Source organism: Pseudomonas sp. Pmew2 (genome assembly GCF_058129885.1).
This window is the reverse complement of record NZ_CM176702.1, coordinates 173,015-230,685: the sequence shown is the minus strand read 5'-3', so window position 1 is coordinate 230,685 and position 57,671 is coordinate 173,015. Positions and strand designations below refer to the sequence as shown.

Below are 57,671 nucleotides of genomic sequence, written 5' to 3'. Positions count from 1 at the left end.
CCCCTGGAGCCGCTGCCCAAGCTCAAGGATCGCAAGTTCATCTTCATCGATCGCGACAACTTCAACGGCGTCCTTAAAGGCATCAAGCCGCGCCTGGCGTATCGCGTCGACAACACCCTGGCCAAGAACGGTACTCAGCTTGGCGTCGAATTGAACTTCAATGCGCTGGAAGACTTCGAGCCGCAGAACGTCGTGCGTCAGGTCGAGCCGCTGCGCAAGCTGCTGGAAGTGCGCAACAAGCTGGCTGACCTGCGTAACAAGATGGGTGGCAACGACAAGCTTGAAGAACTGCTGATGGACGTGTTGCAGAACACTGAAAAGCTGAAAACCCTGGGCAAGGAGTTCGGCCGTGAAGCCGCCGTTCCTGCCACCGACAGCAAAGAGTAAGGAGGAGCCTGACGATGACCGATAAGCAACCCGTGACTCAGCAGGACAGCGCTCTGGTTGAAGTTGAAAACTTCGCCCCGCAATCCTCCCTGCTCGACAGCATCATTTCCGAAAGCCGCGTTGCGCGCTCAGAGACCGAGCGCACCCGTACCCGCGATCTGATCGGCGAACTGGTGGCCCAGGTACTTGAAGGCGAAATGACGCCAAGCAAAGACCTGATCGCCGTGCTCGACGCGCGCATCGCCGAGATCGATTCGATGCTCTCCGAGCAGATGAACGAAATCATGCACGCCCGTGAATTCCAGCAGCTGGAAGCGTCCTGGCGCGGCCTGAAGTATCAGGTTGACCAGACCGAGACCAGTACCACGCTGAAGATTCACCTGCTCAATGCTTCGAAAAAAGACCTCGTGCGTGACCTCAAGGCCTCGTCCGAATTCGACCAGAGCGCACTGTTCAAGAAGATCTACGAAGAAGAGTACGGCACCTTCGGTGGTGCACCGTTCGGTATGTTGCTGGGTGACTACGAGTTCAACCGCAGCCCGGAAGACATGTACCTGCTCGAGGAGATCTCCCACGTTGCAGCCGCCGCCCACGCGCCGTTCATTTCCGCGGCATCGGCTGAGCTGTTCGGTTGGGACTCGTTCACCGACATGGCCGGCCCTCGCGATCTGGCGAAAATCTTCGATACGGTCGAATACGCCAAGTGGAAGTCGTTCCGCGCCTCTGAAGACTCCCGCTATGTCGGCCTGACTCTGCCGCACGTGCTGGGTCGCCTGCCATATGGCCCGGATACCACGCCAGTCGAAGAATTCAACTTTGTCGAAAGCGTCGATGGCCGTGACCACAACAAATACCTGTGGATGAACGCTGCCTACGCACTGGGCACTCGCGTGACCGATGCATTCTCCCGCTACGGCTGGTGTGTGGCGATCCGCGGCGTGGAAGGCGGTGGTCTGGTCGAAGGCCTGCCGACCCACACCTTCAAGACCGATGACGGCGAAATCGCGCTGAAATGCCCGACTGAAATTGCCATCACCGACCGTCGCGAAAAAGAGCTGTCGGACCTGGGGTTCATTCCTCTGGTGCACTGCAAAGGCACCGACTACGCCGCATTCTTCGGCACTCAGTCGACCCAGAAGCAGAAGCAGTACAACACCGACATTGCCAACGCCAACGCTCGTCTTTCGGCGCAACTGCAATACATCTTCGCGACCTCGCGTATCGCTCACTACATGAAAGCGATCATGCGCGACAAGATCGGCAGTTTCGCATCGCGCAAGGATGTCGAGTTGTTCCTCAACAAGTGGCTGTCCAGCTACGTGTTGCTGGATGACACCGCCAGTCAGGAAGCCAAGGCCAAGTTCCCGTTGCGCGAAGCGCGTGCCGAAGTGTTTGAAGTGCCTGGCAAGCCTGGCGTCTACAAGGCCGTGACTTACCTGCGTCCGCATTACCAACTGGATGAACTGACAGCATCGTTGCGTCTGGTCGCCGAATTGCCGCAATCGACTCGCGGCTGATCCATCACTTAGCCAGGGAGGCAACATGAGTAGTCAACACAAGCTGTTGCCTTCATTGCTGGATCGGTTGCTCGACGATCGTCCGCATCAGTCCGTGGAATCGTCATCGCAACGGTTGAGTTCGCTGGCCGATTACAAGGCCAGCATCGTTCGTGACCTGGAGATTCTGGTGAACACTCGCCAGTCTCTGGTCGCTAACGGGCTGGAGGGTTTCGCCAATCTGAGCGGCACCATCCTCGATTACGGTATGCCCGACTTCACCAGTAGAAGCGTGCTCGACCCACAGGACCGTCTTTTGATTCAGCGCCAGCTGGAGAAGGCAATTTCTGTCGGTGACCGACGTTTCCGCAGCGTGAAAGTCCAGTTGCTTGCAAAACAGACCGGCCAGCGCATGCTGACTTTTCGTGTGGACGCAGTACTGCGTCTGCAGGACATTTCGCGTCAGGTTTCCTTTGACGCCGTGCTGCAGGTCAACACTCAGGAATACAAAGTGCAGAACCTCAACTGATGCTCGACGATCTGCTGCCCTATTACGAGAAGGAACTCTCGCACCTGCGCTTTCTGGGCCAGGAATTTGCCGCTCAATATCCGAAGATCGCTTCGCGATTACTGATTGAGGGCGACAACTGCGAAGACCCTCACACCGAGCGCCTTATCGAGGCGTTCTCGTTCCTGTCGGCGCGCGTACACAAGAAACTCGACGATGAGTTTCCTGAAATCGTCGAGTCGTTTCTGGAGGTGCTGTACCCGCACTACCTGCGCCCTACCCCTTCGATGTCCATCGTCGAGTTCAACATGGGCAAGCAGGAAAAGGTCACCGAATCCTATCGCGTAGCCCGGCACACCGAGCTGCATGCCACACCTATAGACGGAATAGTATGCAAGTTTCGTACGTGCTACCCGGTCGAACTGTGGCCAGTGGCAGTGCAAAGTGCTTCGTTCATTGAAATGGAGCGTTCGGCGTTCAACGGCCACAGTGCAGACCTGATTGCGCGCTTGCGCATCGGCCTGGGTGCGACCTCCGACGTCCTGTTCGGCAAGATGGAACTGGACCGACTGCGCTTTTTCCTTGATGGCGAAAGCACGCTGATGCATCAACTGTATGAGCTGCTGTTCAACAACCTGGCCAAAGCGACCCTGTCGTTCGAAGACGAAGGGCGCATTCGTGAAGTGGTACTGCCCGCCGACGCCCTGAAGTCTGTCGGCTATGGTCTGGATGAAGGGCTGGTGGATTACTCGGAACGTTCGTTTCTGGGTTACCGCTTGCTGCACGAATACTTCACCTTCCCTGACAAGTTCATGTTCTTCGAACTGTCAGGCTTTGCCCGTATTCTGGCTGGCAAAGAGATCGCCAAAGTGGAAATCAATTTCTACTTTTCCGACTACGACCTGACGGATCGTCTGGCACGCCTGACCCAGAACATCGGCCGTAACAATTTCAAGCTCAACTGCACGCCCATCATCAACCTGTTCCGCCAGCAGGCCGAGCCGATCAAGCTGACCCACGTTCAGCATGAATACGCGGTAACGCCGGATGTGCGCCTGCAAAGCTCTGCCGAAGTGGTCTCGATCGATCGCGTACGCCGGGTGAAGAAGATCAACGGCAACGATCAGGTCGGCACCTGCCATCCGTTCTTTGAACCACGCGGCGATCAAGGCCCCGGTCAGAGCTTCTGGATCGCCCGGCGACGTCCGACGCAGAGCCGACAAAGCGATGGCTCGAACATGTTCATCCGCGTCGTGGATCGGGATCTGGAACTGATTGATTCCAACAACGACACACTCAGTATCCGCCTGACGTGCAGCAATCGCGATTTACCACTGATGCTGCCTTTTGGCGGCGAGCGCGGGGACTTCAACATTCCCTCCAATTCGGTGATCAAGGATATCCGCTGCCTGCGCAAACCGACGGCGACGGTGCGCGTGCCGCTGGGCAACGGCGTGATCTGGCGGCTCATCTCGCACCTGTCGCTGAACCACATGTCGCTGGTTTCGAAGGGTCGCGAAGTGCTGTTGGAACTGCTGTCGCTTTACAACTACCGCAACGTGTCGGCGATTCGCAAACAGATCAACGGGATCGTTTCGGTGAGCAGCGAGCCGGTCGTGGCACGCATCGGCCATCCGCGGCCGAACTTTGTGCGCGGCGTCGGTATTACGCTGAAGTTCGATGAAAGCCAGTACACCGGCAGCGGCGTGTTCCTGTTCGGCATGGTCCTTGACCACTTCTTTGGTCAGTACTGCTCGATGAACAGCTTTACCCAATTAACCCTTCGCACCGTGCAGCGCGAAAAGAGAGTGGTCCAATGGCCCCCGCGAACAGGCGATCAACCCCTGGTCTGATTGACCAGGCAAGGGCTGAGCCGCACCGATTCGAATTTTTTCAGTTGGTGCGTTTGCTTCGCCTGCATTACAGCAGGAATGGGCGCATGGACCTGGAAACCAGGCCGCATGAGGACCCTCTGCGCTTTCGTTCGCAGCTGTCGCTGAACTTTCCGGCCAGTGAAGTCAGCGACCTGCAGTTCGAACGCGAAGGCAAGCTCTCGGCGGCCGGTTTGCCGCTGTCCGAGGTGCAGGTCACGTTCATGGGCCTGGTCGGCCCATCAGGCGTGCTGCCGCGCCCGTACACCGAGCTGCTCATCGATAGGCATATTCAGTACCGAGACGACGCTGCGCATGCGTTTCTGGATATTTTTTCGCATCGCATGACCACGCTGTTTTACGAGGCCTGGCAGAAGTACAAGTTTTACATCGAGTACGAGCGTAACGGCACGTCGAACTTTGATCGTTATTTGCTCAACCTGGTGGGTTTCGGCCCCGAAGCGTTGAAGCAAAAGTTCGACAAGGGCGAGTCGCCATTGCGTCGCGAACTGTTCAGCTACTTCTCGGGGATGTTCGCCCAGAAGCCGCGCAACGCCCTGAACCTTGAAGTCATGCTGAGTTTTTATTTCTCGCTGCCGTTCAAGATCCAGCAGTTCGCCGGGCGCTGGCTGAAGCTCGACAGCAGCCAGTGCACGCAGCTGGGCCGCAAGAACGCCGTGCTGGGGCAAAGCGCCGTGGCTGGCAATCGCGTCTGGGATTACCAGTCGTGCGTGCGTATCGAAATGGGGCCTCTGGAACTGGCTGACTACCAGCGCTTTCAGCCGGGCACCGAGGATTACCAGAAGCTTGTTGAACTGGTGCGTTTTTACATCGGCGCCGAACTGGACTTCCAGATTGCGCCGAAGCTCAAGCGCGAAGCTGTACCCGTGGCCCGCCTGGGTCGCCAAGGCAATGTATCGCTGGGCTGGCTTGGCTGGCTCAAACGCCCCGGTGTCGACGTGGAGCCCTCCCGTTGCGCTGTTTTCCATATTCCTTTTGATGGGGTCTCCCTGTGAACCTGAAGTCCCTGTTCGCCAAGCTGAACGAAACGAGCCGCACTGCCACTGAAAGCGCTGCTGCGCTGTGCCTGTCGGAGAACCACTACGACGTTGAAGTCGAGCACTTGCTGCTGCAATTGCTCGACAACAACGATAACGACCTGCCGGTGATCCTGCGCCACTACGACGTAGTGCCTGATCGCCTGCAAGCACAGCTGGTCACCGCGCTGGGGACGTTCAAGAAAGGCAACACACGGACGCCTGCGCTCTCGCCGCACATCACGCGCATGATCGAGCAGGCCTGGGTACTGGCGTCGATCGAATTCGGTCAGTCGCAGATCCGCACCGGCCACCTGATTCAGGCCTTGCTGGATGACGATGCCCTGCGCCGCGTGGTCATCGGTTCGGCGCCGGAACTGGAGAAAATCAACGCTGACGACCTGCGCCTGAATATGAGCGCGCTGGTCGAAGGCAGCCCGGAGACCAAACTGAGCAAGCCTCTGGCCAACGCCGACGCAAGCACGGGCGCAACCACCAAGGGCAACGGCAAGACCCCTGCCCTGGACCAGTACACCGTCAACCTGACCCAGAGCGCCCGCGATGGTCGTATCGATCCGGTACTGGGACGCGAGTTCGAAGTGCGGCAGATGGTCGACATCCTGACCCGCCGCCGTCAGAACAACCCGATCCTGACTGGTGAAGCGGGTGTGGGTAAAACAGCCGTGGTGGAAGGTCTGGCGCTGCGCATCGTGCAGGGCGACGTGACTTCGGTGCTCAAGGGCGTCGCCATTCACACCCTGGATCTGGGCCTGTTGCAGGCCGGAGCCGGGGTCAAAGGCGAGTTCGAAAACCGCCTCAAGTCGGTCATCGAAGAAACCAAGCGCAGCCTGCACCCGATCATTCTGTTCATCGACGAAGCCCACACGCTGATCGGCTCGGGTGGCCAGGCCGGGCAGAACGACGCAGCGAACCTGCTCAAGCCTGCCTTGGCGCGTGGCGAGCTGCGCACCATCGCCGCCACCACATGGGCAGAATACAAAAAGTATTTCGAAAAAGACGCCGCATTGGCTCGTCGTTTCCAGGTCGTGAAAGTCGAAGAGCCTGACGAAGACAAGGCCATCCACATGCTTCGTGGGCTGCTGGCGAAGATGCAGGAGCATCACAAGGTCACCGTGATGGACGAAGCGCTGGTGCAGGCCGTACGCCTTTCCAATCGCTACATCACCGGCCGCCAACTGCCGGACAAAGCCGTCAGCGTGCTCGACACCGCTTGCGCACGCGTCGCGCTGGGCCAATCGGCACAGCCAGGCGCGCTGGAAGACTGCAAGCGCCACATCGACAACCTGAATGCAGAAATCACCGTGCTGGAGCAGGAAACCGCCAAGGGCAGCGACCACGCTCGCCGTTTGACGGCCCTGCACGAAGAGCTGAAAGCCGAACAGGAAACCCGCGAGTCGCTGGAGCAACAGTGGAAGCGCGAGCTGGAACTGGTCGAAAAGCTTGGCGCACTCAGCGTTCCGGAAAACGGCGCGCCTGATGCTGAGCAGATCGCTGCAGTGCGTGCCGAACTGGCCAGTGTGCAGGGCGAGCAACCGCTGGTCCACGCGCTGGTAGACGGCGGCACCATCGGTGAAGTGATTTCCGGCTGGACCGGTATCCCGCTGGGCAAGATGCTGCGCGACGAGATCGATACCGTACAAAGTCTGCCAGCGCTGTTGGGTGAACGCGTGCTGGGGCAGGATCATGCGCTTGAAGAGATCGGCAAGCGCATCAAGATTTCCCGCGCGCGCATGGAAGACCCGAACAAGCCGATCGGTGTGTTCCTGCTGCTCGGCCCGAGCGGTGTCGGCAAGACCGAAACTGCGCTGGCGCTGGCTGACACACTGTATGGCGGCGAGCGTAACGTCATCACCATCAACATGTCCGAATACCAGGAAGCCCACACAGTCTCCAGCCTCAAAGGCTCCCCGCCGGGCTACGTCGGTTATGGCGAAGGTGGCGTGCTGACCGAAGCCGTGCGCCGCAAGCCTTACAGCGTGGTGCTGCTCGACGAGGTGGAGAAAGCCCACCCGGACGTGCTCGAGCTGTTTTTCCAGGTCTTTGACAAAGGCGTGCTGGACGATGGCGAAGGTCGCGAGATCAACTTCCGCAATACCGTGATCATTCTCACCTCCAACACCGGTACTGATCGCATCATGCAGTGGTGCCTGAACACCGAGCAGAAGCCGACTCCCGATGACATCGTGGAAGGCCTGCGCGACGAGCTGAATCAGGTGTTCAAACCGGCGTTCCTCGGTCGCTTGACCATCGTGCCGTACTACCCGGTTCAAGACGCGATTCTGGAACGCATCGTCGGCCTGAAACTGGAGCGCATCCGCAAACGTTTCGAGCGCAATCACCAGGCGGTACTGCGTTACGACGAAGCGCTGATCAAGACCATCGCTTCGCGTTGCACGGAAGTCGACAGCGGCGCACGCAACATCGACAACATCCTGTCCAAGACCCTCATGCCGGAACTCGCCCAGCGAGTGCTGGAGCGGATGGCGCAGGACAAGCCGATTCAGAGCCTGACCATCGATCTGGGCAGCGATGGCGACTTCGCTTACACACTGACCTGATCGATCACCCCATAGGTAAGACGTGATGAATAAAAGACTTCAAGGCAATTGTTCCTCGAAGCCAGCCTTGGCAAGGTGCCTGGCTGTTCTGGCAATGATGCTGGCTCTGTCCGCCTGTGGCGTGACGGACCGTGTCGCCAAGCGCATGGATGACACCTGGGCTGGCGACATGATGTTTGGTGACAACGAAAAAGTCATCCTGACGACTGACGGCGGTAATCAGCTCAACCCCGATGAGTACGGCAAACCGCTCTCTGTGGTGGTGCGCGTTTATCAACTGGCCTCTCTGGAGCGCTTCGAGTCGATCAACGCCGACAGCCTCTGGGATGACCCGCAAAAGGCTCTGGGCAACACACTGGTTGATAGCAAGGAGCTGATTCTGTTGCCAGGCATAGGGCAGACCGATCAATGGCCGCTGAACCCCAACGCGTCCTATGTGGGCATCGCGGCGTTCTTCCGGACTGACGAAAACAGCCGCTGGAAGGTCGCGTTCGACGCCAACACGCTGCGCAAGGACGGTATCTGGTTCTCGTCCGACGGTGTGCGCGTGCTGGTGGACAACAACTACATCCTCGCCGTTCGTGGCGTGGATGTGCTGAACAGGCTCAAGACTGAAGAGCAGTTCACTAAATCCAATTCGATGCCCGAACAACCCGCCGGCAAAGGTATTACCGAGCGTGTGCAGGACGCCGCTGTCCAGCAGGTTCAGGACTCGGCCGGCAGTGCTGCGAAAAAGGCAGCGGACTCACAATTCAATTCTTTGTTGGAAGGCGCCAAATGAGTAAACAAAGCCGCGTGATGTGGTCGGAAGGCATGTTCCTTTTGCCACAACATTTCCAATATCAGGATGAGTTTCACCAGCATCAGCTTGCTGAGTCGACACTGCGTTCCACGCCTTTCCATTGGGGCGTGCAAACGCTGGAAGTCGACGTCGAGGCATTGGCCACAGGCTCGTTGCAACTGAAGCGCCTGAAGCTGGTGTTCCCTGACGGCAGCCTTTACGACGCGCCGCAGCACGACCCGCTGCCCGCCGCCCGCGACCTGAAAAATCTGATCAAGGGTGGAGAAATCAAGGTCTATGCGGCGCTCAAGCTGCCCGAGCCCTTTGGCCTGAACTACGTTGAAGATGGCCAGGAACAGAAGAGCGCCCGGCGCTTTCGCAAACAGTTCGACACCCTGCCTGACCTCAACGAAGGCGATCTGGAAAACGAGATCACCAGCCTGCGTCTGAACGTCGTGATGCTGGTCGATGGCGACACTCTGGATGGCTACAGTTATTGCCCGATTGCCCGACTGGCACGCAATAGCATCGGCGGTTTCAACCTTGACGCGCATTTTGTGCACCCTACGTTGCACGTGGGCACCCACGAGACGCTGGTTGGCCTTGGCAGACGCCTGATCAGCGTGCTGCAAGCCAAGAGCAAGGCACTTTCTGGCCGCCGCCGCGAACGTGCCGACCAGATTGCCGAGTTCGGTTCCAGCGACGTTACGTTGTTCTGGCTGCTGAATACGGTCAACCGCGCCTACCCGCAGTTGGCCCATCTGCTGGCGCACCCACGCCTGCACCCGGAGCGCCTGTATCTGTTTCTCGCGGAACTGGCGGGCGGTTTGCTGACGTTCTCGCTGGACACCCAGCTCACTGACATCCCCGATTACGATCATCAGGACCCGGCGGCCTCGCTGGTGAAGCTCGACGAACTGGTTCGTCTGCTGCTTGAGAACGTGATTCCGAACCAGTGCATCGTCATCAATCTGAGCCAGGTCCGGCCTTCGTACTGGCAGGGCCAATTGCTCGACCCACGCCTTACCGAAGCGGATTTCTATATTTCAGTGCATGCCGACATGCCCGGCTCCAGCCTGCTGGAACTGGTGCCGCGTGCATTCAAGGTCGGCTCGCCGGAGGACATCGAGGTGGTCGTCAACAGCGCCATGCCGGGCGTCACCCTGAACCACTCGACACGCCTGCCAAACGCCATTCCGGTGCGCCTGGACAACCATTACTTCTCCATCGAGCCGCATGGCCGGGTGTACGAACGCATGATGGAAGCCCAGGCCATTTCCTTCTACGCGCCCAGCGCGCTTACCAATCTCAAGCTTGAACTGTTGGCGGTGCTTAAATGACTGAAGCCGTGATGCAAGGTGCCGCTGCGGCCGCAACCGAAAAACCTACGCTCAAAGACCTGGTACGTGACTTCATCACCATGGCGCTGATTGTCCGTCGCGGCCGCCAAGCGATCTCGGTCACGGCGTTCGAAGCCAGCGTCGATACTTTCTTCACCAACCTGGAGCGTCAGGCGCGCAGCGCCAATTACAGCGTCGAACAGGTAAAAGACGCGCAGTACGCACTGTGCGCATTCCTTGATGAGAGCGTGCTGCGTTCGGGGGACAACGATATGCGTCGCCACTTCGAAATGGAGCCGCTGCAGTTCCGTTATTTCGGCGTCCACCTGGCGGGCGAAGGCTTCTTCGAGAAAATCGAACTGCTGCGCGCCGACGTGAAAAAGAACCTGGATGTGCTTGAGGTGTACCACCTGTGCCTGGCGCTGGGTTTCGAAGGCAAGTTCGGCCTCGGCCAGAAAGACCAATTGCGCTATCTGGCCAACACGCTGGGCCAGGACATCGCACGCTATCGCAAGACGCCAAAGGCGCTGTCGCCTGACTGGGCATTGCCTGACCAAGTGTCGCAGATGCTTCGCCATGAAGTTCCGGTATGGCTTTACCTGGTGCTCATCGCCCTCGTGTGCCTGGGTGTCTATCTGACGCTTGACTGGTTGCTGGGCAAAGACGTGGCCGCATTGGCCGAACAAATCAGCCAACTGTTCAATGCTTGAGTCCCGATCAGGTAACCGAGTCAGGAAGACATGAAGACATTACTGCGCCTGTTAAAAAGTTTCTGGTTCCTGGTCCCGATACTGTGGCTGATCAGCCTGGCTGTCTGCTGGTTTTTCGCCCCCAGGATCAGTTGGCTGCAAGGCTATACGCTCGAAGCGATGGCGATCATCAGCGCCTTCTATCTGCTGTTGATCGTACTGCGCCAATACCGACGGATTCGTACCGAACACAACCTCGAAAATCTGGTTCAGATCGAAGTTGACCGCTCGCTGAAGTCCACCGGTGAGTTCCGTGATCAGCAAGTGCTGCGCGACCGCCTCAAGCATGCCATTGCCATGCTGCGCACCGATCGCTCGGCAGGCGGTGGCGGCTCCTCGGCGCTCTACGATCTGCCCTGGTATCTGGTCATCGGCATGTCGGCGGCAGGCAAGACCTCCTTGCTGACCCGCTCCGGCCTGTCGGCCAGCATTGCCAGTAGCGCAAATGACACGGAAAGCGGCACCCAGCACTGCGATTGGTACTTCAGCCCTGAAGCCGTGATGATCGACACCGCAGGTCGCTACCTGCGTGACGATCAGTCTGCCAGCGAATTCGCTGCGTTCCTGCGTATGCTCAAAAAGCAGCGCAGCAAGGCCGCCGTCAATGGTCTGGTGCTGGTGGTCAGAGTTATTGGCCGCCTCTGCCGCCGAGCGCAACGAGATGGGTGCGCGCCTGGTCACGCGCATCGAGGAATATACCGATTGCCTGGACGCCAACCCGCCTATTTATCTGATGCTGACCAAGACCGACCAACTGCCCGGCTTCAACCAGGCTTTCGACGGTATGGACCTGCATGAGCGCCAGCAGCCGCTGGGCATGACGTTCGGTCTGACAGAGATCACCACAGAAAGCCTGCGTTCAGTGCTCGATCGCAAACTGGCGAACCTGCAAGCGCATGTCAGTCGCCACGTCGATGCACAGATGATCGCACTGGGTGCCGACGCCAACAGCGCCCTGCTCAACTTCCCCAACTACTTTGCCGAGCTGTCGGCGATACTCGAACAGTTCCTGCAGCATTTCGCGCGCAGTAACGTCAACGGTACCCAGTTGTTGCTGCGCGGCCTGTATTTCACCAGTGCCCTGCAAACCGACAAGCAGCTGACACCGGTGTATGAAGACGAGCTTTCAGAGTCGTTCGTCTTGCGGCCAGCGACCGCACCCGATGCGCTGGAAGAGGACGAACAACGGAAAATCAGTGATCGCAGTTACTTCATCACCGATACCTTCCGCCGCGTCATTTTCCCTGACCGTGACCTGACCCTATACCAGTCACGTCATGGCCGCGACAAATCACTGGGGCCGATTGTCATCGCTCTGGCGCTGTTCGCCGGGCTGGCCTTCATCGGCTGGCAGGCCCTGTCGTTCCAGAAAAACCGCGAGTGGCTGGCCGCGATCAGCCAACAGTTGACCGAACTGGAACAGTCCCCGGACCGTGCCCAGCGCCTCGCCTCCGGCCAAGGCCTGGAATTGCTGCGCAACCAGCTGGCTGCCATCGAGAAATACCGCACCAAGGGCGTGCCTCTTCAGCTCAGTGGCGGCCTGTACCGTGGCGACGATATCTACTTCGCCACCCAGACTGCCTACCTGCAGCAACTTCGTACCCAGGCGCTGGAACCGATCACGCTGAAACTGCAATTGCAGATGCGTGAATTCAACGAGTTCGCCAAAACCATGGACCCGCAATATGGCTTCGGGGCTACACCCGCAGGGTCGGAAACCAAAACGGGCAAGGTACGCGCTCAAGGTCAGAAACTGCTGGACCGCGGCGCGCGCAACGTCGCTGTGGGCCGTCCGACCAGCCTGAGCAGCATCCCGCGCAGCACCGGCGAGGTTGCCAATCGACTGACCGGCGCAGCAAGAGGCACAGCCAGCCAGACGCGCAGCGAAGCGATTGCCGCGCTACGCAACCCGGCCACTGCCAACGATGCTGCCGAGCTATCAGCCACAACAGGCGGCTTGTCGTTGTCGGAAGAGATGCTCGGGCGACTCGATGAACGGCAAGTGGCGTCCATCATCGAGTCATACAACGCCCTCAAGCTCTATCTGATTCTGACTCAGCCGACCACGCATCCGGAAACCGAGTTCGTCAACGCAGCGTTGCCGGTGGCCTGGGCGGGCATTTCCAGCGAGACCAATCCGATCAGCGACGACGTCATCGAGGACAACTCGCCGGTCTACGTACAGCTGCTCAAGAATGGTGACGCGCCGGCCATGCCACGCAATGAGCAACTGATCGACGAGACCCGCAAGAGCCTGAAGTTTTTCATGATCTCCAGCTCGCTGGTGGACCGTGAATACCTGCGCCTGCAACTGGAATCCAGCCGTCAGTTCCCGGCAATCGGCCTGAATGATCTGGTACCTATGCCGGGTCGCCAGTTGCTCTACGGTTCGGAGGCTGTACCTGCGATTTTCACCCGTCAGGGCTGGGAAGAGTTCGTGAAACCCGAGCTGATCAAGCTGGTGTCCGGCAACCTGCGTAACGAGTCGGATTGGGTTCTGGATGGCGAAGGCGGCGACAGCGTGGTGCAGAAAGCCAACTTCGTTCGTGAATTCATGGCCCGTTACAAGCGCGACTACACGCAGGTCTGGTACACCATGATCGACAGCGTCGGTGTGCGCCGCTTCAGCGACATGGCCAACGCCACGCAGCAGTTGTCATTGCTCAGCGACGTACGCAATTCGCCGGTCAAACTGCTGCTGTCTGCCGTCAACGACAACACGCAATGGGACGTGCCTGCGCCTCGCGAAGCGCAACAGACCGGAGTCAAACGCGACGATGGCTTCTGGGGCAAGGTCAGCGGTATCTTCGACAACAAGGAAGCTGCGGCCAGCGTACTGATCTCGCCATTGCCTGCCGTGGATGACGGCAGTCTGGCCAAACGCTTCGAACCTGTATCAAGGGTTTTCGCAGCGCAGAATGCCGAGGGCGCTGACAGCACCATCATGGATCGCTACCTGGCAGCGCTGCGTAAACTCAAAGTACGGATGAACAACATCCAGCGCTCGCAGGATGTCGGCAAGAGCAGCAAGCAGTTGATCAGCGAAACCCTTGAAGGGCAGCCGAGCGAAGTCACCAACGTGCGTAACTACGTTGAAACCACGGTCGATACCAGTCAGGGCGGGCTTTCCACCTCGCTGCAAAGCCTGTTCAGCCTGCCGATCCAGTTCGCCTGGGAAACGCTGCGCGATCCGGCCGGCGAACAGATCGCCAAAGCCTGGGCCAAACAGGTCGCCAAACCTTGGGAACAGGTCATGGCGCATCGTTACCCGATTGCTGCGGACAGCCGCAACGAGGCATCGGTGAAAGACCTGCAACGCTTCGTCGACCCGGAATCCGGCCTGCTACCGAACTTCAAGCGCAACGAGATCGGCAACCTGTCCGATGGCGAAGGCCTGGGTATGGGCAGCGGAGCCAAGGCTGCGCCGCTGGTCAATCCGAAAATGGTCAGCAACATCGACAAGGCCAGTTCGCTGGGCGAGGTCATCGCCAGCCTCTCGGATCGCAACAATGGTTTCGAGATCATGCTGGAGCCGTCGGCCTACTTCACTGACATCATCTTCACGCTGGATGGCCAGGAGCAGCATTACCGCAACGGCAAAACCAGCTGGAGCCGCTTCTCATGGCCGGGCACCACGACAGCACCGGGCGCACGCCTGGATGTGGTCACGCTGACCGGCGAGCGCATCACCGTGTTCGACTACACCGGGCGCTGGGGCCTGCTGCGCATGAACGACAGCGCACGGGTCGCCGACCTGGACGGTATTCAGCAGCGTTTCAGCTGGAACACGGCCAAGGGGCCGGTCAGTCTGGTAGTGCGCAACTATGGTGGCGTGAAGCTGACCGACCTGGCGAACGTCAAGGCGCTGAGCGCGCTTAACGCAACAGATGGGCGGACCAAGTGAGGATGCACATGCTCGATCTGGAGGGCGGTCGATGATTGGCTGCTTCGGAAAAGTGCCCGCGAGCGCAGATTTCGTCAGCCTGCATGGCGCCAGCGACGATGTCTGCGAGTTCGATGCCTGGCTGCAAGGCGCACTCGCCGACATGCAGCAGCGCGACGATTGGCGCACGTTGTTCGACCAGTTGCCCGTGTGTTTTTTCAGCTATCGGGCGCGCAGCGGCAACTGGCTGGTGGGCGGTTTGATCAGTTCGCGGGACTCGAGTGCACGGCGTTATCCGTTCTTCATCTTTCAAACGGTGAAGTCCAGCGACGCCGGTGTGTTTGTGAACCCGTTTACCCTGAGCGAACTGTTCGCCGGGCAGATCAAACCGCTGCTGCACATGGCCGCACAGGGCGAAGGCACCTCAGTGCTGTTCGAACGCATCAGGGCCTTGCGCCCGCTGCAAGGACAGGACTTCGAACTGTTCCGGCGTGTGCATGAGAAGTTTCTGGTGAACTTCACCCTGCGTGACATTGCGACTTCGTTGGAGAGCTCATACCCCGAGTTCATCAGCAATGCCGTGCTCACCCGGCTGCAAGCGCTGGGTCGCCCGTCGTACAGGGCACCGATCGGTATTTCGCTGCCACTGCCTGCCGAGCGAGGCTTGAAGAACCCGACAGCAGATCTGTGGGTCAATTGGCTGACACGCATTGACCCGAACAAGGCAGTGCCGCAAATCAGCATTCTGGCGGACGACTTCATGCGCCCCCGACTGTTCTGCTTCCCGTCGCGCAACACGTCAGGCGTGTACCGCGTGGTGACGGGCGTGGGCGAGCATTCGGAGAACTATGACGTGCTGGCACCCGTTGACGCGTTCGACGAACACCACCGAGGCCATGTGTTTCCAGACATTGACCGCCCTCTTTATGACGTTATCGACCGCTTTGTCGATGTGCTGGATTTGAAGTCCGTATGAACAAGATCAAATACTACTTTTTGCGCTACCAGCCCTATGTTCTCGGGGTCTGCTTTTTTCTGTCGATCTTCATCATCTGGAGCATCGGCCGTGCCCTGGGCTTCAGTTCGATGAACAGCCTGCTGACGGGAATAGGCCTGTTCCTGCTGCTGTCGGCGGCGTATGTGCTGTTGCTGTATCGGGGCGTATCACAGCATCAGAACCTGGAGGGTCTGCTGCGTGATGACGCCGATCAGGCCGTGCTCAATGCCAGCCCGGCGGATCGCGAAGAGGTCAGCCTGCTGCGTGAGCGCTTGCTGCAAAGCATCGAACGGTTGCAGAGCAACAAGCCGAACGGCAGCAACGCCAAGGACGCGCTTTACGCCCTGCCCTGGTATCTGGTGGTGGGTCAGCCCGCAGCGGGCAAAAGCACCATGCTGTATCAGTCGGGCCTCAACTTCCCCTACGCCGAGCGCGAAGGCGCACGCGTCGCCGGGCTGGGCGGCACGCGCAATTGCGACTGGTTCTTCAGCTCGGAAGCCGTGCTGCTGGATACCGCTGGCCGCTACATGAATGATCAGCAGGAAGCCGGAAAATGGCGCGCCTTTCTGCAATTGCTGCGTCAGCATCGCCAGCGCAGACCGCTAAACGGCCTGATTGTCACGGTCAGCATTCATGACATTCTGCAATCCTCGGTGGAGGATCAGGAGCGCATCGCCAAACGTCTGCGCGAGCGAATCCAGGAAACCCACGCGCTGCTGGAAGTGCGTCTGCCGGTGTATCTGGTGTTCACCAAGTGTGACCTGGTACCGGGCTTTGTCCCCTTCTACCGCCAGCTGGATGATGTGGCGCGTGGCGAAGTGATGGGCAAGACCTTCCCGCACAAGGGCTTCGAGCAAGCTGACTGGGGCCAGCGCTTCGGTGTGGCGATGGACGAGCTGATCAATTACTGGAAAGAGATCGCCAACCAACAGCTGGTGCTTCAGGACATCCAGATCACGCGTCAGGACACCGCGGTGTATCGCTTCCCGCTGGAACTGGAAGCCTTGAAACCGCGCCTGCTGATGTTCGTCGATGCCCTGCTGCGCGCCAACCCGTATCAGAGCGCCGAGATGCTGCGCGGTTTCTACTTCACCAGCGCACTGGACGCCGACCAGCCCGAAATGGGCGGACACACCCGTCAGGTTACCGAGCGCTTCCAGCTGGAAAGCGAGCAGGACCTGGTCGACGGCAATGCGCAGCCGCACCCGCTGTTCATCAACAGCCTGTTCCGCAAGGTGATCATTCCCGACCAGCATCTGGTGGCGCTGTACACCACCAACCATCGCGAGCGGCGCCGCAAGGCCGCGTGGATTGGCGGCGCCAGTCTTGTTGCCCTGTTGATCTGCAGCCTGTGGGGCTGGTCGTACTGGAACAACAAGGACAACATCCAGTCCATTTCCACCGAACTCGCCCAGGCTGCAGCCGATGACAGCAAAGCCACCGGTCAGTACACCGAGTGGCAAACGCTGGATCGCATGCGCTTCTGGACTTCGCTTTACTACGATCGTCACCACGACGAAGGCGTACCGCTGCGCTCGCGCCTGGGTCTTGGGGCTATGACGTCGAACCGTTGCTGCGCACGCGCTACTTCAACCGTCTGGAAACGGTGATGCTCAAGCCGACCGCAGACAACCTGACGCGCTCGCTTTACCTGCTGACCACTATCAAGGTCTACCAGCGCAACGCCAAGGACCTGATGCCGGTCACGGGCGTCGACAGCGTCGAACCCAAGGCACTGCCGCCGGATAACCGCGCGCAATCCATCGCGGCCTTCGGCAAGGCGACGCTGGATACTTACGTCATGCTGTCGCGAGCGCAGCGCGAGAAGGCTGACCCGGCCTTCCTGAAAGCGAAGATGCCTGATTACTGGTACCCGGCCATTGCGCGCCAGACCGGCAAGACCATCACTGCGAACGCCGAGGCAGGCTCCAATCAGGATTACGAGTACGCCAGCCGCCAGATCAACTTCTACAGCGATCAGATTCACGAACTGGACGTGCCGAGAATTCTCGACAACGCATTCCTGACATCCAGTTCGCGTAATTACATCAACAGCCTGTTGACGCAGTCGTTGAAGGCTATCGAAACCATCACGCTGGAATCGGACACCCTGTTTGCCTTTGGTCGTGCCGACTTCCAGAGCCTGAAAACCGAAGGTCAAAACCAGTTGAGTGCGATCGCCGGCAAGCTGTTGAGCACACCGAACATCGGCAAGATCGTGATTGCAGGTCACGCCGACCAGCTGGGCGACCCGCAAAGCAACATGCAGGTGTCCAGGCAGCGTGCACAGACCATCAAGACGTATCTGGTCGGCAAGGGCGTGCCCGCCGAGCTGGTGGACGCGGTCGGCGAAGGCAGCGAGAAACCCTTGGTCAAATGCGATATGCAGCAGCCGAGGGCTCAGTTGATTCAGTGCCTTGAGCCGAATCGACGCGTAGAGATCGAAGTGCGCGCGCTCAATTGATCGCGCAGTGCAAGCAAACCGAAGCCCGGGTTGTCCACATGAGACCAGGGCCGTGGCAAGAGAACCTTTCTTGATCGTTTCAAGAAGGTTAATCAAAGGGGTCGTGTTCTGTCTTTAGACACCACAACCTTAAATGAAGAAAGGAGACGCAGAAAATGGCATTTGACGCATACATCCAAATCGACGGCATCCCGGGCGAAGTTCTGGACGACAAGCACAAAGACTGGATCGAAGTGCTCGGCTACGAGTTCGGCGCTACCCAGGCCACCTCCGCCACCGCCAGCTCGTCGGGCGGTGCTTCGTCCGAGCGCGTTGCACTGAGCGACTTCAGCATCCGCAAATCTGTGGACAAGGCTTCTGCCAAGCTGTTCGAAGCGTGCTGCAAAGGCACTCACATCGCCAAGATCCAGCTGAACGTCAACCGTGCTGGCGGCGACAAGCTGACCTACCTGACCATCAACCTGGAAGAAGTCGTTGTGTCTTCCGTGAAGGCTGTAGCAGGCGGCAACCAGAAAGGCGAAGACAACGCCGTCAGCGATCTGCCGATTGAAGAAATCAGCTTCAACTTCGCTCGCATCAAGACTACCTACACCCAACAGAGCCGTTCCGATGGCCAGGGTGGCGGTAACGTCACTGGCGGCTGGGACCGCACTGCGAACAAAGTATTCGCATAAGTCTGTGACACCTCGGGTCGCGCAAGCGGCCCGTCTTCAGCACCGTGTCTGCCCAGGCACGGTGTTCTTTTATCCTCTGATCAGAGTTGACTATGTCTGAATTTCTCAACGACCTTTCGCTTGCCGATCTGACGGCGCCCATCAACGGGGGCAGCGGCGAAGACCTGAGCTTTTCCACCCTGTTCGATCAGGTCAAGGAAGCTCGTCGAGCAGACCCCGATTACCTCACCCAAGGTGACTGGCAAACCGATCTGAAGTCCTCGGACTGGGATCAGACCATCACGTTGGCCGCACAGGGCCTTGCTGAACAAAGCAAGGACCTGATGCTCGTCGCCTGGCTCAGTGAAGCCCTGGCGCACAAATACCACTTTGTCGGCATTACCTTCGGCCTGACCGTGGCCGAGCGGATCCTGCAAAATTTCTGGGACGATCTGTACCCGTCGCTGGAAGACGGCGTAGAAGAACGCGCCGCCCGCCTGGCCTGGCTGAAAACCACGCTGACCGAAGTCGTTGGCGGGCTGCCGATCACCCAGGGGCAGAACTTTGGCCTGTTGCGCTACGACGAGTCGCGCCACGTGGAAAACCTCGCGCTGCAAAACCCCAAGGCAATGCAGGCTGCTGTTGACGAAGGCAAGATCAACGCCGAAATCTTCCAGCGCTCCGTGGTACTGACCGACTCGGACCACCTGCGCCTCAAGGCCAGCGAAATCGCTGCCAGCCTGTATGCCTGCCAGCAGCTCCAGGCCACTGCCGACACCCTGTTCGGCCGCGACGCGCCCAGCCTCGTCACCCTGAGCGACATCCTGCAACGCGCCGGGCAACTGACCGAAAAGCTGCTCAAGGACCGAGGAATAGAACTGAGCCCTGCCCCAGCAGCCGCCGCTCAGACCGCACCCGAAATCGCCATCGACCAACCCGCAGGTGCCGCGATGACCCAGACCACCCAGGACAGCGCATCCGCACCACTGCGCACCACCCCGGCCACTCGCGACGAAGCCTTCACCATGCTCGCCGGCATCGCACAGTTCTTCAAAAACACCGAACCGCAAAGCCCCGTCCCGTACCTCATTGAGCGCGCCATCAAGTGGGGCAACATGCCGCTGGAAGGCTGGCTGAACGACGTCATCAAGGACAGCAACGTCGTGGACAGCATTCGCGATGTGCTGGGTACGAAAGAGCCTAAGCAGTAAGGGCGATCTGGTGGATCGGTCTGTATGAACGTGCGTACAGACCGTCGGGAAATGCACCACAGGATGAGTCCGTCTGTATGACTGACGTGCTCTCGATTTACCCGTATTTTGCGTCTTACCCAGCGCTGCAAGAGGGAACGACCATTCACATGATTCACACACATCAGGGATTAGAGAATGAACACGTCAGACCCGGTAAACGCATCAGGCCACTACAGCGACAAATGGAAAGAACGCTTCGCCTTTTTTGAAGCGCATGGCGGCCCGAACGCACCGGGGTTCAGACCCGCGCTCAAGCAACTGCCATTTCTGAAAAAAGTGAAAGTCAATTTCAACTTCTTCGCGTTCTTTTTTGGGCCGGTTTACCTGTTCATCCTGGGGCTGTGGAAGAAGAACCTGTGCTTTATCGCAATGATCGTGGTGGTCTCTATCGCGCTGGACATGGTGATGGACATGTTTGAGTTCCGCTATGCCAAGGAGGCCAGTTCTGCGGTCGGTTTTGTGTTTAATGCGTTGTATGGGCAACTGACTAATTACGCGTATTACCTCAAGGAAGTGAAAGGCGAGCAGAGCTGGAATCCATTTGAGGGGTTGCGTTGGTAATGCGAAATCATTGGGTTCTATTTTTAGGGAGGCATGAATGTTTGATTATGTAGTCAATTCGATATCGCTGCTGTGTTTTTCAACGCTGGCATTCTTTATTCTTTACGCGCCGCTCAGAACCATAATATCGTTGATTAAGCGTAAAAACCCTCTTGATCGGGTATCTCGACCTTCCTACGGGATATCCATGTGCCTATCGTTTGCTGCTGCAGGCTTTACTCTTATAATTATGTTGTCCCGAACTCCAAGTATACTGACTACACGAATCTATTCCTGTCGATCTCAGCCTATCTCTTTATTCAGGCAGTGACGATGGCGGTACTGATGGGTAAGACCAGAGCCCATTAAAGGTCAATGAATAGCCTGTAGCGGCTAGTATTTGCCAAGATTTTTAACTTTACCGTTAGCAATCTTATCTCACTGCCCAGTTAAGCAGGCATGGAGTCATCACTTACAGGGAAGCCAGTATGCGACCAATCATCGTGATCAACGACCCCACCTCTCCGTTTACAGTAAGCCGACCAGCATTGCCTCAGCTGCGGCTGGCATGGCCAGAGGTGCTTTTGTTGGCGTTGTGTTAATCGCTGCTTCCCAGGGGGCAGCGCCGCTGACTTTAGTAATACCCGTTGAATGGGGGCAGGTCTAGGCGTTCAGGCACTCATCGTTAATAAAGGATGGGAGAAAGATCTCGGGAACATGTTAAACCATGAGAAAACATAATGATTAATTCAGATAGCCTTAGAAAAAGCAGCTGGCTAGCATTCTTCACGACTGGTTTTTTTACAGCCTTTGGCCCATCTAAATTAACGTGTTTTTGGTACGTATATTTTTTGGCCGTAACCTTGATGCTTGCCTGGACAATATACCTAGTCTACCTGTGCGAAAAGTACACAACCTATATGTCGTCGCTTATTAGCGCACTGATTGGTTCATTTACATTGCTCGCTTGTAACGTAGCTTATGTCTCCACTTCTATTTTTTTTGGAGAGAACAGTTTTAATGCTTTCATTACAAGTCTAACCCCTGCCATCATTACATTGTTGGCTTATTACGCGATTGCTAGCAAAAAGCCTTCTTTTCAACCATTCGAATATGACGGACAGAAAATCCAGACGCGTGTTGCTAGCACTTCACAACTATCAACAAGTTATAAAACTGGCTTGATCGCGGGAGCAGCCACGTTGGCGGCCGGTATTTTCCTGCAGGCGTTCGGCGTGCTAACTGGCGGTGTAGTTGCGGCCCTTGTCCTTACTGGATGCTGTGTGACCATACTGTTCTACATGCGGCATGTCATCAGGGGGCTTCGCACACTCCGAGCCAAGGAGCGCAATATGCCTGCTGCGTACACGTTCATGCAAATCGATGAAATTCGCGAAGCCCGCAGTCGTTGGTGGCTGAGCAGGTTTTTCAAATGGTTCTCGTCTCGGCACAAATCGTAGGGTGCGTAACTCTCGATGATTACTACATAGCCCTATTTATCGAAATGGAAAGCCCGCTCATTACTCAGCCTTCAAAGCCATCAACATAAAGCGCCTCATAACGCGCCATCGTATCAATGAGCCGCTGCCGCAGATACCCGTTCGCATGCCCCAAGGCTGCCAGGATCTGCGCCGACTCCACCAGGTAAGACGCCCGCTTTGCCTTCTTCCAGGTGGACGGCGCTGACTGAAGATTGGTGATGCGATCACACAACTTGACCGACGCAGCTTCTTTGGAGTGCCTGGCGATCCCAGCGAAATAAAGCGCTTCGGAAAACGGCACGACCAGGTTCTTGCTCAGGCACGCCACCGCTGAAGCCACCTCGACACCAAATGCTTCAGCCAACTCATCCTGAGTCACCGGCGTATCTTCCAGCACGTCGTGCAGTAACGCTGTGGGCAAGGCGATTTCAAGCGCGCCCACAGACTCTTCGCGATGGGCAAAGATCAACTCGTTGGCAACCATCGCCACGTGGGTGGTGTAAGGAAGGTCCGAGCCTGTCATTTTTTGGCCTACGTGGGCATGGGATGCGAATAGCCAGGCTTTGTTGTAGAGCTGTTGCGGACACGGTTTGGGCATGTGGGTCAGATTCCTTGAGACGCGATAAAAATCAGGGATCGCGGGCTGACCCTCAGAGAGAGTACGCGCGCTTCTCTATCAATCGCCGATAGACTCGTCCAAAGGGTCGTGCAGCGGCGCACGCTCGAACAACTGTTGGGCCAGCCCCTGAATATGCTCGGACCATGCGACGTTCTTGACCCATTCCTCCGGCATGCCTGACACCCCATAAAGCGCGCCTGCGATTTGTCCGGCGGTAGCGGCTACGCTGTCGGCATCATCAGCCAGGTTGGCGGCCAGCAAAATAGCATCTTTGAAGTTGTCGGTATTCCATACGGCCCACAGGGCTGCTTCGAGTGTGTCGATGACATAGCCTGAAGAGCGGATCTGGTCGCGGTTTTTTTCTTTGTATTCGCCTGCGTTGATGAGCAATGCTCGCGGTAGTAACGGGCAAATCATCGGAGAAAGGGCTTCTTCTTTGTCCGCGCCGTTAAGGGCGAGATGGAACTGTGCGCCAAGCAGCGTACAACACGCGATAGCCTCCAACGCGTTGTGGGTGCATTGACTTTGGGCATCACTCTCACGCCACGTAGCTGAAAGCGAATGTCGGCGAAATATCGCAGTGGGTGCCAAGCGAATTATTGAGCCATTGCCAGCGGTGGATGGGGCATCATTACCATACCAGTGACCGCCATCTTTCAGCCTTCCTTCGATCGCAGCCCGAGTGGCATTGCCGATATCAAAACACTTACCGTTGTGGCTGTTTTCGCCATTTATGTACCAGCGGCCCATTCTCTCTGCGTAATCGATAAGGTCGAAATTGCCCTTCGCAAGATAAGTATCTGCGAGGCAGAGAGCCATGCTTGTGTCATCGGTCCACTCACCGGCATTGAGTTTGAAAGGTCCGCCACCCACCATGTCATGGACATGGCTACGATCACGGGGCAAAAATTCCAGTGTTGTACCGACGGCATCGCCAATGGCCAGCCCAAGCAGGCACCCTTTTGCACGGTCCAGCGCCTGTGCTTCGGTGAGGTTACACGTCCGTGACGCTATCCAGCCGGGCTTCTCTACAGGCAACCTTGGTGCGTCAGCCTGCAACATATAATCCATACGTTGGAGCAACTGCGCAGATGGCGGAGGCAGCAGGTGATCGTAGCGCTCAACATATCGATCGAGGGTTTCGTTGGAGCTTCTCAAGTCAATCATGGGTCCTTCCAGAGTAATTTCTCAAGGTGTAGAGCAGTATGGAAGCTGCTACCGGATGCCCGAGTCTATACCGCTTGTTAGCGGCTAAATAGCCGTTCCCCGCTTTACTCCTGGCTTCTGGATCAAAAGATCATCCCGCTCTCTCCTGCGGCATGTCTTGGCGAATGCATCTGCAGCAATGAGATCTGTGTGGAAAAGATCAAAGCTGGCTTTGTCGATCTCGTAATACTCCTCGCAATCGATCAAGCCATTATTCACCGGAAATTACAAATAGAAACGCCCTGAGGTTTCCTCGATACCCAAGGAAAGCATGAGGTCGCGATTAAAAAGGTATCGTTAAATTTCATATGACTGCCTTAGAGCCTTAATCATTCAACCTCATAGATAAAGCCCATCAACTTGTGCAAAAAGCGCCTACAACAAGCTTCATTTTCCGTTATATCTACGAATAATCAAACATAAAGATAAAATTATTATGGACTTCACCACCTAATAGACCATGCCCAAAAATCAAAAGATTAGCTATCAAAGACCAATAAATGTAAAGCCGCTGCAATCTAAAGCTCACTTCCCGTCTACCTGTATACAATATTCTTGGTCGCCCACCATCTTGCAGGGCCAGCCATCGTTAATTTAACGCGTCGGCTTAAAACAAACTCGCTCATCGTTCACCCAAAATAATTGCCATGCCGAACCAGAAATAAGCAATTTTGGACATGGCGTATAGTCTCTAGCAAGCAATACAATAGTAGCCAATACAGCTATGGAGGGCACAACATAGATTATCGTCTTGATAGAAATCTTGAGCATCAAACTTTGGAAAGCCCCCAAAAAAGAATTATTTGGAGGATCAAATTTCTTCCCTGTCCATACGGCTATAGAGCCTCCAATTATAATTAGCAGCACGGCGGGCGGAACCATGAGTAGGCAGAACGCAAGGTAAGGAGTTTCTACGACAGGTGCATTTCTATATATACGCCCATACAGAGGAAGTACATGTTCCCAAATCCAGTAAACTGAAAAAACATCGACCAATGTCATGAAAAAAACAAATACCGTCGCTCCAAATCTGAACAGTGCAGGTGACATAGAACTCGCCCCTATCTGAATAATCACCTAACGGGCGGCTCTTGGTATAAGATGCCTGTGGGTAGTTTTACTTTTAGCCCATTAGCTGATTGAGACGCTATATAGCTCACATCCATAATGGCTCGAGCTAGCTCGTAGTCCATATCTTCAAACTCTTTAGCTCCTAGAGCGCCAAGTGACAAATCATGAAGCCTCGACTTGTCTTTTTCAACCCCCTCGAAAACTGCCTTGACATAGATGAGTTGATTAATTACCGATGTATAAACTGGAAACTGGGAATTACGCGCGCACCGATCCTTAGCAAGTAGAAGAGCGTGATTTACATACTCCAGCGCAGTATTAAATATCATAGCGCACTCCATTAAATGACTTTCATCGTTCCGAAACCAAATTTCCAATGGTCCGTGGCTTGACAACACCGTGCCACACCCATGAGAACCACTCCGAAAGCCCATTTTACCTATGTACACCTCAGTGTCCACTGGAGCTTTCATATTGAAAACTCTATGGCGGCTTTTAACCTCATCAGAGAACTGTACCGAACCATCATTATCTAGCATTCCCGATTGCCTCCCTGCTTTTCATTTCCCCTTTCATCTATAACCACAAGATTTCAAGGCTCATCGGAACGCATAAAAACATCTTCGCCTTCCTATATCCCTCCTAAAACCATGCTGCACAACTGTCTATCGATGGTAACTTTCAGTCCTTAGCCATTTTGGCCGCCAACATTTTGTAAGCTTCCGTTTCGCGCCCCTCTATGAGTTCCATATAGAAATCTGTGTACGCAGCCTCCAGATCTTTATATGACTGTAAACGTGTCTCAGTGAAAAGCTTGTAACCTGGAATATCTCGTGGCTCAACCATTTCAGTAATTTGGCCTTGCTCTGCTCGGGAAAGTAAACCCTCAAGTTGCAAAAACAATATTGAAGCATCAGGGTCGCAACGCTTATAAATTTCAAGTTTTTCGCGAAGCGTTATGGCAGCCACTCTCAAGGCTTTAACATCCATATTTATGTAACCTCTAAGTGTCTATTGTAACGACTTCCTGGCCGCGGACTATTAGCCACGCTTGACTACTACACTCCAAACATGACAATTGCAGTAGGGCATTAGCTAATTTCCAACGGAGCAAATGCTATATATCTCAGAAAGCAGGTCATGCAGCATTAGAATCGCAAGACATGTGCGCCACACAGAGCAAAGGCTCACTGACTGTGACGCTCACTTCATTTCTCACCCATTTCCCTTTTCAGTTTACGTAGTAAAGGAGTCTCCCCACCAGTCAGTTCAACCCTGAACTCTGCGAAAGCATGCTCAAGATGAGAATATTGTTGCAAGCCCTCTTCGGTAAATAGGTAACGCCCCGGAATGTCTCGCCACTGCAACTTAACTGTTATCATGCCAGATTCGGCCAGCTTCATCAGTGGTTCGATCTCAACTCGAAGCTTTTCAACAACGGGATCTGAATTTCTCAAATCTTCAATCACCTCACGCAGCTTTTGCGTTTTTTGCTTCAGATGTTCAGCATTCATAATAATGACTTTGGCAGCAGCTAGATCGACGGAGGGACGAAGGAAAGCAGACATCTGCGACCGGCATCAAGAGCGAAAATTGCAACTTTTCACTATTGTCAAGCGTAATAAAATTTATTTATCAAGGACGCCACAACCCTTCGGGAAGCTTGACTTTCAGTCCGTTCGCTGATTGATTTGCTATGTAATAAACATCCATTAATGCTCGCGCAAACTCGTAATCAGTATCTTCAAACTCTTTCGCCGCAAGGGCTCCAATGGAAAGCTTATGAAGTCTAGATTTATCCTTCTCAACACCATCAAAAACAGCCTTTACATGTAATAGCTGGCTTATAACTGCGGCATAAACAGGAAATGAAGGATTACGCTTTATCCGCTCTCTAGTCAGAGAGATAGCATAATCTATAAATTCTATAGCAGTATTAAATTTCATCACTCACCCGCGCCAATTAATTTAAGCGATTTTTTGGACTGGAAGTCATTTGCTTTCCAGGCGTTTGACTAGGGATTATCGAAAGGAGATGAAACGTCTTCGCTTTACCGTTTCAGCCTCGAAACAAAGTACGCTGCACTACCCTCTATTAAAGAGACTTTCGACGCTTAGCCATCTTGGCCGCCAACATCTTATACGCATCTGTTTCGCGCACCTCTGTAAGTTCAAGACAAAAATCAGCGTAGGCCTTTTCCAAATCCCCATAAGCTTGTAAGTTCGTTTCGGTAAAAAGCTTGTATCCTGGAATATCTCGTGGCTCAACCATTTCTGTTATTTCGCCTTGCTCTGCTCGACAGAGTAGCATATCAAGGTTCAACAATAATATTGAAGCATCAGGGTCGCGATGTATATGAAATTCAAGTTTGTCGCGGAGCGTTGTAGCTGCCACTTTCAAAGCCTTAACATTCATGCCAATGTTACTCCTAGTTCTATCGTACTGATTAGTCTGGGCATAAACCATTCACTACGATTATTTACTATGCTCTGAACAGCATCGCCAGACCTAGCAATTTTCCCATTAAGCTCTGTAGTCGGCGCGACGTTGCCCACAAAAACCTCTATTAGCTTGAATCAACTTGTTAAGTTCATCATCGAGGTTCCGCTCGATGCCATCCCAGCTAGGAATGTTGGCTAATAAGTCCATTTATACATTACTGTCCCTGGGTTGAAGGGGCTGCACCAACTTACTTGGTGGTCACAAATTGACGCGTTCTGATCCATATGCACCTGGTCCGATCAGACCTGAACTCTTGAACTAAATTCCAGAGCAGGCTCATTTTTCTCATCTGCGAAACAGATCGTAATTATGACAAAAAGTCACCATCACGCAGTAAACATTTATACCCCTGACCACTCTTACAAAAAATCCATATAAATATCTATATTATAGGCACTCAAGAAACTGTATTTTTGGCACTATCAGCGGTAGACTTTTAAAGTCTTTCACACCTCCACGACAGCATCGAAAATGCATTTTAACCTGGTGCGCGTTCAAACAATTGCCGAGCTAAATCTTGAATATGATCCGACCAAGCGACTTTTTTACCCACTCATCTGGCATGCCCGACACCCCATACAATGCACCGGCAATTTGTCCAGCGGTCGCTGCTACACTGTCAGCATCATCGGCAAGATTAGCAGCTAGCAGAATAGCATCTTTGAAGTTGTCGGTATGCCATACGGCCCACAGGGCTGCTTCCAGCGTGTCGATAACATAGCCTGAGGAGCGGATCTGGTCTCTAGTTTTTTCTTTATATTCACCGGCGTTGATGATCATTACTCGAGGCTGGAATGGGCCGATCATGGGAGAACAAACCTCCTGCTTGTTGGCCCCATTTAGAGCAAGGTGTAATTTTGCCCCTAGAAGTTCGCAACAGCTAATCACCTCAACCGCGCAGTGCGTAGTTCTGCTTTGCGTTTGACTTTCCATCCATGTTGTGAGCAAAGAGTTTCGCCGAAAAATAGCTGTCGGTGCCAATCTGATTATTGAGCCGTTGCCTGCGGTATTAGGCTCCCAGTTGCCGTTCCAACTCAATCCTTCCTTTAGCCAACCTTCAAGTGCGTTGCGTGTCGCATTACCAATATCAAAGCAAACACCGTTGGCGCTATTTTCCCCTTTTTTATACCAGCGGCATAGCCGATTCAAATAGTCTGCGTAATCCAGTTTTCCATTCGCAAGGTAGCAGTCAGCCAAGCAAAGAGCCAGGCTGGTATCATCTGTCCACTCGCCCGCATTGAGTCTAAATGGCCCCCCGCCTTGCATGTCTGTCACAGTGTTAGAATCGCGGCTAGTAAATTCCAGAGTTGTACCGACTGCATCACCAATAGCAAGACCAAGAAGTGCGCCTTTTGATCGGTCAAGTGCCTGAGAGGCTGTTAGCGTAGGTATTCTAGATGCTAGCCAGCCCGGAACCAAGGAGGAGTCTGTGGGACTATCAACCTCTGAAGATCTTCCACTTGAGGTAGATACTCTAGAAGTAGGCGCAGGCCTAAAGCTTCTATACCGTTCAGCATAGTCAGTAACGATGTCTAACGGGCTATGTAGATTTATCATGGGACTTTTTTCAGAGAGACGTAGTTTAGAAATGAAATATTCTTTACAGACGTTCCTTACATCGTTATTTAAGCAATGCCTAAGAAGGATGTATTTGCTACATTCCTAAAAACCCTTGCCCACTTATACCGCTCTGTAGGCTATCCTGTCAAGAACGCTTTGAGGGAGGTCTGCCCTCTATAAGTGCGTTTTCCCATAAGCGGAGAAGTTCAGATAAACCTTGAGCATTAGCCTGCGGGCGCACATGCACACCAAGCTGCCACCAGTTTCATGCTCGTGGAGCAATTACTGTGGGTCTGCCTCCCTAACTTGTAGCCCCCTATTTTAACTGGGCTGCACAGTAAGCAAATCACCCAACTCTCTGAGTCTACATTTTATGACGAAAACGAGCTCAACTTCAGGAGTTTTTTGAAAAAGCTCGTAGCCACTTTGGACTATTTCATAATATTCTTCATAGTCAACCAAGTCATTATTAACCGAAAATGACAAGTAAAAATGACGTTTTGTCTATCGTCAGCTCAACTAAAATTTTCATTCGAGAGTCGTTGGATCGTGGCTTACGCCGCCTCGAGGTGGACAGTTTCGTAACCCACACTCCGGAGCTTTGAACATGTTCAATAGAACATGTCGATGAAATTTAACTATCGCCACTAATATACAGTATACATTTTATTGCCACTTTGTTAAATGAGCTATTTTTGATTTCTCTCTGCACGAAGCATCTTTAGAAGCGGAGGTTCTCCGCCCGTAATCTCAATTGAGAATACAGCATATGCTTCCTCTAAATCACTGTATTCTTGAAGCCCATTCTCGGTAAAGCGATAGCGCCCCGGGATTTTCCCCCATTGTATTGGTGATAGAATACGTCTTGATTTTGCCAGTTCCAACAACGGCCTTAAATCTTCATAGAGACGTGAAGCCTCATTATCCTTTACAGCATATTCCTTTAATTTCTCTTCCAAAATTTTTGCTGAAAATTCGATTTTATCTATGTTCATTTTTAGTTCCCTATTGTCCCAACTCTTACAGCTGGAGCCCAGCTACCACGATCAGGCACCACATACTGCACTGCTCCGGCAGAACGTTTAACTAGACCTCCTAACTCGCTCGTCGGAGCGACCTCACTGACGTAAACTTTGGTAGGATTTAGCGGCTTTATCTCATATATACCATATGTAACCCCTTCGCTCCCCAAGGGAAGCCCAAAATAATCAGCTAACGTCTTATCGGAGGCTGACGCCTTCATTAGCTCTTTACGCGTCGTAAAATAAGGTGAGTATTTTGGAGCATCCCCGCCTTCGGCCACTATCTTTACCAATGGTTCATCTACAAACTTCACAGTCGGAAGAGTTTTACCAGAAGCAAGTTGTCCTGCTGCTCTGGCGTATAGAAGCTCTTCAGATGCATTGGGAGCAGACCTCGCAAGCGCATCAAAATAAGCTCTTCCTTCTGCCGTACCGAGATACGCATCTATCTCACTTGTTTGAACACCGTGGGTTTCAAATGTACTAAATTCTTTAATCTGCTGTTCTACCGATACAAACTCTGGATCTTGCTTAGGGTCTGTTCCCGTTTCACATTGGCAGCCACAGAAAAGCGCAGGCCATTGCTATGACGCTTTCATAGTTTCTCTTGAGTTTGTCGAACCGAGAAGCCGCCGCCCGGAAATGCTTCAACCGGGCAAAGGCGTTTTCTACGAGATGTCGATTGCGATATAACCCTTTGTCCAGATCTGCGTTCCCTTTCAGAGAATTGCGCTTTCGTGGAATCACCACTTTGCTGCCTTGCTGCTCGACCTGAGCGCGTATCGCTTCAGTGTCGTAGCCCTTGTCCGCAATGATCACTTCTGCATTGGGCATCTTGGCAATCAACGAGGCCGCCTGCGAACAATCATTGGTCTGGCCTCCGGTCACGTCAAATGCAATGGGCAGCCCACAAGCGTCTACAGCCAGGTGAATCTTGCTGGTGTTACCGGCTCGGCTTTTTCCGATGGCCTGGTCCTGCGTGCTGGCAGCACCTGCACTGTGCTGATGAGCCTTTACATAACTGCCATCAATGAAAACCCACTCCATGTCAGGATCGGTCATCAGCACCTCAAGCACCTTGACCCACTTGCCTGAAGCAGACCAGGCATTGAACCGCTTGTAGACCTTGCTCCAGTTTCCAAACGCTTTCGGCAGGTCTCGCCAAGGGCAACCCACACGCATGCGGTACAGCATGCCTTCAACCGTGGTGCGCAAATCTCGCTTGTTGTAGATCGATTCGTGCAGCAAAATTTCTCGAAGCTTCGGCCAGTGCTCATCACTGAGCATTAATCGGGGCATTGCAGGCTCGTATTGGTGTTGTGTGAGAACTCCAACAATACGGGCCTGTTCTCATAGAGATCAATGGGTTACGTCGAAACGGGAACAGACCCTAGCGTAATACTCACGCATGGTCTCGGATTCAGCCTTAGCCAAAGGAGCAGGCTCATCAACCCGCAACGCAGGCTCAGCCAATAGCCTCCGCTCATTACGCGCCAACCAGTTCGCAAACTGCTTGTTCGAAATCTCTGCCTGAAGCTTGGCACTGCGCACTGCGATGCTATCCATGCTCCCTATGATGCCTGCCTTGACCTGCCCACGTGTCATGTAGGTCACGATGGCAGTAAAGAGCAGCAGCACCAGTTGCTCCTGGCCTTTTGCGATTTGGCGGGCAGCACGATCAATCCGCTCCTGGATTTCGTATGCCGAACCACCAGTGGGGTCGAGGCCCTCGGGTTTCAGCCCTTCGTCAGCGTGCCAGGCAGTGGCGAAGCCTTCCTGCAAGGTAGAGAGGCAAGCAGGCAGACCTTTATAGAAATATTCAGCTATAGCTGAGAGGCCCAGCGCCATCAGGATCAGGTTGCCAACCTGTAAACCGATACCCGCTCCAACTGCCGCTACCGGCACAGCGCCGACACCAAAGAAAAACGCTCCAGCAACGCCGCCAGCGACCGTACCGACCGCAACGCTGCCGCCGAGAATCATCGCGACTTCTTTAACCAGTTGCAGCAGCACCGGGAGGATCTGTTCGATCTCGATGGATGCCCACTTGCGCTTGAGGTTTGACTCGATGATGGGATAGGAAAGCCTCATCGCCGCTTTCACATAGTCAATGCGGTTGCCGCCCATGTATCCGTAGGCTTGAGTCGCGGTGGTGGTGGTATTGACGCGTCGCGTGAAGCCATTCCAGCTGTCATAGGTGCTCTGCAGCCCATCGCTGTAGGCTTGATTCAGCGTGTTGAATTTATCATCGAGGTTCCGCTCGATGTCATCCCAGCTAGGAATGTTGGCTAATAGGTCCATTTACACATCACTGTCCCTGGGTTGAAGGAGGCTTGCACCAATCGCGCGGCTACAAATTGACGTGATCCGAGCCATGTACATGGCTCCATGGGACCTGAATTCTGAAGCTAAATTTCAGGACATGCTCATTTTTCTCACCTAAAAAACAGATCGCAACAATGCCATTAGGCCATCACTTATTCGAATCCCTGCTTAACTCATTGCTACGCCTGAAAATCTCCCAACTAATGCGCGCTCTAAGTGCTCCACAATTACGACCGTCCAGCTAAATCAGACACATCCCAAAATGAGGGTGATCGTCCGAGGCCGTCGTTGTGGTTGACACGGCGCAACGCCTCGGTGTCTCCTTTCATCTCTTAAGAACTGTAACGGTTTTGAGAGAAATGTTAGCTGTTTTTTTACTGAGCTAGTGGCACTTTCATATTGTTTTGTGGTCGCACATTCGCAGTAATTGCGAGATGCCGAACGCGTCTGTAGCTCTGGTCCTACGAAATTTTCAGAATTTTATGAGCGGTGGATGTCGATTTTTGATATCGCAGCCCTCCTGAAATAGTCGATGCTTATGCACCAGACCTGTGTCGTGACTTGTCAGTTTGTAACCGTTAGCCGCTAAATCCGGCGGCGCTGGCCTCCCTGCCTTCAAGGAGATATACATGTTGATGGACCTTGCCGCGATGCTTTCGCCGCAGAACCGGCGCCTTTTCAAATTCAAGAACCTCGCGAATCCCGAGCAGGAGCTGCTGCTGGAGTCCTTTAGAGGGTCTGAAGGTCTGTCACGTGCATACCAATTTGACCTGCTGCTGGTGTGCCAGGACTCCGGAGTCGAGCTGAAATCGATGATGGGCCAGCACGTGGTTATCGAAATCGAGCTGGCCGATGGCTCGCCACGCTATATCGCTGGCTATCTCACGCGCTTTGCCAGCGGTGGCAGCGACGGCGGCATGGCCAAATACACGGCAACGCTCAACCCCTGGTTCTCGATGCTGAAGAACCGCTTCGACACACGTATCTTCCAGGGGAATACGGTAGAGGAAGTCGTTACCCAAGTGTTCGCGATGTGTACCGCGTTCTCCAAGCATGAGTTTCGCCTGAGCAAGCCTCTCAAGCGCTATACCTACATCACTCAATACCGCGAATCCGACTTCAACTTCGTCCAGCGTCTGCTGGAAGAAGAAGGGATGTTCTATTACTTCGAGCACACCGCCGAAGGTCACACCATGATCATCTGCGACGACTCCACCACGCTGGTGCCGTTGCCGGAGCAGCCCCAGATACGCTTCCACTCGGCGTCGGTCACCGAGACAGCCGACTCCATCATCGAATGGAACGGCGACCGCAAACTACAATCAGGGAAAATAGCGGTTCAGACGTTCGACTATCGTCAGCCAAACAACAGGCTGCCGGTCGCCATGAACAGCCTGAACCAGCAGGGTGATGTCGAGAACTTCGAGGTGTACGACTTTCCCGGCCAGTACACCCATGGCACCTACGATGAAGGTGAAGCGCTGTTGCGCTTGCGCGTTGAAGCGCTTGAGCTGAGGGGCAAGAGCTTTAGGGGCACCAGTAACTGTCGTGCCATGAAGCCTGGCTACACCTTCGAACTGCTGCAGCATTACGACCACGATCAGGGCTCACCTGAAGACCGCCAGTTCCTGCTCGTGCTTGTTGATAGTGAAGGCCACAACAATTACCTCAACGGTCAGCAAGCCAGCTACTTCAACACCTTCTCCTGTGTACGCAAGAAGATAGTTTTTCGCCCACAGCTCACGACCAATCGCTCCGTCATTTCGGGGCCGCAGACCGCTATCGTTGTGGGTCCGCCCGGAGAAGAAATCTTCACCGACGAACTGGGTCGCGTAAAGATTCAGTTCCATTGGGACCGCAAAGGCGAGCACAACGACAAAAGCTCCTGCTGGGTCCGCGTTGCTCAATCCGGTGCAAGTGGCGGTTTTGGTAGCATCCAGATCCCGCGCGTCGGTGACGAGGTGGTGGTCGTTTTCCTTGATGGCAACCCCGACCGTCCGCTCGTCATGGGCAGTCTGTACAACAGCCAGAATACGCCGCCGTGGTCGTTGCCTGCCAACAAGACCCAAAGCGGTTTCCTGACGCGTTCGGCCAAGGGTGATGGCGGTACAGCCAACTTCTTCCGCTTCGAAGACAAGGCCGGTGCCGAACAGGTGATTGTGCATGCCGAGCGCAACATGGACACCGAGATCGAGCTGGATGAGACGCATGACGTGGGTAATAACCGCAGTGTGACTGTCGGCGGTAAGAATACGGAAATTATTCAGAACGACACTTTGCTCAAGGTAGAGCAAGGCTCATTGACGATTACCGTGGACAAACAGTCTATCGACATTACGGCCATGACGGAGATCACCCTCACTGTAGGTACCAGTAGCATTACCCTCAAGCCGAGCAGCATCGAAATCAAGGGCGACGAAATAAAGGTTCTCAGCAAAAACACCTTTGTCGAAGGTGACCGTGTCGATATCAATATCGAGAAATCCTGAGATGGTCAGAACCAGCCTTTATGACCGTATTTCGGAAAAGCGTATAGCCGATGAGGCTTTGGCGCGTGAGAAAGCATTACACGCAGCAAGTGCTCCGCCGACCGTTCCCGAGCCTGAGCCAGTGCCGGTTTTACCGCTTGAATTGACACGCAATGAGATTACGGTTGCCGGGCTGAAACTGGTCATGCCGCAGCGAGTGAACTTTCAGGAGATCAGCATCACTCTTGAAAAGGATGGACACCCCATCACGCTCACCATCACACGTCGGCCGGTTCGGGATGATCTGACGCTGAACCGCTATACAGATCTCTACTTGGCAAACCTGCGTGAGAGACACCCTGATATCGATACTGTGCGGCAGCGAGATTGCTTGCTGGCGGGAAATGCAGCGGTGGCTCTCGACTACGTACTCACCTCCAGGCAAGGGCTTAGTCACGGCAGAGCTATTAACGCTATCACCACTGCAGAGGATGGAGATAAGCAATGGCTTTGCATCTCCACAATGATTGATCCTGACACGGCTGCGCTGGCAGACTGGTTGATCGATTTCGACGCAGTGCTTGAAGCAATTGTCGCTCATTGATTTTTTATTTTCGAGTTCAGGACATTCACAATGGACTATCAGCTTCACGAAGGATCAATCGCATTACCAGATGGTTTCAAGGACCGGACGGTGAACATGTTCACCTTGGGCGACAGCGTTCCAGCGCCCCTCAATATCACGATTTCACGTGATGACATGCTGCCCGCTGAGGACATGAGCACCTACATAAGCCGGCAGATAAAGCTCATCGCCAATAAGCTTCGGGGCTACACGCTGCTTGGTAAGAAGTCTGCCTTGTTGTCTACTGGGCACACCCTCCCCGGTATACAAGTAGATGCCTACTACATGCATGAAGGCAGACCGATTTACCAGCGCCAAGCGGCCTTTGAAGTCATACCGGGACGTATTCTGGTGTTTTCGGCAACAAGTCAGACTGACTTTAGCTCCACGCAGGACGAGGACTGGTTGCAATTGCTGGCCAGTTTTCAGCCACATCCGGATAACGCTGGGCCAATAAACACCGAACAGGAATAAAACCATGTTCGAAGCAGCGCGTTTGCACGATGGAATTGAGCACAATAGCGCACTGGGCGGGCTTCTGGCGGGTGCTGTGATCGGCATCGCAATGGCCGTTGCTGGCGCGGCCCTGATTGTCTGCACCGCCGGGTTGGGGGCTGTTCTTCTGGGTGTTGTTTTGTCAGTCGGCGCAGGCGCAGCCCCGGCGGTGGGTGAAAGCTGGGGCGCGGCACGAAGTTCTCCCGCGGGAGATATCACGCAAACAGGGTGTTCGCCCAACGTTTTTATCAACGGCCGCAATGCGGCTCTTACCACACAAAGTATCGCCAAGTGCGAGAATCACCCCGCACCGGTACAGATTGCAGATGGCTCTGCCAGCGTTTTCATCAATGGCTACCCGGCCGCCCGCAAGGGCGACAAGCTCACCTGTGACTCGAAAATCGCTACAGGTTCCAATAACGTCTTTATTGGCGGCGGGACAAAACGCTATCTGAAAGTAAACGAAGAGATATCCGAGTCGCTTCGTGTCGGTATTGATATCGCAATCATCATTGCCTCGATGGGGCGCGGTGGACTGCCCATGTTAGCCAAGGGACTCGGTGGCGGCCTGAAGGCGGTCGCACCTTGCGCCCTGAAATTCGCTGCCACGGTAGGCGTGTCCTATTTATTTGGACGTTTTGTTGCGGGGCCTGCAATAAGCGGGGTGATAGGCGGCTTCAGCGGCAACCCCGTTGACCTCACCAGCGGGCGAAAATTACTGCTTGAAGAAGGCGAAACAGACTTTGCGCTGCCGGGGCTGATGCCTATCGAGTGGTCGCGCTTTTACGCCAGCGACCTCAACGTCGACAGCGTTCTGGGCAAGGGCTGGGTGCTGCCGTGGGAGCAAAACCTGCGCCGAAATGGCAGTTTCGTTTACCTCATCGACAATCAGGGGCGCAGCGTACCCTTCGTCAACGTCGAGCCCGGGGAAAGCATTTACAACCCTTACGAGCAGATGCATCTGGTCCGCACGCAAGGCGGCCATTACATGCTCCAAACCCAGGACAACATCTTCTTCTACTTCGGCGAAGTGCCGAATAACAACAAACCCGTTCCGCTGCAGCGTATTGAAAACGCGCTCGGCCACTACCTGCATTTCAGCCGTACCGATGAAGGTACTCTCACCGACATCAGCGCACCCGGCAACGTACATGTGCATTTGCAGTATGAGCACCCGCTGGGACGGCTGACGTCGGTGAAGCGGATCGTCAATAAGGAAGCTGTTGAAACCCTCGTTCGTTACCACTACGACGACAACGGCCAGCTCAGTGACGTTTATAACCGTAATGGCGATTCCACTCGCAGCTTTTCCTACACCGACGGCGTGATGACCCGCCACAGCAACGCCTTGGGCCTGAACTGTTACTACCGCTGGGAAACCATTGATGACCAGCCTCGCGTGGTCGAGCACTGGACCAGCGATGGTGAACATTTCGATTACCGTTATGACTTTAAGCAGCGTACGTCGTGGGCCGTCGATGTGCTCGGGCGTGAACTGGAAATTCATTACAACGAAGACCGGCGCGTCACGTCCGGCCGTGATTACGGCGGAGAGCGCTACACCATCGAGATAGACGAAAGCGGCAATATAACGGGGCTGGTATTGCCCGATGACAACACGCTGGCCTTCAAATACGACCACCTCTCGCGACTGGTTGAAGAAACCGACCCGCTAGGGCGCAAGATCACCTACAAGCATCATCTGGCGACCACGCTGGTGACCCAGACGACTTTCCCTGATGGCAGCACGTGGAAGGCCCGTTACGATTCCAGAGGCAATCTTCTGGTCGAAACCGATGCACTCGGGAACAAGACCGAATACCTCAACAGTGAAGATGGCCTGCCACACACCATCATTGATGCGACCTATAAATCCAAATACCTGTGGTGGAACAGCCTCGCTCAGGTTGAGCACTTTCAGGACTGTTCAGGCAAAGATACTTATTACCGCTATGACGATCGCGGTCATCTGATCGCCGTCACCGATGCCCTGAACAACACCACCACGCTGGAACGCAAACCCGACGGCGAAGTGCTGCGCATCAACCATCCCGATGGCAGCGTTGAGTCCTTCACCTACAACGCGCTCGGCCAGGTGCTTTCGCACACCGACGGCAAAGGCCAGATAACGCGGTTGTCCCACAACGCCCGTGGCCTGCCAACCCGACGCGAGGACGCCAAGGGCAAAGCCGTTGCCTACCAGTACGACAAGGCCATTCGCTTAACCGCACTGGTCAACGAAAACAACGCCACCTACAACTTCGTGTACGACAACGCAGATCGTCTGATCGAAGAAAAGCGCATCGACAACCTGACCCGCCGCTTCAGCTACAACCTCGGCGGCCACCTGACACAGGTCGAGGAAATCGGCTACGGCGAGAAAGGCGAACAGCCACGGCGCAGCACCCATCTGGAGCGCGACCCGATTGGTCGCCTGTTGGCCAAACTCAACGACGACGCGCGTCAGGACTACACCTATGACGACGGCGACCGACTGCTGTCAATCGAGCGCAAACCGACGGACACCGGCAGAAAACTCGGCGTCACCGCCGAAAAACTGGAATTTGCCTACGACCTGCTGGGGCGACTGACCACAGAGACCACGCCCCAAGGCGCGCTAGCCTACGAGTACGATCCACTCAGCAACCTGACCACGCTGACCCTTCCCACCGGTCAGCATCTGAACCACCTGTATTACGGCAGCGGTCACCTGCACCAGATGAATCTGGATGGCCAGCTGATCAGCGACATGGAACGCGACGACCTCCATCGCGAGATCTACCGCACCCAAGGCAAGCTGACCAGTTGCTTCGGCTACGACAGCATGGGCCGCAAGGCCTGGCAGTACGCCACAACTCTGCCCGCGGAAAAGCTATCGCAGATCCAGAACCCGCTCATAAAACCAGAGCGCTACGTCGAACACGCCTACAACCCGATTCACCGCCGCTACGAATACGACCCGGCCGGAGAACTGAGCCGCACCCTCGACAAACTGCGCGGCGAAACCCAGTACGAATACGAAGCCAACGGCCAGTTGCTGGCGCGCAATACAGGTCGCGTGGTCGACGGCGAAGAATTCCGCTACGACGCCGCCGCCAACCGCCTGAACTTCAACACCAGCCGCTTCGACCACGTCAAAGACAACCGCCTAAAACAGTGGGCGAACCACGAGTACAAATACGACGCCTGGGGCAACCTGATCGAAAAAGTCGTCGGCATCGTGCGCTGGCAGACCTTCACCTACGACTGCGAAAATCGCCTGGTCAAAACCGAGACCATGGCTGACACGCAGGTGGAAAGCACCAGCAGTTACCAGTACGACAGTCTGGGCCGACGCGTTGCCAAACAGTCCGAGATCAAAGGCCACACCGACCAGATCGGCACACCGCTGGAAATGACCGATGCCGAAGGTCAGATCGTCTGGCAGGCGAAGTACCGGGCGTGGGGTGCGGTTGAGAAGCTGGTGGTGAACGAGGTTGAGCAGAATCTGAGGTTTCAGGGGCAGTATTTTGATGTCGAGACGGGACTGCATTACAACACGTTTCGGTATTATGACCCGGAGATTGGGCGGTTTATTACGCAGGATCCGATTGGGTTGGATGGGGGGGATAACCTTTACAAATATGTTCCAAATCCCACAGCATGGGTTGATCCATGGGGCTGGGCTTGCAATCGTCCGGGGGGCTATAAATCAGGGGATGTCGATACCCATGGCAATTTATCACCGGGCGTAAACAGAGCGCCTGGTAATAAAAACATCCCAAGTGATAAATCAGTTCAGTCACACCACTTTATTCAGGATGAGTGGGCAAAGAGGAATGTAGCAGGATATAAGCGTAACGCAGCGCCAGCAGTTTTATTAAAAAGCTCCTCTGGAGAATCACACGCTATTGTTTCATCACTTCAACGAACCAGACGCAGATTGGGCGGGTTTAATGGCACCATTAAGGAAGAGTTTGGAACCGCATACAAAGAGCTAATAGACTCTGGAGTTAGTCCTAGCGTAGCAAAGAAAGCTGCGAGCAGATCATATAAATACTTCGACTCCTTGGGAGCATTTGACTAATGATATCCTTCACTGAAAAGAACAGCCCTGCCAACGTAAATGAAATAGAATCCGTCTGCAAAGAGTTAGGAATCTCAGAAAAAAACTGGTTGAGAACATTTTGGTCTGAATGCAATGGGGCGGTATTAGAAGATCAAATCGTAATTTATCCTACTGATCAAATTGTCGAGCGTAACAAAACATATGAAATAGATATAAATTCCCCCGATTACATTTTGATTGGAGATGACTCTGGAGGCGGATTAATATTAATCCCCAAAAAAGGCTTGGAAAAATTCTACTTTATAGGGTCTGGAGATCCCTTTATTAATGACGCTGAAGTCTTTGACTCCATTGAAAAGCTAACTGCCTACGTGATGGCTGATGCAGATAGTGATAGTGGTAGTGGTAACATAGTTTCAGTTGCAGAGATCAAGCCAAAAGCATCTGACGTACTGAAAATTAAAAAAGATTTTAATTTAGACTATTCAATAGCACTGCTAACTAAAAAACTAGAAAAAAAAGAAGAGATCATCTCGGAAAATGTGAAACTTATTAAGTATAAATCCGCATTGGACTTACACAGGAAATTTGTTAGATTCTCATCAAAACCCTGATCTCAAAAGCTAGCACTAACATGCGGACTCAAAATAAATTTTTATTGTTTTTTCACACTTAATCCATAAAAGTAAAAATTACATAAATACCGACTAGCTCACCTTATTTTGAATAAGTAATGCTAGCGATCTTTAAAAATTTAGATTTATTCCTTCTTAAAGATATTGTTTTATTTTTAATCGTAGCTTGGCAGTGGCTTTAATAAGACAGTTTAATCCCAAACACCAACTGATCAGAGACATGAGTATTGGGGCTATCGCTCCCAAGGCAAACTCACGAGCTGCTTCTGCTACGACAGCATGGGCCGCAAAGCCTGGCAGTACGCAACCACCCTGCCCGCGGAAAAGCTATCGCAGATCCAGAACCCGCTCATAAAACCAGAGCGCTACGTCGAACACGCCTACAACCCGGTTCACCGCCGCTACGAATACGACCCAGCCGGTGAACTGAGCCGCACCCTCGACAAACTGCGCGGCGAAACCCAGTACGAATACGAAGCCAACGGCCAATTGCTGGCGCGCAACACCGGTCGAGTGGTCGACGGCGAAGAGTTCCGCTACGACGCCGCGGCCAACCGCCTGAACTTCAACACCAGCCGCTTCGACCACGTCAAAGACAATCGCCTCAAACAGTGGGCGAACCACGAATACAAATACGACGCCTGGGGCAACCTGATAGAGAAAACGGTCGGCATCGTGCGCTGGCAGACCTTCACATACGACTGCGAAAACCGCTTGGTCAAAACCGAGACCATGGCCGACACGCAGGTGGAAAGCACCAGCAGCTACCAGTACGACAGCCTGGACCGAAGAGTCGCCAAACAGTCCGAGATCAAAGGCCGCACCGACCACAAACGCTTCCTCTGGCAAGGCTTGCGCATGCTGCGCGAAGAAAGCCCCGGCCAGAGCAGCCTGTACCTTTACGAGCTCGGCAGCTATGCGCCGCTGGCCCGTGTTGATGAGAAAGAAGGCGAGGTAGAGAACAAGGTCTACTACTTCCACACCGACCAGATTGGTACGCCGCTGGAAATGACCGATGCCGAAGGGCAGATCGTCTGGCAGGCGAAGTACCGGGCGTGGGGTGCGGTTGAGAAGCTGGTGGTGAACGAGGTTGAGCAGAACCTGCGGTTTCAGGGGCAGTATTTTGATGTCGAGACGGGGCTGCACTACAACACGTTTCGGTATTATGACCCGGAGATTGGGAGGTTTATTACGCAGGATCCGATTGGGTTGCTGGCGGTGATATCGTGAGCAAAGAAGATCGAATTTATTTTGAAGAAAAACTACAAGAAGAGCTACAAAATATAGAATGCAAAGAGCTGGCAGTAAAAGCGGTTAAAAAAGGTTTGAAATTCCGCTTCGAAAAAAAAATAGTCGCAGAGTTGGACTTTCAATATTTGGTAAAGTCACACGCCTTTATGCTCAACGGGCGAGTTTTTGGAGGGCCTATCTTTGATTGCATGTCTAAGATAGACATGCCTTACAAGAGCAACTTAGGGAGCAACGCTTGTTTTTCGTTTACCACATCAGGAAGACAAGATAAGAAATTTAGCCCTAGCATCTACGGCACTATAGCTATTCCCCGCCCTGAACATGCAAGCGAAACTTGTAATCATATCAAACTCGCACTTGAAGAGTACTACATCCCTTTAATTGTGGGTTGCGTATTGCCTAGCGAGCGGACTATTGATGATGTTCTCTACTCACCAAGAGACTATTCATATCCTGCTGCATTTATCCATTGCGCTGTAAAATGCAACTCATCGACACTAAAAAACAAATCACTAGCAGAGCTAAGGAACAATAAAAACATAATTAAAAATAAAGATTTCGATCTCGACCTTCTAGATACTTGCTTCTCATAACATGCCGACTGATTTTACACAAATAGGCTTGAAAATACCTATTGCTTTATAACGATATATTTGCCACTCACCCTATACGCTTTTAAAGGTCTATCGTTCTTTAATAAAATGCGCCGCAGTATGATTGCCAACCTTGTCTCAATCAGCTGCCGCTTTCTTTTTAATTAGTTGTTCTGCTATCGCTCACACCACATCAACTGTACTACCGACAGCAATGGCAAGCTTGCCGAAGTTTTTAATCGTAACGGCGGTTCAGTGCGTCGCCTCAGCTACACCGAGGGTGTGGTGAGCCGCCACAGCAACGCGCTTGACCTGCCTACGAGTACCGCAGGGAAACCATCGTCGACCCGACGCTCAAGTCCAAATACCTGTGGTGGAACACCCTGGCCCAGGTCCAGCGCTTTCAGGACTGTTCGGGCAAAAGCACGCACTACCGTTATGACGAGCGCCACCATCTGGTGGCCGTCACCGACGCCCTGAACAACACTCTGGAGGGAAAATTTATCGTGGTGGAGGAAGTCAAATACAAGTACTTAATTATGCAGACAGAGCAAAAATGAGGCCTATAGGGAAGCCGAGGGCCATTCATTCTATTGATTGCGGCGGCTAAATGAATCTTATAGAAAATTATAGAACCTTTGACGACCTTGGAAGTTATGATCGAGATAACAACCCACTAGGCCTTACAGTAGAGCAATTAGCGCCAAAAGGTGCGTCGTGGTCTTACAAAGGTGTCAGTCATAAGTTTGAGAGCTCTTTAGGTTTAATTGCAACACCGCTTAAGGATGGAAGCGGAATTGCGTTCGTGATCGCTCTCTACAACAAAAAATAAAATAAGGCAATCGTGATAAATCCTGATGGTACGACTATGTGGGATGTCAGCGATATGACCAAGCCAGCTTGTCGGGATTGTATGTTTTCCGAGGTTTATTACGTCCTAGCCGAGCTATGTTTTTTATAAGCTGTAATGAACATGATTTTCGTTTTTCATTTGATGCAAAAACGGGTGAGGCTGGAAAGCTAATTCCGTCATATTAATGATGGAGCGCTCTATAACAACTTAAAAAATCTGCGAACAAATATAAAATATGCGAAATCGCCTTGCCATCTAACCCCAGTCTTACATAAACTAAATAAGCTTTCTCTAAGGAATCTCCGAACAAGTCCCGGTTATGCGAAAATCGCCTGACCACCTGATCCGAGCCTCCCATGAGCCAGATGAGCTTTTCCGATTTCGAATATGCCAGCAAGCGCAAGCAGACACGCCGCGAACGCTTCCTCGCCGAGATGGATCAGGTCGTCCCCTGGACAGGTCTGCTGGGCCTGATCGAACCGTTCTACCCCAAGGCCGGCGGTGGCAGAAAACCTTATCCGCTGGAAACCATGCTGCGCATTCACCTGCTGCAGAACTGGTTCTCCCTGAGTGATCCGGCCATGGAAGAAGCGCTCTACGAAATCACCCCCATGCGCCAGTTTGCACGCCTGACGTTGAGTGCGCCGATACCGGAAGACACCACGATCATGAACTTCCGGCACCTGCTGGAGAAACATCAACTGGCTCCTGCAATCCTCGCGGTCATCAACGGTTATTTGCAGGAAAAAGGCCTGTCGCTACGCCAGGGCACCATCGTCGATGCCACCATTATTCATGCCCCAAGCTCGACCAAGAACAAAGACGGCGAGCGTGATCCCGAGATGCATCAGACAAAGAAGGGTAACCAGTATTTCTTCGGTATGAAGGCCCACATCGGCGCTGACGTTGAGTCTGGACTGGTTCATCACGTCCATGGCACTGCGGCCAATGTGGCCGATGTCACTCAAGTCGCCGAACTGCTCCACGGGGAAGAAAACGCGGTCTATGCGGACGCTGGCTACACCGGTGTCGAGAAGCGTGAAGAGCACGAAAATCGTAACGTGATCTGGCAAATCGCGGCGCGGCGCAGCACGTATTCCAAGCTGAACAAACGCAGCCTGTTGTACAAAGCCAAGCGCAAGATCGAGTACTGCAAAGCGCAGACACGCGCCAAGGTCGAGCATCCGTTTCGGGTCATCAAGCGCCAGTTTGGTTACGTGAAAGTACGCTTTCGTGGGCTGATGAAAAACACGGCCCAACTGACCACGCTGTTCGCCCTGTCGAACCTGTGGATGGCTCGAAAGCGACTAATGGGTTTGGGTGAGTTGCGCGCTTAACACGGAAAACCGAGCGAAAAACGCGCTCGACTCACACTGCATCAGACCGTTTTCAGAAAAATAGCGCTATGTGCCTGGCAAATTACGGCTTGCCACCGCTGCGCGGCAAGTTGATCGGAGCATCCCTAAGTTGAGTACGCTGGCAAGCTCAAGAACCCGCCGCGAACGTCTCGTTGCTGAAATGGAAAAGTTTGAGCGCTGGGCAAGTCTACTTAAGCTGATCGAGCCGTTCTGCCGGTTGATCGAAGGAAACAGTCCGAGATCAAAGGCCAGACCGAGCACAAACGCTTCCTCTGGCAAGTCCTGCGCCTACTGCGTGAAGAAAGCCCCAGCCAGCCCGGCAGCTATGCGCCGCTGGCCCGTGTTGATGAGAAAGAAGGCGAGGTAGATAACAAGGTTTACTACTTCCACACCGACCAGATCGGTACACCGCTGGAAATGACCGATGCCGAAGGGCAGATCGTCTGGCAGGCGAAGTACCGGGCGTGGGGGGCGGTGGAAAAGCTGGTGGTGAACGAGGTTGAGCAGAACCTGCGGTTTCAGGGGCAGTATTTTGATGCCGAGACGGGGCTGCACTACAACACGTTTCGGTACTATGATCCGGAGATTGGGAAATCCGTTTGTTGTTAAGAATGGCAACTACTCCCAGCTTAATCTTCATCACTCCAAAAAAGATAGACTAGGTTCTCTCTTCGAATTGTCTGCCGATAGACATAAAAACCTGGTAACACTAAAGCGTTGTATCCTCACCTACCTGCACAGCATCCGATCCCCCTATTAATAGAGACCTATTCAACGGTGATCGCGGCGCTTACTGGAGAGGGCGTGCGCAAATAGAAATTAACAGAAGAGCCGGGAGCGCTAAGCTTTCGGAAAACTGCGGATAGAAACCATGATATCGAAAAAGCTGGTAGACTTTTTTAAGCAACAAGGTTGGTGGTATGAAAATGCAAGCGCAGATTATGAAGTGGAACTCGGAAAACTGGGTATTGACTTATCATCTGATTTCGCTCAGTTCTACTTACACGTAGAAGACGGCCCAACATTCATGCAGCATGGAAAGGAAATATATCAGGTATGTTGGTTCTCCAAACATACTCATTTTGATCTGGACTTGAAGAACACCCATGAAACATTGCAGCTCCCACTAGAGTATATTCCACTAGATAGCTTTGAAGGCGAAAGTGGCTATTTCTATAACAAAGACACTGGAGAGGTACTTAGTGTGTCTTTGGGAGATGAGCTCTTGGATTTCAAACAAGGAAGATTGAGACCGCAATGGGCAAATTTTAACGATTTTTTGGAGTACTATTTTGAATAGACCTGATCGCTTAATGATTAATACTGCATAAATAAAATATTTTTGCGATATTAGCTTAGGCTCATATCATTCATATTAAATACAGCTATAGATGGCATTGAAAAAAACAGAATAGGCAATTTTATATTTTCGATAGGGCATCTGGCCTTTTTGCTGCTAGCATTTGCCCTAATAAAATAAGGTTAATTGAGGATGCAAAACTATAATTAGCCTACAAAGTAATAAAAAGCCCGAACAGAAACAATTACTTGACTGCAGCGAATGAGTTCGTGCAAAAGCAGCAGGTGCAAAACTTAAAACCGGAGCATCGGGATGTTGAAAAGCATAAAGTGGTCAGAAGACGCAGTACTCGTTGTCAAGGTCGACGATGTTACATATACATTAGCCCAAATGAAAAAAATGGACTGATGGAGTTTTTTGATGTATCTAGGTCAAATGACAGCTGGGAAGACGTTGACCTTAACAAGTGCAAGTTACTATTTTGTATTTTTGTAGCTGAGAAACGTATAAAGAACATATTCGTAAGGACCCTCAATGATAATGAGGTTATAAAAAACTCTAGAGCCATAATAAAAAATGCTTTCTTTTGAGTGGGTTTCAGAAAATGTTTACACATCAGATCTTATAGAGTTGAGTGATAGTTATTCCAGCGTTGGCGGACGAGTGATCAAGACTGCTCTTTCAGACAAAAGCGATATTGAAACTATTAACGCACATGAATTTTGTGGCATTTTCGGGGATCCTAAAAAGCTTCTAGATAGGATTAAGTTTTTAAGGATACGGGGATAAACTGGGATGAACAAAAAAAGTTTATTTATCCGTCCATAGAAAGACCCACTGGATTCCCTATAGAGTAGCTTCTAGGACTAAATATGAATTCACTTCAGCTGGAATCTTTAAGACTGAAGCTTTCAGACACGCTCCCATTCACCGCCGCTAAGAATACGACCCGGCTGGCGAACTAAGCCGCACCCTCCACAAACTGAGCGGCTATGCCAGCTTTTTCCTATCTGTTGGACCCGGAAGAGTCCGGAGACTATTAGTAGAAGTACGTGATGTCTACACTAACGATAGTTATTGAAGAACAGCCAATCAGACCTGCCACGCTTATCAAGCTTCATAGATTCTTGTCACTGCCTGTGCAGACCATTAAAAGCTTTTGCGACTGCGGTCATCCTGTTCTAGAAATTGAGCTCTTCGACGGGGATCTTCAAGAAACGTCAAAAATCGTGCGGGGCGTGTTAGAAATAATTTATGAAGAACAAGTGCCAGCAAAATTTTATGAAATGCCTTATGGTCAGCACTATACGAGCTACAAACACCTTGAAAAATGTGAGGTGACTGCTGATCTCGTCAGTAGTATTCTTGATGTTGCGGGTGAAAAGTTCGAGCGACAATGTAGTCAAATCTAAGAGGGATACTGGGTGATAAACGCCACTGCAATCATTGAAGCAACGAAGGCAGCGTTCGCAGGAAGAGATATTTACTTCTCACCTGTTCAACTGCCGCCTGGCCTGGAGATTCGTAGTGAGTGGCAAAATTTTGGAATCGCCTCATCAATAACGCCCTCATTCCCTCTTGCCTGGCAAACATTTTCTGATGAGTTACCGTGGGTAACGTCATTACTGGACAAGTGTTTGCTTGGCACGGCTATTCTGGTCGGCCCATCCATACAGCTGTTATATATATTTCATGACAATAATGGCCTCTACTATTACATAGGAGGCGCGCCGTGGAGCAGGTCTGACAATGCGTTGATCTTTGGAGGGCGAATAGCGGATTTTTATTACACTGTTCATAACGGCTTCACTTTTTACCCTGCTCAATCGATGGGCCCACAAAAAATAGAGGATTGTGTATTTGTCTCTGATTTGATAGACGAACACGACACTGATTTCGCAGCAAAATGGTTGGCAGTGTTTTCAAATGGCGGCGGTGACTATCTTGCTGTAGATACAATTAATGCAGCTAATGACAACGGCTTGATATGGTGGCATTAGCAGCCACTGGAGCCTGAATCAGGTATGGTTTTTTTCGAAATAATGGATACGTGGATGTCTATATTTCTTGAAGATACCAAACAGCGTGGTGACATATTTGAAGCATAAATTTTTCATCTCAAGCTAGTAATTTTGATTATACCTCAGCCGGCACAATAAGTTTTCCGCGTTGAAAATCCGAGTTAATCATATGATCGAACCACAACCCATCGCAATAAAAAAGGGACTTTACGGGTTTTTCTTCCTGATTGCCTTATTTGGCACAATGTCGACGTTTAAATCTGATTTTTTCTGGCTGGTATGCCTCGGCCTCTTTACCCTGCTCATGAGAGCAATATATTTGATTTACCTGAGCGAAAGCTTCACTGCAATCGCAGTTCATTCTTTCACAGGCCTTTTCTCTTCATTTCTACTCATGAATACAAGCGTTATTTATCTTATAGCAAAATCTGAATACGGCGCTTCAACGACAGATGCTTTATCGTGGGCGATGATTCCGGCCTTACTGATGCTCGTTTCATTTTTATTTATTTACTTTACAAAATCGAGATCAGGTCAGCTGTCTTTTGAGATCAGGGATAACAAGGTATATATGGTGCACGGTTATGTCAGCACGAGAAACGGAAACTTACTGAGCGGAGGCGTCATTGTGGCCGGAATCGCTGCAATGATCGTGTGGCCTATAGAACTGATCATTATGGTCAGTATCTGGATAGCACTGAGCAATCTTTACCTTCTTTACTGGAACAGGGACGCCATCCGAATACTGAAAAAAATCCTGACGCTGGAAAAGAAGCACAATCGGTCTTACACGTTCGAGTACGTCGAACAGCTTCGTGAAGCACGCAGTCGCTGGTGGTTAGGTAGGTTTTTGAAATGGGTAATATCGCTCAGCAAATGAAGCCAGGTAGCAGACCATCAGCGAAGAAGACAACTAACCGCCGAACCCAACCAAGGAAGAAAAATGGGTAAACAATCTCGCAGCAAGCGGGCCTCGCCGGAGCCTATGGTGATTTACCGCAGCCACGTTGCCGCTTTCCGCTCTCGTTATCTGCTGTCCTTTCTGACTCCGATCTTCATGGGCATATTTTCCCTCGCCATTACCGCAGGCACGGTGGTCGATGCGTACTTTCCAAATGAGCCGGAGAGAACCGGCCAGTCGATGATGCTCATGATGGGCGTATCACTGGTTTTGAGTTTCGGCGGCATCATGATGAGTCGCGGGCATGCCTGTGGAATGTGGATATTGGCGGCCATTCTGGTGAGCTGCTTTTTCGCGGTGCTGCCCACTGCCCCTGCGCACTGGCGGCGTTTTGAATTGATGTTTTACATGCTGGGGCTGCTTTTCCCGTTGCTGGGCCTTTTATCGCTCAACAGCGAGCGCGGCCGGGAGCTGCGCATGCAATGGAGGATTATTCGATCCGAACGCAAGGAGACGCGTCAGGAGATGCGGCGGCGCAGGGATCTCGAGGTGCATCGTGAAAGCCTGCGCAAGAGAAAGGCACTGCACAAGTAGCCCAGGCTCAACGAGGACTTTCTCGCGCCCAACAAAAAACCCGCCGAAGCGGGTTTTTCCAAGACCATCCCGACTCCCTGTCGGCTGCCTCCGAGGCGATGGTCGATCATCCTTGATCCTGGTGAACTCCTGTTCACCACTTGATGGATCCAATCTTACGGAGGACGGACCAGGTCAGAAATGGCCAAACCCCTCCACCGCGTGTAAGCCTTTCGCTATACCTCGGCGAAGCACAACCTTGCATTTCAATGAGCGTGCGGGTTCGCTGTGAATAAATCACCTGCTGGCTTTATCACTGGCCCTCGACCAGCAGCAATTCCCCATCCCTATACCGCACCTCCTTCCCCACCCACGCCATATCAACATTCGGCAGCACCGCCGAAGGCTTGCGCAGTTCGCGCAGCAACGTAGACCCGTGGGAAAGACGCCCGCCCATGCGCGCGATCACGGCGCGTGCGTTCTGGTAGTGCGCGTGGCGTCCGGGGTGTCTTCCAGCAGGATGTCGTCGCCCAGAATGCCCTGGACCTGGCCCGGATAGATCATGAAGCCGGTGGCCTGCTCGGTGCCTTCGCGGCCGTCCTGCCAGAAACTGCCTGCGCGGCTGCGAATGTCTGGATGAGGCGCAAACCAGTGTGCCCTGTCGGCGCTGGGCATGGCGTGGTGCAGGCGGAAGAACAGGCGCATCAGATTGTCGCGATACCACTCGCGCACTTGCAGGTAGTAGCCGCGCATGCCCGGCAGGCCCGCGCGGTGAGCGACGCGAATGATACCCGGCCAGGTCGGAAAGGCCTGTAGCGGCAGGTCGGTCTGTGCTGGGCGTGGCGTAGCGGGGTCGGTTTCCCAGCGTAGCCGGTGCGGGCAGTGTTCAAGGTTGTCGTAAGCGGTTGGCGGACGTCCCAGCAGATCACCGCCGCTGCTGGCCAGCGAGGTGGCGATGCACAGGTTACCTTGCACGACGAACACGTAGAAACGCGTGAACCAGTCAGCCAATTGCTGGCCGTCAGCCCCTTGGGCCGTCAAGGCATGCAGCTCTCGGTCGAAACGGTGCAGTTGCTTTTCCAGGGTCAGCAGGTGGCCGCGCGCGATACGCTGCATGCGCAGGAATACCGGTAACGAGCGCAGCAAACGCAGAGGTCGCCAAGGCAGATGCGGTGCTGCGCCGCCGACTTCATCGGCGTAACTGCTGGACGCGACGCCCCAATCAGCCAGACGTGCGAGAAACAGGTCGTTGTTGATGTAGGACGCTACGCCAAACAGTGCGGTGAACGGCTCATTGTCCTGCAACACGCGTGAATCCCAACGCGCCATGATCGCCGGGATGCTGCCTGCGGCGCGGCGTTGTGCGTACTCGACCAGCCTGCTGGGCTGCGGCGGCAGGATCTCGGCGATGTTGGCGGCTGTCAGGTGACGGCGCCAGCCGTAATCACTGATCGGGCGGTACTGCAACAGCCACAGCTGGCGGCCATCCCACGCCCACTCGACATCGCCCGGCACGTAATGGAAAACGCGCAGCACGCCTTGCAGGAAGTCCCAGAGCATTTCTTGTGTCAAACCGTGGGATGGCGTGAAGCTGCCGCTGTTCCAGGCATCGCCGAGGCGGGAAATGATCGCTCGCTCCGGGCTTGCCTGACCGTCAGCCAGCGACTCCAGATGCCCTTCGACCCACTCCAGCTCGACCGACAGGTGACGCGCAAACGCGATGCCGGAAAGCACCGGCGTGATGAACCGCTGCACCACGACTTCTTCGACGCCAGCGCCGTGCAGTTCTGCGATACGTGCAGGTACGTTTTGGGTGGGCTCGCGAAGGAAGGTGGTGCTCAGGCCAGCGTTGGCCGCATCGGCCTGATCCTCGCCGAAGCTGGACGAGCGCACCGCCCAGATAGCCTCCGGCTGGCTGGCCAGAAACGCGGGCAAGGCGGAGTCATTGCCCTGCACCAACGACAGTGCTGCGGGCACCGGTTGCCCGGCGATGGCCGCCAGACGCAGACGGCCGCCTTTGGTGTGCGCAACGAAGCCGCGCTCGCCCGACTCCAGCCACTGCGCAAATTCGGCCGGCGTGTCGATCCACGGGTAGTGACCCCAGCCCGGTTTCAGACTGATGCTCAGGTCGGCACGCGCCAGAATGGCAGACCACGCTGCCGCCTGCTCGATACCCAGCACGTTGTCCTGATCGCCCCATACCAGCTCTATCGGGTCTTGCACCCATTCCAGCAGCGGCAGCGCAGTGTCGGCGCGCACCAGGTCCCAATACGGAACAAAGGCGCGGCAGCGGGCGTAACCGGCCCCCATACGCTGGTAGTGCGCCGCAGGCCAGGCTTGCCTGGAGAACTTGTGAGCAAACAGCCTGGGCTTGTTGGCCAGCAGCCAGTGAATGGTCTTGCGAATGGGCAGCGGCGACATCAGCGCAGGCAAGCGCCGCTGCCACAGAAAAGCTCCCACCGGCGCCAGCAGCACGCTTCTGCAGAAGTGTCCGGGCTGGCGCTGCAAGGCATGCATGACCAGCAAGGCATTGACGCCCACGGCGACGATGGCACTGCCCCTGACCGTCGCTGCCAATAGCGCATCGGCGTAGGCGGCGAGGTCTTCACACGGAGGCTGAGGATTGTTGCCGAAGCCTGGCAGTTCCAGCGGCACGACCTGATGCTGCTGAAAATGCGGCAGCACATCATCCCACCATTCGGCACTGCTGCCGTTGCCCGCCAGCAGGTACAGAAGGGGCAAGTCAGACATGACGGGGCTCCTTCAACGCGCTGGCAGCAGAAGTACGGCGATCATGGCGATACAGCCAGAATAACGGCGGCAGCAATGCCAGCAGCGCCGCCAGATCAAGCCACACATGCGACCAGACACCCCCGCGCACGGAAATCGCTATGTCCTGAGGCGCCCAAAGCAGCAGGCCGGCGATCAGCCAGCCCCAAGGCATGGCGCTTTTCAGACGATTGCCCAAATGCACAAGCGCCAGCATGTACACGGAATAGGTTTGCAAAGTGGCGCCAAACAGCGCCATCCACCAGACCTGTTGCGCACGCGCAGCGGCAGGAACGGCATCGGTCCAGAAGGCCTGCTCAAGCGTAGTCAGGTAGCCGTCGAGCAAGCCGGAAAAACCTGCCCAGGTAAACACGATACTGCCCAGCACGTGCGCGACCGCGACGGCATACAACCAGATCACCAGCGTGCGGCGCAGCGTGGTAGAAGGGAGCGGCATTGCAGGTCCTTGGTTCGTCCTTGTGAGGTGGCGAGTGTAGCGATTTCGGGAGGGGCTTAATACCGGCCGCCTTATCGCTTCTCCCGCTTTAAATTGAAGGGTTGCGTGCCTATGCAGTAAATCGGCTGATCGTCAGCTGGAATGCGTCTAACTATCGAGGTTCAAGCCTATGCTGAATGAATCCCGACCACCTGCTATTTCTATCAGTAGACGGCGTTTCTGATGCGGCCTAACGTTCTCTTCAATGGCTGTTAACCCGTATGCAAGGAGCGCGATCATGAGCAGCATTATGGAAACCGTTAAAGGCATGTTGGCCAAGCAACTCGACATGGCAGAAAAAGACATAAAACCAGAATCCACCGTCCTAAGTTTAGGGGCAGACAGCTTAGACTCTGTTGAGTTTATTATGCGTATAGAGAATGCGTTTAATATCGAGATACAAGAGGAAGAAATTAAGCAATTCAGAACCGTGCAGAACATCGTCGATTACGTGTCGAAGAGCAAAAATTAAGCCCTGCCTACGTAGGCAACTCTTTAAAACCGGCTGAACACCTCAGCGCCTGGTGGAATAAAGGCCCTTTGCCTCCAGTCAAAACTACCAGTAGCCACCGCCCTGCTTTGCCATTCAATGTATGGCTCCGCTCCGCAGGCCATCTGCCGGGCGAGCCCTGCGGTCGGGAGTTGCGGTGATGGATGCGCTGAATGTCATCAATATCGGCACTGACGGAATCAACTCGTTGTTCAATATCGTTCTGCAGTACGGAACAACTGTCGTTTTGAGGCTGGTGATCGCAGCCTTGTTGTGGATAGTGGGTCGCTGGCTGATCGGCGTGCTGGTGAGGATGGCGCAGCGTTCGCTGACGCGGCAGCGGTTTGATCCGACGGTTCTGCGCTATGTCGGCTCGTTCATCACGGTGACGCTGAATATCATTCTGGTGATCGCCATCTTGAGCTATTGCGGCATCGAGACCACCAGCTTTGCGGCATTGCTGGCGGCCGTGGCACTGGCGATCGGCATGGCGTGGTCGGGTTTGCTGGCCAATCTGGCGGCAGGTGGTTTCATCATCGTGCTGCGGCCCTTTAAGGTCGGCGATATGATTTCGGCTGCGGGTGTGACCGGGACAGTGGTCGAAATCGGACTGTTCGTCACATCGATCAACACCTCGGAAAACGTGTTGAATCTGGTGGGCAACAACAAGATCTTCTCTGACACGATCATCAATTTTTCCAGCAATGATTTCCGCAGCGTCGAACTGACCGCAATATTGCCAGGCACTGCCGACGAGCAGGCGATCATTCCGCGCCTCAAGGATCAAATCGCCCGCCTCCCCAATGTACTGAGCAGCCCCGCGGTCGATGTGCATCTGTCCTCTACGACAGCCGATTCCATCACACTGTCAGTACGGCCCTATTGCCACAATAATCACTATGATTCGGTGCATCGCCAGACGCTTGCCCTGATCAGAGCGTTGATGCTGAACATGTCTGAGCGGCACGCATAGGCAAAATTCATCGCCCACCGGCTAACCTGAACCCGTCAGCAGCCGATTAAAAGACCTCGGCCTTTTTTTTGGCCCCTGCCTTTTACTCTTACGGATTCAACCATGAGCTTTCTATCTCGTTTTCGGGCTGGCACTTCGCGGACCGGAGGCGTACTCAGTGTCATTACGTCCGCGCGGGAATTGAACGACACGCTGTCGGCGTTAAGTTTTGACCCGGTCTACCTGACAGGCTTCGTTTCACCTCACGTCGACTTCGGTCAGGTTGCCCAGTCTGTCGCGGCACGCTTTCCCAAGGCGAAGATCAGTCTGTGCACAACATCCGGCGAACTGTGCTCCAGCAATGATTCGCTGTATTGCGCGGCGGGTAATCAGTGGGACCGGATAGTGCTGGCGCTGTTCGACTCAAGCGTTATCCAGAGTGCCGAGGTGGTGCATATTCCCCTGCACAGCGAAGATATTCGCGGCGCGGGCAAGCGACTGTCCATGCGTGAGCGCATTGCGCGGCTGACCGACTCGATCAAGCGCACTCAGGTCAGCACGCCTATCGACCACAGGGATACGCTGGCCTACGTCACCTTTGACGGGCTTTCGGCATCGGAGTCGTTTTTCATGGAAGCGCTCTACGAGTCAGGGCGTTTCCCATGCCTGTTCGTGGGTGGCTCTGCAGGCGGCAAAAGCGACTTCAAGAAGACGCTGATTCACGACGGTAAACGCAGCTACGAGAACCATGCTCAGGTGGTGTTTCTCAAGAGCGCAAAGAATGTGCGCTTTGGCGTCTTCAAGAGCCAGAACTTCGAGCCAACGCCACTGAGCCTGAGTGTCCTGACCGCCTCGCTGGAAGAGCGCTACATCAGCCAGGTGGTCAATTCCAGAGGCGAGATTGCCACGATGGTTGCAGCGCTGTGTGATGCGCTTAAGTGCGAGCGGCATGAGCTGGAAGGCAAGCTGGCGCAATACTCGTTCGCCATTCGGGTAGGCGAGGAATTGTTCGTACGCTCCATTGCGCGCATCGATTATGAAAGCGAGCGGGTTCATCTGTTCTGCGACGTGGCACCCGGCGAAGAGCTGGTGATGGTCAAACGGACGTCGATGATCGACACCACGCGCAAGGACTTCGCGCGCTTTCTACAGGGCAAGTCCGGCAAGCCGTTGCTCGGCCTGTTGAGCGACTGCATTCTGCGTCGTCTGAACAACGGCAGTGAATTGGGCCGCATGAATGATGTGTTCGGCGAGACGCCAGTGGTGGGCTTCTCGACCTTCGGCGAGATTCTGGGTTTGAACCTCAACCAGACCCTCACCGCAGTGTTCTTTTTCAAGGTGCCGGAAGGTCAGCCGTTCCGCGACGATTACATCGATAACTTCATTGCCTATTACGGCGAATTCAAGGCGTTCTTCCTGCGTCGGCAGATCAAGAAGCTGGCCGGTTTGAGCCATGTGGTGGTCAAGCAGATCGACCAGTTCAAGCAGCGTAACTTTGTGCAAACCATTGACCCGAGTGGTCTGGACGAGCAGATCCGCCCAGTGTTCGGCGGCCTGAGCGATCTGGGCGATGTACTGGTCAAGGCTCATCAGGATCAGGAAGAAATCGCCGATCAGTTGCGCCACTACTCAGGCGAGCTGCATGTTTCGATGGATGAACTGTCCCAGACCATCACGCAGCAGGAAACGGTCATCGACAAGGAGGGTAATACCGTCAAGAGCCTGGTCAGCCAGGCCGACGAGGTCGTGCTTGGCTCTCGGGAGCTGGCCAAGTCCAGCCTGCGCATCCAGTCAGTCGTGCAGATGATTCAGCAGATCGCCGGGCAGACCAATCTGTTGGCGCTGAACGCCGCCATCGAGGCAGCTCGGGCCGGCGAAATGGGCCGTGGCTTTGCAGTGGTCGCCGATGAAGTGCGTCAGCTGGCGCAGAAAACCACGCAAAACGCGAATGACATCGGCACGGATATCGAGCGTCTGGCCGAGGAGATTCGCAAGGTTGCGCAGCATATCGAAGAGCAATCCCTGGAAGTCGGCACGCTCACCAGCCTGTTGTCGGAGCTGGAAGGCTCCAGCGACATGACCGCGGGCACCTCGCAACGTACCCGGCAACTGGCGGATACCCTGCGCGGGCTGACTCGGTAGCAGGGCCTCTGCTGTCAGGACGGTAGATTGCCCGCCCTGACAGCAGACCGTGTTGCAGGCGGCTTACTGGTTGCCCAGCACGCCGACCTTGCCCATCACGTTGCTCATGAATTGCTGCACGGTCATTTTCTGGCCATTGAAGTCGACCATCTGGTCGGCATAACGCAGGTCGGAAACGATGTTGTCACCATCGACCTTGGCCAGTTGCATCATCTCGGCCATGGCACTGGCCATGTCGCCAGCGGCCTTGGCCTGCTCGGCGATGACCTTGAGGTCGGTCTGGCCTTCACGAATGGCTTGCTGGGTAGCGAGATCGCGGATCATCGGCTTGGACAGGACAACCTTGGCGTTGACTTCGCCCAGACTTTTCAAGAGCAGCGAATCGGAAGGCTGATCGAGCGGGCCTGGATCGGCCAGGTCCACCGCGATGCGCATGTGGCTTTCGCCGTTGCTGGTCTTGAGCGAGAGTTTTTCCAGTTCGATATGCGGCTTGGCGATCAGCAGCTTTTTCATCTGGGTGTTCATCAGCTCTTGATCAGCCGGGTTCAGCTCAAGACGAAACGGACGTTTCTCCAGTGCGGCCTGCTGCTGTTGAGGCAGGATTTTATCCTGATACAACTGATACAGCGCCTGCGTGGCCACCACATCGAAGTTGGCTATTTTGAAGCCCATGTGCGCTGAGCCAACGTCCTTGCCTGCGTAGGAAATCATGCCGGCATCGTAGTTGATCTGGGCAGCCAGGTTACCGGCGTCTTCCTGCGCCAGATTGGTGTTGGTGAAGTCCTTGATCTGCACCGGCGGCTTGCCCACCACCTGAAAACCCGCACTCTGGATTTTCATGTTGGTGTGGCCCAGATAGAAACCGGACTTGCCTTTGGTGCCGCCCGTGTCAAAGGTCATGCCTTTGACGTCGATGCTGACCGGACCGTCAGGCGACGCGACGTTGAGCTGCAGGTTTTCCATGTTGCCGGCCAGGCTGAATTTTTCGGCGTCGGCGGACGACTCTGCATTCAGGTCGAGCCCGGAAAACCTGAACGTACCGTCGACGTCGGTCATTTCCAGCGGGGCCATCTGCAGCGTGCCTTCGGTGGCGCGGTCATAGCCGATGCTGGCCTGCCCCTTGAGCGGTGGAACGTCCTTGCTCATGGCGAACCACTTTTCGGCGCTGGGGCTTTTCTCCATCTGGAAATTGCTCAAGGCCATGACGGGTAGCAGGTTCAGGGTCTTGAGGTGCGACAACGGAATGGGCCCGTGCTCGATCTGGTCGACAAACAGGAACTGGCCGCCCTGGGTGCTATCGGACAGGTTCTGGATGTCCACGCGATAGTGCGCCGTGCTGCTGAAGAAGTGCTTTTCCAGCGAGAGCATTTCCAGTT

The 57,671-nt window shown here is 54.0% G+C and carries 41 protein-coding genes and 13 pseudogenes (2 of these 54 running past the window's edge); 37 read left to right on the top strand and 17 right to left on the bottom strand.

What is annotated here, in order from left to right:
* The 16 genes and pseudogenes from tssB to AC4ANK_RS00985 form a co-directional block, all read left to right on the top strand.
* Positions 1-387 carry the 3' portion of a type VI secretion system contractile sheath small subunit gene (gene tssB, locus AC4ANK_RS01060; RefSeq protein ID WP_002551425.1) on the top strand. It extends 147 nt beyond the left edge of the window, so 387 of the gene's 534 nt are visible here — the last part of the coding sequence; the start codon falls outside the window, past its left edge; its stop codon occupies positions 385-387.
* Positions 388-401: 14 nt separating this feature from the next.
* The gene (gene tssC / locus AC4ANK_RS01055; protein WP_003343625.1) at positions 402-1,904 is read left to right on the top strand and encodes a type VI secretion system contractile sheath large subunit; all 1,503 of its coding nucleotides are present in this window, start codon (positions 402-404) and stop codon (positions 1,902-1,904) included.
* Between the two features lie 25 nt (positions 1,905-1,929).
* Positions 1,930-2,412 (top strand): type VI secretion system baseplate subunit TssE, encoded by a 483-nt coding sequence (gene tssE / locus AC4ANK_RS01050; protein ID WP_460383969.1) that lies wholly within the window; start codon positions 1,930-1,932, stop codon positions 2,410-2,412.
* Positions 2,412-4,244 carry a type VI secretion system baseplate subunit TssF gene (gene tssF / locus AC4ANK_RS01045; protein ID WP_460383967.1) on the top strand — a complete coding sequence of 611 codons (1,833 nt, stop codon included), beginning with the start codon at positions 2,412-2,414 and terminating at the stop codon, positions 4,242-4,244. The genes tssE and tssF overlap by 1 nt, the downstream gene beginning before the upstream one ends.
* The gene (gene tssG / locus AC4ANK_RS01040) at positions 4,208-5,278 is read left to right on the top strand and encodes a type VI secretion system baseplate subunit TssG (RefSeq protein ID WP_002551422.1); all 1,071 of its coding nucleotides are present in this window, start codon (positions 4,208-4,210) and stop codon (positions 5,276-5,278) included. The genes tssF and tssG overlap by 37 nt, the downstream gene beginning before the upstream one ends.
* Positions 5,275-7,878: a type VI secretion system ATPase TssH gene (gene tssH / locus AC4ANK_RS01035; RefSeq protein WP_460383964.1), complete on the top strand. Its 2,604-nt coding sequence runs from the start codon at positions 5,275-5,277 to the stop codon at positions 7,876-7,878. Before tssG ends, tssH begins: the two co-directional genes overlap by 4 nt.
* 25 nt (positions 7,879-7,903) lie before the next feature.
* The gene (gene tssJ, locus AC4ANK_RS01030) at positions 7,904-8,659 is read left to right on the top strand and encodes a type VI secretion system lipoprotein TssJ (protein WP_002551420.1); all 756 of its coding nucleotides are present in this window, start codon (positions 7,904-7,906) and stop codon (positions 8,657-8,659) included.
* The gene (tssK, locus tag AC4ANK_RS01025) at positions 8,656-9,999 is read left to right on the top strand and encodes a type VI secretion system baseplate subunit TssK (RefSeq protein WP_002551419.1); all 1,344 of its coding nucleotides are present in this window, start codon (positions 8,656-8,658) and stop codon (positions 9,997-9,999) included. The genes tssJ and tssK overlap by 4 nt, the downstream gene beginning before the upstream one ends.
* Positions 9,996-10,709 (top strand): type IVB secretion system protein IcmH/DotU, encoded by a 714-nt coding sequence (gene icmH, locus AC4ANK_RS01020; protein WP_460383961.1) that lies wholly within the window; start codon positions 9,996-9,998, stop codon positions 10,707-10,709. The genes tssK and icmH overlap by 4 nt, the downstream gene beginning before the upstream one ends.
* Positions 10,710-10,739: 30 nt before the next feature.
* A pseudogene (locus AC4ANK_RS01015) lies at positions 10,740-14,652 on the top strand (type VI secretion protein IcmF/TssM N-terminal domain-containing protein).
* Positions 14,653-14,683: 31 nt separating this feature from the next.
* Positions 14,684-15,607 carry a type VI secretion system-associated protein TagF gene (tagF, locus tag AC4ANK_RS01010; RefSeq protein WP_002551416.1) on the top strand — a complete coding sequence of 308 codons (924 nt, stop codon included), beginning with the start codon at positions 14,684-14,686 and terminating at the stop codon, positions 15,605-15,607.
* Positions 15,604-18,092, top strand: a pseudogene (gene tssM / locus AC4ANK_RS01005) (type VI secretion system membrane subunit TssM). The gene tagF and the pseudogene tssM overlap by 4 nt, the downstream one beginning before the upstream one ends.
* A gap of 155 nt (positions 18,093-18,247) precedes the next feature.
* A complete protein-coding gene (locus AC4ANK_RS01000; protein WP_002551414.1) occupies positions 18,248-18,766 on the top strand; it encodes an Hcp family type VI secretion system effector in 519 nt (172 codons plus the stop codon).
* A gap of 92 nt (positions 18,767-18,858) precedes the next feature.
* Positions 18,859-19,956 carry a type VI secretion system protein TssA gene (tssA, locus tag AC4ANK_RS00995; RefSeq protein ID WP_002551413.1) on the top strand — a complete coding sequence of 366 codons (1,098 nt, stop codon included), beginning with the start codon at positions 18,859-18,861 and terminating at the stop codon, positions 19,954-19,956.
* A 177-nt stretch (positions 19,957-20,133) separates the two neighbouring features.
* Entirely contained in the window at positions 20,134-20,559 is a 426-nt protein-coding gene (locus tag AC4ANK_RS00990) for a DUF2628 domain-containing protein (protein WP_002551412.1), read from the top strand.
* Between the two features lie 719 nt (positions 20,560-21,278).
* Positions 21,279-21,998 (top strand): hypothetical protein, encoded by a 720-nt coding sequence (locus AC4ANK_RS00985; protein ID WP_031598054.1) that lies wholly within the window; start codon positions 21,279-21,281, stop codon positions 21,996-21,998.
* Between the two features lie 64 nt (positions 21,999-22,062).
* On the opposite strand, the gene AC4ANK_RS00980 is transcribed toward AC4ANK_RS00985, so the two are convergent.
* The 14 genes and pseudogenes from AC4ANK_RS00980 to AC4ANK_RS00915 form a co-directional block, all read right to left on the bottom strand.
* Complete coding sequence (locus AC4ANK_RS00980) at positions 22,063-22,617, bottom strand: HD domain-containing protein (protein ID WP_002551411.1); 555 nt, start codon at positions 22,615-22,617, stop codon at positions 22,063-22,065.
* Positions 22,618-22,695: 78 nt separating this feature from the next.
* Complete coding sequence (gene tri1 / locus AC4ANK_RS00975; protein ID WP_031598055.1) at positions 22,696-23,805, bottom strand: ADP-ribosylarginine hydrolase Tri1; 1,110 nt, start codon at positions 23,803-23,805, stop codon at positions 22,696-22,698.
* Positions 23,806-23,889: 84 nt separating this feature from the next.
* Positions 23,890-24,152 (bottom strand): annotated as a pseudogene (locus AC4ANK_RS00970) (hypothetical protein).
* Between the two features lie 217 nt (positions 24,153-24,369).
* Positions 24,370-24,894: pseudogene (locus tag AC4ANK_RS00965) on the bottom strand (hypothetical protein).
* A 23-nt stretch (positions 24,895-24,917) separates the two neighbouring features.
* On the bottom strand, positions 24,918-25,244 hold the full coding sequence (locus AC4ANK_RS00960) for an immunity protein Tsi6 family protein (RefSeq protein WP_044423854.1): 327 nt from the start codon (positions 25,242-25,244) through the stop codon (positions 24,918-24,920).
* Between the two features lie 352 nt (positions 25,245-25,596).
* A complete protein-coding gene (locus tag AC4ANK_RS00955) occupies positions 25,597-25,905 on the bottom strand; it encodes a hypothetical protein (protein ID WP_016982575.1) in 309 nt (102 codons plus the stop codon).
* 218 nt (positions 25,906-26,123) lie between these two features.
* On the bottom strand, positions 26,124-26,429 hold the full coding sequence (locus AC4ANK_RS00950) for a hypothetical protein (RefSeq protein ID WP_031598057.1): 306 nt from the start codon (positions 26,427-26,429) through the stop codon (positions 26,124-26,126).
* A 121-nt stretch (positions 26,430-26,550) separates the two neighbouring features.
* A complete protein-coding gene (locus tag AC4ANK_RS00945; RefSeq protein ID WP_080392301.1) occupies positions 26,551-26,862 on the bottom strand; it encodes an immunity protein Tsi6 family protein in 312 nt (103 codons plus the stop codon).
* Between the two features lie 148 nt (positions 26,863-27,010).
* Positions 27,011-27,331, bottom strand: a complete 321-nt coding sequence (locus AC4ANK_RS00940) for a hypothetical protein (RefSeq protein WP_031598058.1) — start codon at positions 27,329-27,331, stop codon at positions 27,011-27,013.
* 153 nt (positions 27,332-27,484) lie between these two features.
* Positions 27,485-27,565: pseudogene (locus AC4ANK_RS00935) on the bottom strand (DUF6861 domain-containing protein); the annotation flags it as partial.
* Positions 27,566-27,896: 331 nt separating this feature from the next.
* Positions 27,897-28,975 (bottom strand): annotated as a pseudogene (tri1, locus tag AC4ANK_RS00930) (ADP-ribosylarginine hydrolase Tri1).
* A gap of 692 nt (positions 28,976-29,667) precedes the next feature.
* Positions 29,668-29,973 (bottom strand): hypothetical protein, encoded by a 306-nt coding sequence (locus tag AC4ANK_RS00925; protein WP_031598509.1) that lies wholly within the window; start codon positions 29,971-29,973, stop codon positions 29,668-29,670.
* Between the two features lie 576 nt (positions 29,974-30,549).
* Positions 30,550-31,299, bottom strand: coding sequence for an IS5 family transposase (locus AC4ANK_RS00920; protein WP_460382697.1), 750 nt, complete (start codon positions 31,297-31,299; stop codon positions 30,550-30,552).
* A 114-nt stretch (positions 31,300-31,413) separates the two neighbouring features.
* Positions 31,414-32,301 (bottom strand): annotated as a pseudogene (locus AC4ANK_RS00915) (DUF6861 domain-containing protein); the annotation flags it as partial.
* A 653-nt stretch (positions 32,302-32,954) separates the two neighbouring features.
* On the opposite strand from AC4ANK_RS00915, the gene AC4ANK_RS00910 reads away from it, so the two are divergent.
* The 17 genes and pseudogenes from AC4ANK_RS00910 (at position 32,955) to AC4ANK_RS00830 (ending at position 49,467) form a co-directional block, all read left to right on the top strand.
* Positions 32,955-34,814, top strand: a complete 1,860-nt coding sequence (locus AC4ANK_RS00910; protein WP_002551407.1) for a type VI secretion system Vgr family protein — start codon at positions 32,955-32,957, stop codon at positions 34,812-34,814.
* A gap of 1 nt (position 34,815) precedes the next feature.
* Positions 34,816-35,397, top strand: a complete 582-nt coding sequence (locus AC4ANK_RS00905; RefSeq protein ID WP_031594518.1) for a DcrB/PsbP domain-containing protein — start codon at positions 34,816-34,818, stop codon at positions 35,395-35,397.
* Positions 35,398-35,427: 30 nt separating this feature from the next.
* A complete protein-coding gene (locus tag AC4ANK_RS00900) occupies positions 35,428-35,892 on the top strand; it encodes a DcrB-related protein (RefSeq protein ID WP_002551405.1) in 465 nt (154 codons plus the stop codon).
* 4 nt (positions 35,893-35,896) lie between these two features.
* Entirely contained in the window at positions 35,897-39,979 is a 4,083-nt protein-coding gene (locus AC4ANK_RS00895; protein ID WP_460383954.1) for an RHS repeat-associated core domain-containing protein, read from the top strand.
* Positions 39,979-40,575, top strand: a complete 597-nt coding sequence (locus tag AC4ANK_RS00890; RefSeq protein WP_460383952.1) for an SMI1/KNR4 family protein — start codon at positions 39,979-39,981, stop codon at positions 40,573-40,575. The genes AC4ANK_RS00895 and AC4ANK_RS00890 overlap by 1 nt, the downstream gene beginning before the upstream one ends.
* A gap of 255 nt (positions 40,576-40,830) precedes the next feature.
* Positions 40,831-41,808: pseudogene (locus AC4ANK_RS00885) on the top strand (RHS repeat domain-containing protein); the annotation flags it as partial.
* 14 nt (positions 41,809-41,822) lie between these two features.
* A complete protein-coding gene (locus tag AC4ANK_RS00880; RefSeq protein WP_002552535.1) occupies positions 41,823-42,440 on the top strand; it encodes a hypothetical protein in 618 nt (205 codons plus the stop codon).
* A gap of 335 nt (positions 42,441-42,775) precedes the next feature.
* Positions 42,776-42,928 (top strand): annotated as a pseudogene (locus tag AC4ANK_RS00875) (RHS repeat protein); the annotation flags it as partial.
* A 122-nt stretch (positions 42,929-43,050) separates the two neighbouring features.
* The gene (locus tag AC4ANK_RS00870) at positions 43,051-43,272 is read left to right on the top strand and encodes a hypothetical protein (protein WP_141232845.1); all 222 of its coding nucleotides are present in this window, start codon (positions 43,051-43,053) and stop codon (positions 43,270-43,272) included.
* Positions 43,273-43,649: 377 nt separating this feature from the next.
* Positions 43,650-44,630 carry an IS5 family transposase gene (locus AC4ANK_RS00865; protein ID WP_044424202.1) on the top strand — a complete coding sequence of 327 codons (981 nt, stop codon included), beginning with the start codon at positions 43,650-43,652 and terminating at the stop codon, positions 44,628-44,630.
* Between the two features lie 249 nt (positions 44,631-44,879).
* Positions 44,880-45,251 (top strand): annotated as a pseudogene (locus tag AC4ANK_RS00860) (RHS repeat domain-containing protein); the annotation flags it as partial.
* A 271-nt stretch (positions 45,252-45,522) separates the two neighbouring features.
* Entirely contained in the window at positions 45,523-45,951 is a 429-nt protein-coding gene (locus AC4ANK_RS00855) for a hypothetical protein (RefSeq protein WP_031597405.1), read from the top strand.
* A gap of 407 nt (positions 45,952-46,358) precedes the next feature.
* Positions 46,359-46,541 (top strand): hypothetical protein, encoded by a 183-nt coding sequence (locus AC4ANK_RS00850; RefSeq protein ID WP_489980877.1) that lies wholly within the window; start codon positions 46,359-46,361, stop codon positions 46,539-46,541.
* A 465-nt stretch (positions 46,542-47,006) separates the two neighbouring features.
* Positions 47,007-47,363, top strand: a complete 357-nt coding sequence (locus AC4ANK_RS00845; protein ID WP_031597407.1) for a hypothetical protein — start codon at positions 47,007-47,009, stop codon at positions 47,361-47,363.
* Between the two features lie 12 nt (positions 47,364-47,375).
* Positions 47,376-47,951, top strand: coding sequence for a hypothetical protein (locus AC4ANK_RS00840; RefSeq protein ID WP_162837003.1), 576 nt, complete (start codon positions 47,376-47,378; stop codon positions 47,949-47,951).
* 190 nt (positions 47,952-48,141) lie between these two features.
* The gene (locus tag AC4ANK_RS00835) at positions 48,142-48,852 is read left to right on the top strand and encodes a hypothetical protein (RefSeq protein WP_460383948.1); all 711 of its coding nucleotides are present in this window, start codon (positions 48,142-48,144) and stop codon (positions 48,850-48,852) included.
* Between the two features lie 63 nt (positions 48,853-48,915).
* Positions 48,916-49,467 carry a hypothetical protein gene (locus AC4ANK_RS00830; protein ID WP_002555850.1) on the top strand — a complete coding sequence of 184 codons (552 nt, stop codon included), beginning with the start codon at positions 48,916-48,918 and terminating at the stop codon, positions 49,465-49,467.
* A gap of 292 nt (positions 49,468-49,759) precedes the next feature.
* On the opposite strand, the pseudogene AC4ANK_RS00825 reads toward AC4ANK_RS00830, so the two are convergent.
* A pseudogene (locus AC4ANK_RS00825) lies at positions 49,760-52,197 on the bottom strand (alpha/beta hydrolase).
* Positions 52,190-52,672 carry a hypothetical protein gene (locus AC4ANK_RS00820; protein ID WP_002555852.1) on the bottom strand — a complete coding sequence of 161 codons (483 nt, stop codon included), beginning with the start codon at positions 52,670-52,672 and terminating at the stop codon, positions 52,190-52,192. The pseudogene AC4ANK_RS00825 and the gene AC4ANK_RS00820 overlap by 8 nt, the downstream one beginning before the upstream one ends.
* Before the next feature lie 277 nt (positions 52,673-52,949).
* Between AC4ANK_RS00820 and acpP the strand changes: the two genes are divergently transcribed.
* From acpP to AC4ANK_RS00800, 4 genes and pseudogenes are all read left to right on the top strand, one after another.
* Complete coding sequence (gene acpP, locus AC4ANK_RS00815) at positions 52,950-53,183, top strand: acyl carrier protein (RefSeq protein WP_031597411.1); 234 nt, start codon at positions 52,950-52,952, stop codon at positions 53,181-53,183.
* A gap of 178 nt (positions 53,184-53,361) precedes the next feature.
* Positions 53,362-54,174: a mechanosensitive ion channel family protein gene (locus AC4ANK_RS00810; RefSeq protein WP_002555853.1), complete on the top strand. Its 813-nt coding sequence runs from the start codon at positions 53,362-53,364 to the stop codon at positions 54,172-54,174.
* Positions 54,175-54,276: 102 nt separating this feature from the next.
* Positions 54,277-55,383 (top strand): annotated as a pseudogene (locus AC4ANK_RS00805) (FIST signal transduction protein); the annotation flags it as partial.
* 555 nt (positions 55,384-55,938) lie between these two features.
* Positions 55,939-56,295 (top strand): annotated as a pseudogene (locus tag AC4ANK_RS00800) (methyl-accepting chemotaxis protein); the annotation flags it as partial.
* Positions 56,296-56,358: 63 nt separating this feature from the next.
* Here the strand turns inward: AC4ANK_RS00800 and AC4ANK_RS00795 are convergent.
* Positions 56,359-57,671, bottom strand: partial view of a YdgA family protein gene (locus tag AC4ANK_RS00795; RefSeq protein WP_002555855.1) — the 3' portion only. It continues 169 nt past the right edge of the window; the window shows 1,313 of its 1,482 coding nt (coding positions 170-1,482); its start codon lies off the right edge, out of view; its stop codon occupies positions 56,359-56,361.

What these genes read in the sequence shown, in the direction of transcription:
- tssC (WP_003343625.1), top strand. Translation starts at nt 402, where the DNA reads ATGACCGATAAGCAACCCGTGACTCAGCAGGACAGCGCTCTGGTTGAA.
- tssE (WP_460383969.1), top strand. Translation starts at nt 1,930, where the DNA reads ATGAGTAGTCAACACAAGCTGTTGCCTTCATTGCTGGATCGGTTGCTC.
- tssF (WP_460383967.1), top strand. Translation starts at nt 2,412, where the DNA reads ATGCTCGACGATCTGCTGCCCTATTACGAGAAGGAACTCTCGCACCTG.
- tssG (WP_002551422.1), top strand. Translation starts at nt 4,208, where the DNA reads ATGGCCCCCGCGAACAGGCGATCAACCCCTGGTCTGATTGACCAGGCA.
- tssJ (WP_002551420.1), top strand. Translation starts at nt 7,904, where the DNA reads ATGAATAAAAGACTTCAAGGCAATTGTTCCTCGAAGCCAGCCTTGGCA.
- tssK (WP_002551419.1), top strand. Translation starts at nt 8,656, where the DNA reads ATGAGTAAACAAAGCCGCGTGATGTGGTCGGAAGGCATGTTCCTTTTG.
- icmH (WP_460383961.1), top strand. Translation starts at nt 9,996, where the DNA reads ATGACTGAAGCCGTGATGCAAGGTGCCGCTGCGGCCGCAACCGAAAAA.
- tagF (WP_002551416.1), top strand. Translation starts at nt 14,684, where the DNA reads ATGATTGGCTGCTTCGGAAAAGTGCCCGCGAGCGCAGATTTCGTCAGC.
- AC4ANK_RS01000 (WP_002551414.1), top strand. Translation starts at nt 18,248, where the DNA reads ATGGCATTTGACGCATACATCCAAATCGACGGCATCCCGGGCGAAGTT.
- tssA (WP_002551413.1), top strand. Translation starts at nt 18,859, where the DNA reads ATGTCTGAATTTCTCAACGACCTTTCGCTTGCCGATCTGACGGCGCCC.
- AC4ANK_RS00990 (WP_002551412.1), top strand. Translation starts at nt 20,134, where the DNA reads ATGAACACGTCAGACCCGGTAAACGCATCAGGCCACTACAGCGACAAA.
- AC4ANK_RS00985 (WP_031598054.1), top strand. Translation starts at nt 21,279, where the DNA reads ATGATTAATTCAGATAGCCTTAGAAAAAGCAGCTGGCTAGCATTCTTC.
- AC4ANK_RS00980 (WP_002551411.1), bottom strand. Translation starts at nt 22,617, where the DNA reads ATGCCCAAACCGTGTCCGCAACAGCTCTACAACAAAGCCTGGCTATTC.
- tri1 (WP_031598055.1), bottom strand. Translation starts at nt 23,805, where the DNA reads ATGATTGACTTGAGAAGCTCCAACGAAACCCTCGATCGATATGTTGAG.
- AC4ANK_RS00960 (WP_044423854.1), bottom strand. Translation starts at nt 25,244, where the DNA reads ATGATATTTAATACTGCGCTGGAGTATGTAAATCACGCTCTTCTACTT.
- AC4ANK_RS00955 (WP_016982575.1), bottom strand. Translation starts at nt 25,905, where the DNA reads ATGGATGTTAAAGCCTTGAGAGTGGCTGCCATAACGCTTCGCGAAAAA.
- AC4ANK_RS00950 (WP_031598057.1), bottom strand. Translation starts at nt 26,429, where the DNA reads ATGAATGCTGAACATCTGAAGCAAAAAACGCAAAAGCTGCGTGAGGTG.
- AC4ANK_RS00945 (WP_080392301.1), bottom strand. Translation starts at nt 26,862, where the DNA reads ATGAAATTTAATACTGCTATAGAATTTATAGATTATGCTATCTCTCTG.
- AC4ANK_RS00940 (WP_031598058.1), bottom strand. Translation starts at nt 27,331, where the DNA reads ATGAATGTTAAGGCTTTGAAAGTGGCAGCTACAACGCTCCGCGACAAA.
- AC4ANK_RS00925 (WP_031598509.1), bottom strand. Translation starts at nt 29,973, where the DNA reads ATGAACATAGATAAAATCGAATTTTCAGCAAAAATTTTGGAAGAGAAA.
- AC4ANK_RS00920 (WP_460382697.1), bottom strand. Translation starts at nt 31,299, where the DNA reads ATGCCCCGATTAATGCTCAGTGATGAGCACTGGCCGAAGCTTCGAGAA.
- AC4ANK_RS00910 (WP_002551407.1), top strand. Translation starts at nt 32,955, where the DNA reads ATGTTGATGGACCTTGCCGCGATGCTTTCGCCGCAGAACCGGCGCCTT.
- AC4ANK_RS00905 (WP_031594518.1), top strand. Translation starts at nt 34,816, where the DNA reads ATGGTCAGAACCAGCCTTTATGACCGTATTTCGGAAAAGCGTATAGCC.
- AC4ANK_RS00900 (WP_002551405.1), top strand. Translation starts at nt 35,428, where the DNA reads ATGGACTATCAGCTTCACGAAGGATCAATCGCATTACCAGATGGTTTC.
- AC4ANK_RS00895 (WP_460383954.1), top strand. Translation starts at nt 35,897, where the DNA reads ATGTTCGAAGCAGCGCGTTTGCACGATGGAATTGAGCACAATAGCGCA.
- AC4ANK_RS00890 (WP_460383952.1), top strand. Translation starts at nt 39,979, where the DNA reads ATGATATCCTTCACTGAAAAGAACAGCCCTGCCAACGTAAATGAAATA.
- AC4ANK_RS00870 (WP_141232845.1), top strand. Translation starts at nt 43,051, where the DNA reads ATGAATCTTATAGAAAATTATAGAACCTTTGACGACCTTGGAAGTTAT.
- AC4ANK_RS00865 (WP_044424202.1), top strand. Translation starts at nt 43,650, where the DNA reads ATGAGCCAGATGAGCTTTTCCGATTTCGAATATGCCAGCAAGCGCAAG.
- AC4ANK_RS00855 (WP_031597405.1), top strand. Translation starts at nt 45,523, where the DNA reads ATGATATCGAAAAAGCTGGTAGACTTTTTTAAGCAACAAGGTTGGTGG.
- AC4ANK_RS00850 (WP_489980877.1), top strand. Translation starts at nt 46,359, where the DNA reads ATGGAGTTTTTTGATGTATCTAGGTCAAATGACAGCTGGGAAGACGTT.
- AC4ANK_RS00845 (WP_031597407.1), top strand. Translation starts at nt 47,007, where the DNA reads ATGTCTACACTAACGATAGTTATTGAAGAACAGCCAATCAGACCTGCC.
- AC4ANK_RS00835 (WP_460383948.1), top strand. Translation starts at nt 48,142, where the DNA reads ATGATCGAACCACAACCCATCGCAATAAAAAAGGGACTTTACGGGTTT.
- AC4ANK_RS00830 (WP_002555850.1), top strand. Translation starts at nt 48,916, where the DNA reads ATGGGTAAACAATCTCGCAGCAAGCGGGCCTCGCCGGAGCCTATGGTG.
- AC4ANK_RS00820 (WP_002555852.1), bottom strand. Translation starts at nt 52,672, where the DNA reads ATGCCGCTCCCTTCTACCACGCTGCGCCGCACGCTGGTGATCTGGTTG.
- acpP (WP_031597411.1), top strand. Translation starts at nt 52,950, where the DNA reads ATGAGCAGCATTATGGAAACCGTTAAAGGCATGTTGGCCAAGCAACTC.
- AC4ANK_RS00810 (WP_002555853.1), top strand. Translation starts at nt 53,362, where the DNA reads ATGGATGCGCTGAATGTCATCAATATCGGCACTGACGGAATCAACTCG.